Source organism: Paenibacillus sp. ALJ109b (genome assembly GCF_010747435.1).
GTDB lineage: Bacteria > Bacillota > Bacilli > Paenibacillales > Paenibacillaceae > Paenibacillus > Paenibacillus taichungensis.
Genome location: NZ_JAAIFP010000024.1, coordinates 57,672 through 115,342, shown reverse-complemented (window position 1 = coordinate 115,342; position 57,671 = coordinate 57,672). Strand labels below are relative to the sequence as shown.

54 protein-coding genes, 2 pseudogenes and 1 other annotated feature (2 of these 57 cut by a window edge) are annotated in these 57,671 nt (G+C 44.6%); of the genes and pseudogenes, 18 read left to right on the top strand and 38 right to left on the bottom strand.

The annotated features are described in order from the left end of the window. The 5 genes from G3352_RS22065 to G3352_RS22045 form a co-directional block, all read right to left on the bottom strand. On the bottom strand, positions 1-429 hold the start of the coding sequence (locus tag G3352_RS22065) for an ABC transporter permease (protein ID WP_076289097.1). Its footprint begins 534 nt before the window's first position; the window shows 429 of its 963 coding nt (coding positions 1-429); it begins with the start codon at positions 427-429; its stop codon lies off the left edge, out of view. 543 nt (positions 430-972) lie between these two features. After that, positions 973-1,779 (bottom strand): HAD family hydrolase, encoded by an 807-nt coding sequence (locus G3352_RS22060; RefSeq protein ID WP_163759895.1) that lies wholly within the window; start codon positions 1,777-1,779, stop codon positions 973-975. Between the two features lie 28 nt (positions 1,780-1,807). Then, positions 1,808-2,320: a vitamin K epoxide reductase family protein gene (locus G3352_RS22055; RefSeq protein ID WP_163759892.1), complete on the bottom strand. Its 513-nt coding sequence runs from the start codon at positions 2,318-2,320 to the stop codon at positions 1,808-1,810. A 126-nt stretch (positions 2,321-2,446) separates the two neighbouring features. Further along, a complete protein-coding gene (locus G3352_RS22050) occupies positions 2,447-2,656 on the bottom strand; it encodes a DUF896 domain-containing protein (protein WP_163759890.1) in 210 nt (69 codons plus the stop codon). A 96-nt stretch (positions 2,657-2,752) separates the two neighbouring features. Beyond that, positions 2,753-3,130: a LysM peptidoglycan-binding domain-containing protein gene (locus G3352_RS22045; RefSeq protein ID WP_163759887.1), complete on the bottom strand. Its 378-nt coding sequence runs from the start codon at positions 3,128-3,130 to the stop codon at positions 2,753-2,755. Between the two features lie 305 nt (positions 3,131-3,435). On the opposite strand from G3352_RS22045, the gene lexA reads away from it, so the two are divergent. Then, positions 3,436-4,062 carry a transcriptional repressor LexA gene (lexA, locus tag G3352_RS22040; protein WP_024630400.1) on the top strand — a complete coding sequence of 209 codons (627 nt, stop codon included), beginning with the start codon at positions 3,436-3,438 and terminating at the stop codon, positions 4,060-4,062. A 110-nt stretch (positions 4,063-4,172) separates the two neighbouring features. Here the strand turns inward: lexA and G3352_RS22035 are convergent, their stop codons facing one another. Next, the gene (locus G3352_RS22035; RefSeq protein ID WP_163759884.1) at positions 4,173-5,474 is read right to left on the bottom strand and encodes an aldehyde dehydrogenase; all 1,302 of its coding nucleotides are present in this window, start codon (positions 5,472-5,474) and stop codon (positions 4,173-4,175) included. A 548-nt stretch (positions 5,475-6,022) separates the two neighbouring features. Between G3352_RS22035 and G3352_RS22030 the strand changes: the two genes are divergently transcribed. After that, the gene (locus tag G3352_RS22030) at positions 6,023-6,682 is read left to right on the top strand and encodes a CatB-related O-acetyltransferase (protein ID WP_163759881.1); all 660 of its coding nucleotides are present in this window, start codon (positions 6,023-6,025) and stop codon (positions 6,680-6,682) included. Positions 6,683-7,179: 497 nt separating this feature from the next. Here the strand turns inward: G3352_RS22030 and G3352_RS22025 are convergent, their stop codons facing one another. Beyond that, positions 7,180-7,443, bottom strand: coding sequence for a YolD-like family protein (locus tag G3352_RS22025; RefSeq protein WP_163759878.1), 264 nt, complete (start codon positions 7,441-7,443; stop codon positions 7,180-7,182). A 544-nt stretch (positions 7,444-7,987) separates the two neighbouring features. Between G3352_RS22025 and G3352_RS22020 the strand changes: the two are divergent. From G3352_RS22020 to G3352_RS22010, 3 genes and pseudogenes are all read left to right on the top strand, one after another. Then, positions 7,988-8,876 (top strand): annotated as a pseudogene (locus G3352_RS22020) (ATP-dependent DNA ligase). Between the two features lie 165 nt (positions 8,877-9,041). Then, positions 9,042-9,392: a hypothetical protein gene (locus G3352_RS22015; protein ID WP_163759874.1), complete on the top strand. Its 351-nt coding sequence runs from the start codon at positions 9,042-9,044 to the stop codon at positions 9,390-9,392. 493 nt (positions 9,393-9,885) lie between these two features. After that, positions 9,886-10,353 (top strand): hypothetical protein, encoded by a 468-nt coding sequence (locus G3352_RS22010; protein ID WP_163759871.1) that lies wholly within the window; start codon positions 9,886-9,888, stop codon positions 10,351-10,353. Between the two features lie 228 nt (positions 10,354-10,581). On the opposite strand, the gene G3352_RS22005 is transcribed toward G3352_RS22010, so the two are convergent. Beyond that, positions 10,582-11,328: a hypothetical protein gene (locus tag G3352_RS22005; protein ID WP_163759866.1), complete on the bottom strand. Its 747-nt coding sequence runs from the start codon at positions 11,326-11,328 to the stop codon at positions 10,582-10,584. Between the two features lie 333 nt (positions 11,329-11,661). Here G3352_RS22005 and G3352_RS22000 point away from each other — a divergent pair. Beyond that, positions 11,662-12,294 (top strand): annotated as a pseudogene (locus G3352_RS22000) (site-specific integrase); the annotation flags it as partial. 71 nt (positions 12,295-12,365) lie between these two features. On the opposite strand, the gene glnA reads toward G3352_RS22000, so the two are convergent. The 20 genes from glnA to G3352_RS21900 form a co-directional block, all read right to left on the bottom strand. Continuing rightward, positions 12,366-13,694 carry a type I glutamate--ammonia ligase gene (gene glnA / locus G3352_RS21995; RefSeq protein ID WP_163759863.1) on the bottom strand — a complete coding sequence of 443 codons (1,329 nt, stop codon included), beginning with the start codon at positions 13,692-13,694 and terminating at the stop codon, positions 12,366-12,368. 129 nt (positions 13,695-13,823) lie between these two features. After that, a complete protein-coding gene (locus tag G3352_RS21990) occupies positions 13,824-14,237 on the bottom strand; it encodes a MerR family transcriptional regulator (RefSeq protein ID WP_063563200.1) in 414 nt (137 codons plus the stop codon). 83 nt (positions 14,238-14,320) lie between these two features. Continuing rightward, entirely contained in the window at positions 14,321-15,574 is a 1,254-nt protein-coding gene (locus G3352_RS21985; RefSeq protein ID WP_163759860.1) for a methionine gamma-lyase family protein, read from the bottom strand. An 84-nt stretch (positions 15,575-15,658) separates the two neighbouring features. Continuing rightward, on the bottom strand, positions 15,659-16,945 hold the full coding sequence (hflX, locus tag G3352_RS21980) for a GTPase HflX (RefSeq protein ID WP_163759857.1): 1,287 nt from the start codon (positions 16,943-16,945) through the stop codon (positions 15,659-15,661). 117 nt (positions 16,946-17,062) lie between these two features. After that, positions 17,063-18,034: an AAA family ATPase gene (locus tag G3352_RS21975; RefSeq protein WP_076289088.1), complete on the bottom strand. Its 972-nt coding sequence runs from the start codon at positions 18,032-18,034 to the stop codon at positions 17,063-17,065. A gap of 109 nt (positions 18,035-18,143) precedes the next feature. After that, complete coding sequence (locus G3352_RS21970; RefSeq protein WP_076289087.1) at positions 18,144-18,707, bottom strand: ribonuclease FAU-1 family protein; 564 nt, start codon at positions 18,705-18,707, stop codon at positions 18,144-18,146. Between the two features lie 283 nt (positions 18,708-18,990). Further along, a complete protein-coding gene (locus G3352_RS21965; protein WP_163759854.1) occupies positions 18,991-21,669 on the bottom strand; it encodes a penicillin-binding protein 1A in 2,679 nt (892 codons plus the stop codon). 168 nt (positions 21,670-21,837) lie between these two features. Next, positions 21,838-22,080 (bottom strand): RNA chaperone Hfq, encoded by a 243-nt coding sequence (gene hfq / locus G3352_RS21960; protein WP_017687918.1) that lies wholly within the window; start codon positions 22,078-22,080, stop codon positions 21,838-21,840. Positions 22,081-22,314: 234 nt separating this feature from the next. Then, positions 22,315-22,536 carry a hypothetical protein gene (locus G3352_RS21955; protein ID WP_163759852.1) on the bottom strand — a complete coding sequence of 74 codons (222 nt, stop codon included), beginning with the start codon at positions 22,534-22,536 and terminating at the stop codon, positions 22,315-22,317. 233 nt (positions 22,537-22,769) lie between these two features. After that, entirely contained in the window at positions 22,770-23,717 is a 948-nt protein-coding gene (miaA, locus tag G3352_RS21950; RefSeq protein ID WP_481856321.1) for a tRNA (adenosine(37)-N6)-dimethylallyltransferase MiaA, read from the bottom strand. Further along, positions 23,701-24,486: a class I SAM-dependent methyltransferase gene (locus G3352_RS21945; protein WP_163759845.1), complete on the bottom strand. Its 786-nt coding sequence runs from the start codon at positions 24,484-24,486 to the stop codon at positions 23,701-23,703. The genes miaA and G3352_RS21945 overlap by 17 nt, the downstream gene beginning before the upstream one ends. Before the next feature lie 17 nt (positions 24,487-24,503). Continuing rightward, entirely contained in the window at positions 24,504-26,723 is a 2,220-nt protein-coding gene (gene mutL / locus G3352_RS21940; protein ID WP_163759842.1) for a DNA mismatch repair endonuclease MutL, read from the bottom strand. Positions 26,724-26,744: 21 nt separating this feature from the next. Then, on the bottom strand, positions 26,745-29,549 hold the full coding sequence (mutS, locus tag G3352_RS21935; RefSeq protein ID WP_163759839.1) for a DNA mismatch repair protein MutS: 2,805 nt from the start codon (positions 29,547-29,549) through the stop codon (positions 26,745-26,747). A 201-nt stretch (positions 29,550-29,750) separates the two neighbouring features. Continuing rightward, positions 29,751-31,001, bottom strand: coding sequence for a putative amidoligase domain-containing protein (locus G3352_RS21930; protein ID WP_205524999.1), 1,251 nt, complete (start codon positions 30,999-31,001; stop codon positions 29,751-29,753). A 112-nt stretch (positions 31,002-31,113) separates the two neighbouring features. Continuing rightward, entirely contained in the window at positions 31,114-31,674 is a 561-nt protein-coding gene (locus G3352_RS21925; protein WP_076289080.1) for an outer spore coat protein CotE, read from the bottom strand. A 75-nt stretch (positions 31,675-31,749) separates the two neighbouring features. Further along, positions 31,750-32,727 (bottom strand): aromatic acid exporter family protein, encoded by a 978-nt coding sequence (locus G3352_RS21920; RefSeq protein WP_076289079.1) that lies wholly within the window; start codon positions 32,725-32,727, stop codon positions 31,750-31,752. A gap of 454 nt (positions 32,728-33,181) precedes the next feature. Then, positions 33,182-33,973: an ABC transporter permease gene (locus G3352_RS21915; protein ID WP_371121628.1), complete on the bottom strand. Its 792-nt coding sequence runs from the start codon at positions 33,971-33,973 to the stop codon at positions 33,182-33,184. A gap of 38 nt (positions 33,974-34,011) precedes the next feature. Continuing rightward, the gene (locus tag G3352_RS21910; RefSeq protein WP_163759837.1) at positions 34,012-34,806 is read right to left on the bottom strand and encodes an ABC transporter ATP-binding protein; all 795 of its coding nucleotides are present in this window, start codon (positions 34,804-34,806) and stop codon (positions 34,012-34,014) included. A gap of 30 nt (positions 34,807-34,836) precedes the next feature. Next, positions 34,837-35,838, bottom strand: coding sequence for an ABC transporter substrate-binding protein (locus G3352_RS21905; protein WP_163759834.1), 1,002 nt, complete (start codon positions 35,836-35,838; stop codon positions 34,837-34,839). Positions 35,839-35,984: 146 nt separating this feature from the next. Next, complete coding sequence (locus tag G3352_RS21900; protein WP_163759831.1) at positions 35,985-37,499, bottom strand: carboxypeptidase M32; 1,515 nt, start codon at positions 37,497-37,499, stop codon at positions 35,985-35,987. A gap of 224 nt (positions 37,500-37,723) precedes the next feature. On the opposite strand from G3352_RS21900, the gene G3352_RS21895 reads away from it, so the two are divergent. From G3352_RS21895 to G3352_RS21880, 4 genes are all read left to right on the top strand, one after another. Continuing rightward, on the top strand, positions 37,724-38,287 hold the full coding sequence (locus G3352_RS21895) for a beta-class carbonic anhydrase (RefSeq protein ID WP_063563089.1): 564 nt from the start codon (positions 37,724-37,726) through the stop codon (positions 38,285-38,287). Between the two features lie 186 nt (positions 38,288-38,473). Continuing rightward, positions 38,474-39,040 carry a PadR family transcriptional regulator gene (locus G3352_RS21890; RefSeq protein ID WP_163759828.1) on the top strand — a complete coding sequence of 189 codons (567 nt, stop codon included), beginning with the start codon at positions 38,474-38,476 and terminating at the stop codon, positions 39,038-39,040. Positions 39,041-39,139: 99 nt separating this feature from the next. Continuing rightward, the gene (locus G3352_RS21885) at positions 39,140-39,646 is read left to right on the top strand and encodes a hypothetical protein (RefSeq protein ID WP_163759826.1); all 507 of its coding nucleotides are present in this window, start codon (positions 39,140-39,142) and stop codon (positions 39,644-39,646) included. A 5-nt stretch (positions 39,647-39,651) separates the two neighbouring features. Next, positions 39,652-39,930 carry a YxcD family protein gene (locus tag G3352_RS21880; RefSeq protein WP_017687903.1) on the top strand — a complete coding sequence of 93 codons (279 nt, stop codon included), beginning with the start codon at positions 39,652-39,654 and terminating at the stop codon, positions 39,928-39,930. A 155-nt stretch (positions 39,931-40,085) separates the two neighbouring features. Here the strand turns inward: G3352_RS21880 and tyrS are convergent, their stop codons facing one another. The 4 genes from tyrS to G3352_RS21860 form a co-directional block, all read right to left on the bottom strand. Further along, positions 40,086-41,345: a tyrosine--tRNA ligase gene (gene tyrS / locus G3352_RS21875; protein WP_063563092.1), complete on the bottom strand. Its 1,260-nt coding sequence runs from the start codon at positions 41,343-41,345 to the stop codon at positions 40,086-40,088. Positions 41,346-41,471: 126 nt separating this feature from the next. Beyond that, positions 41,472-41,693, bottom strand: a binding site (T-box leader). Positions 41,694-41,793: 100 nt separating this feature from the next. Then, complete coding sequence (locus tag G3352_RS21870; RefSeq protein WP_163759823.1) at positions 41,794-42,243, bottom strand: DMP19 family protein; 450 nt, start codon at positions 42,241-42,243, stop codon at positions 41,794-41,796. Between the two features lie 5 nt (positions 42,244-42,248). Then, positions 42,249-42,707 carry an Imm63 family immunity protein gene (locus tag G3352_RS21865; protein ID WP_163759820.1) on the bottom strand — a complete coding sequence of 153 codons (459 nt, stop codon included), beginning with the start codon at positions 42,705-42,707 and terminating at the stop codon, positions 42,249-42,251. 66 nt (positions 42,708-42,773) lie between these two features. Beyond that, positions 42,774-44,243, bottom strand: coding sequence for a protein adenylyltransferase SelO (locus tag G3352_RS21860; protein WP_163759817.1), 1,470 nt, complete (start codon positions 44,241-44,243; stop codon positions 42,774-42,776). 224 nt (positions 44,244-44,467) lie between these two features. On the opposite strand from G3352_RS21860, the gene G3352_RS21855 reads away from it, so the two are divergent. After that, positions 44,468-44,908, top strand: coding sequence for a YhfM domain-containing protein (locus G3352_RS21855; RefSeq protein ID WP_163759814.1), 441 nt, complete (start codon positions 44,468-44,470; stop codon positions 44,906-44,908). A 157-nt stretch (positions 44,909-45,065) separates the two neighbouring features. Here G3352_RS21855 and G3352_RS21850 read toward each other — a convergent pair whose 3' ends face one another. Beyond that, positions 45,066-46,382, bottom strand: coding sequence for a nucleobase:cation symporter-2 family protein (locus tag G3352_RS21850; RefSeq protein WP_163759811.1), 1,317 nt, complete (start codon positions 46,380-46,382; stop codon positions 45,066-45,068). Positions 46,383-46,735: 353 nt separating this feature from the next. Between G3352_RS21850 and G3352_RS21845 the strand changes: the two genes are divergently transcribed. Further along, the gene (locus tag G3352_RS21845) at positions 46,736-47,797 is read left to right on the top strand and encodes an S-layer homology domain-containing protein (protein ID WP_163759808.1); all 1,062 of its coding nucleotides are present in this window, start codon (positions 46,736-46,738) and stop codon (positions 47,795-47,797) included. 110 nt (positions 47,798-47,907) lie between these two features. Here G3352_RS21845 and G3352_RS21840 read toward each other — a convergent pair whose 3' ends face one another. From G3352_RS21840 to G3352_RS21830, 3 genes are all read right to left on the bottom strand, one after another. Next, a complete protein-coding gene (locus G3352_RS21840) occupies positions 47,908-48,216 on the bottom strand; it encodes a Dabb family protein (RefSeq protein WP_163759805.1) in 309 nt (102 codons plus the stop codon). 33 nt (positions 48,217-48,249) lie between these two features. Then, positions 48,250-48,795, bottom strand: a complete 546-nt coding sequence (locus tag G3352_RS21835; RefSeq protein ID WP_163759803.1) for a PadR family transcriptional regulator — start codon at positions 48,793-48,795, stop codon at positions 48,250-48,252. A 71-nt stretch (positions 48,796-48,866) separates the two neighbouring features. Next, a complete protein-coding gene (locus G3352_RS21830; RefSeq protein WP_163759800.1) occupies positions 48,867-50,024 on the bottom strand; it encodes an ABC transporter permease in 1,158 nt (385 codons plus the stop codon). A 97-nt stretch (positions 50,025-50,121) separates the two neighbouring features. Here G3352_RS21830 and G3352_RS21825 point away from each other — a divergent pair, with 97 nt between their 5' ends. Next, positions 50,122-51,375 (top strand): cytochrome P450, encoded by a 1,254-nt coding sequence (locus G3352_RS21825; RefSeq protein ID WP_163759798.1) that lies wholly within the window; start codon positions 50,122-50,124, stop codon positions 51,373-51,375. 148 nt (positions 51,376-51,523) lie between these two features. Here the strand turns inward: G3352_RS21825 and G3352_RS21820 are convergent, their stop codons facing one another. Next, positions 51,524-52,108, bottom strand: a complete 585-nt coding sequence (locus G3352_RS21820) for a TetR/AcrR family transcriptional regulator (protein ID WP_163759795.1) — start codon at positions 52,106-52,108, stop codon at positions 51,524-51,526. A gap of 226 nt (positions 52,109-52,334) precedes the next feature. Here G3352_RS21820 and G3352_RS21815 point away from each other — a divergent pair, with 226 nt between their 5' ends. From G3352_RS21815 to G3352_RS21805, 3 genes are all read left to right on the top strand, one after another. Further along, positions 52,335-53,462, top strand: a complete 1,128-nt coding sequence (locus tag G3352_RS21815) for an NADH:flavin oxidoreductase (protein WP_163759792.1) — start codon at positions 52,335-52,337, stop codon at positions 53,460-53,462. A 203-nt stretch (positions 53,463-53,665) separates the two neighbouring features. Next, on the top strand, positions 53,666-54,517 hold the full coding sequence (locus G3352_RS21810) for an AraC family ligand binding domain-containing protein (RefSeq protein ID WP_163759789.1): 852 nt from the start codon (positions 53,666-53,668) through the stop codon (positions 54,515-54,517). After that, on the top strand, positions 54,514-55,437 hold the full coding sequence (locus tag G3352_RS21805; RefSeq protein WP_163759786.1) for a DMT family transporter: 924 nt from the start codon (positions 54,514-54,516) through the stop codon (positions 55,435-55,437). Before G3352_RS21810 ends, G3352_RS21805 begins: the two co-directional genes overlap by 4 nt. Positions 55,438-55,535: 98 nt before the next feature. On the opposite strand, the gene G3352_RS21800 is transcribed toward G3352_RS21805, so the two are convergent. Beyond that, positions 55,536-56,228 carry a pseudouridine synthase gene (locus G3352_RS21800; RefSeq protein ID WP_163759783.1) on the bottom strand — a complete coding sequence of 231 codons (693 nt, stop codon included), beginning with the start codon at positions 56,226-56,228 and terminating at the stop codon, positions 55,536-55,538. A 215-nt stretch (positions 56,229-56,443) separates the two neighbouring features. Between G3352_RS21800 and G3352_RS21795 the strand changes: the two genes are divergently transcribed. Both G3352_RS21795 and G3352_RS21790 read left to right on the top strand, forming a co-directional pair. Then, the gene (locus G3352_RS21795) at positions 56,444-57,313 is read left to right on the top strand and encodes a hypothetical protein (protein WP_240343180.1); all 870 of its coding nucleotides are present in this window, start codon (positions 56,444-56,446) and stop codon (positions 57,311-57,313) included. Between the two features lie 72 nt (positions 57,314-57,385). Next, positions 57,386-57,671: the start of a DUF1963 domain-containing protein gene (locus tag G3352_RS21790; protein ID WP_163759777.1), read on the top strand. Its footprint extends 347 nt past the window's final position; the window shows 286 of its 633 coding nt (coding positions 1-286); the start codon lies at positions 57,386-57,388; its stop codon lies beyond the right edge, outside the window.

Sequence of the window (57,671 nt, the reverse complement as noted above, 5' to 3'; positions counted from 1 at the left end):
AACGATGGACAAGAAGTGCGGAAGATACGATGCGGTCTGCACAAACTTTTTGAAACGTTTGCTTTTCACCTCATTCAGCAGCAATGCAAAAATGATCGGAACTGGGAAGGTGAAAAGTAACGCAAGTCCACCGAGCATAAGTGTGTTCCCAAATACTTTCCAAAAGGTTGGGTCTTGAATGAACATCTGAAAATACCTGAATCCAACCCACGTCTCTCCAAAAATACTGCCTCCCGGTACAAATCGTCTAAATGCGATCACATTACCGAGCATGGGCCCATATTTGAAAATAATAAGATAGATAATTGGAAGAATTAACAGTGAGTACAGCTGCCAATCTTTGCGAAGCAGAGCTGTAATAGTTCTTAACCTGCTTTCTTTACGTAAAGATGTCATCGTTAGCGTGGTTTTAGCGGTTTCCGACTCCATATGTTATTTCACTCCGATCCTTAGCTTAATAAAATAAAAGCGTTTTCGATCAATGCTTATCATCTCTTCTTTTTGTAGAAGACAAGTAATCAGATGCACTTCACCCCCACCTGCAGAATAAACCAAACTAATGTAAGCGATATCAATTTTGAAAATTAATAGAGGCACATTTCGGTTAAGATGCTTACCCTCATTTTCTCACTAACCACTTCATGTTGTATTTCCAGAACCAAATGGTTTCCTCCAATTATGTAAAGCGCTTACAAACGATGTGAAAATTATAGCGAATAACTCCCGTTTCCACTTCATTCAAGTAAGTCAACAGATATTCGCTGCATTCATTCGCATACTAGTCATACTAGTATGTTAGTTATATTCTAAATCAGCAGTTCTATAATTTCAATAACTTTTAGTAAAAAAAATTATATTTTGTTATTACGGTATAGTTCAAGCTGTCCAAAAACAAAAAACATTGTTAGGTTTTATGGATAAAATACATCTCATAAAACCTAACAATGTTTGAGTAGTACATGAAAAAACGATTTAAGATGCACTAATTGAGAATTCGGCAATGATTCGTTCCAATTCGGATAAATGCTTGATTTGATGGTCAGGCACATACGATTCGGTATTTTCTTTATTCTCACGGTTAATCCAAACAGATTGAATACCTGCAGACAACGCTCCACGAATATCAGTCGTAAGCTTATCTCCAACCATCAAACTTTCCTCAGGTTGCACTCCCAGCTTACTCAATGCGTGTTCGAAGATCGAAGGATCCGGTTTCCCTTTACCGAACGTACCCGAAATAATAATTTCGTCAAAAAAAGGAGCCAATTCAGGAACACCATCAAGTTTCTCTTGTTGTAAAGCAGGACAGCCGTTGGTTAAAAGCAAAAGCTTGAACTTCCCTTGCAGATGACTCAATGTTTCCATCGTTTCTTCATAGACATGGGGTCTTGATCTCCGCTCAGCCCCAAATTGTGAGGCAAGTCGTTCCGCCAGATCTTCACGATCAACACCCAATTTTAACAAGCCGCGACGCCATGACTCTTTACGATATGCGGGTGCAAGTTGCTCCAACTGGCGAAACTCCGGCTGATCCCCACCCGTGAAGTTAGCCCAAAGACCTTCAAACGGGTTAATCCCAATCATTTTGGTAAACGAAAAAGTTTCATAAGATTCATACAGATTACGTGCCTCATTACGAACAGCTTCTTCAAGGTCTTCGGGTTTAACACCAGTCTCTTGAGCTGCAATCAGGCAAGTCTCATGGAAGGCTTCTCGAACACTGCGCTCATCCCACAGTAAAGTATCATCTAGGTCGAACAAAATCGCTTTTAACGCCATTTCGGTCATCTTCCCCTTTATGCAATAATTACTTTTTCTCGTATGTTTCCACGGTGATCTGATGTGCTTTGGCGAATTTCAGAAGACGTTCAGTGATTGCATCGGTATCATAACGATTAAGTAGTTTGGTAAATACCCATCTCTTACCTCGTGCATTATGCTCAATTACAACCGTACCTGGCTCAATTCTGAATTTCACGATATCGTCGACTCCAATTGAACGCTCGCGGTTCCCTTTTGTCGTCAAAATCCGATTACTTCCTATTTTGACATAAGGGCGACGGAGCATGAAGATGACTGCCAAAAATACGTACAGCAACATGGTCACCCAGTCCCAAGTGGTCATCGGAGCTTTGACAAGAAATGTACTCATAAAGAGGTACAGGAATGCTAGTCCGATCAGAAAAATAGGAAACAGCAGGCTGCGTCCTTTAAATACGTCCTCACCTGGTGTACCGGAAACCGGTTTACCGCTTTTTTTGCGTTGCTGATTCAACTGCTTAGAATTTTTTCGAACCGTTCTCTCGAACGAACGCGACATAAGAATCCCCCTTAGATGTTCTTTGTATCGGCTTACATAACTGCAAACCAACATTTCCCCCTATAATTTGCAACCTCTAGATAACAGGAAGAAACCTAAATATCATATTGATATCATTAGGTTTCCTTAATGTTTGAGTTTGCCTTGGTGGCCCTGATCGTTCTCATCATCTACAATTTCAATCGAATCCAGTTGCTGTCTGAAATTGCTTCGAATGTTATTCAAATAGATTTCTCTAAGCTTGGCACGCTCTGCGAGCTCTTCCTCTGTCAATCCAGTGGATTTTTTCTTACGGGCCAATTCATTAATACGTGCTACCAGACTATCTATATCCAAGCTTGTCCCCTCCAAAAATACAAAGTCTTATTAACTTTGACATGATAAGGGCAGCTTGTCAAGCTGACATGCATTAGCGCGTGTGGATATGCAGTTTTATTCTGTGAATTGAGGCAGTATTAAGACTTGCCCCACTTGTATTGAAGTTGACTGAAGTTGATTTACTTTCTTAATTGCTTCTATATATACCCGTGTATCCATTGTTCCAGGTTTGTGATCCAAAGATATACTCCATAGTGTATCTCCTTGTGAAACTGCCATCTTCCCTCCAGGCAACAAATCTTTCTCATTGCCAGCGAACACAGTCAATACTGTACTGCATCCAACCAATATAATTAAGCTTACGATTATTAATTTCAGCACCCATGTTGGGACATTGCGTTTTGCAAATACCTTTTTAAAATTCCTTATATTAGTTTCAACCACTTCAGAATGCACCGGCTCGTAAATGCTTTGATAAGTAGAATATCTCATTAAATATCGACCTCCAAACGTTTGTTCCTATCCGTTGAAATCAATATAACACGAACACTTGTTTTGTACAATAACTTTTTAGAACAATTGTTCGCTTTTTTTTATTGTATCCTACAGTCCACTATCTTTCTTCTATTGTACGGGAACTGTCATTTGCAGTATTTGATTAGACTCAAAGAAAATTTTCATCTTAATTTGCAAAAAAACATTGATTTTATGGTATTTTATTTAGAACTTATGTTTGTACGAACGGAGGTTCTATGTTATAATTTTCCCAAACGTTACTAAAATGGGGTTGATACGGTATGTCGAAGATATCCAGCAGGCAACAGGCTATTCTGGAGTTTATACGCAATGAAGTCCGGTTGAAGGGGTATCCTCCTTCCGTACGCGAAATTGGTGAAGCCGTTGGATTGGCTTCCAGCTCTACAGTACATGGACATCTGGATCGTTTGGAGAAGAAAGGTCTGATTAGACGTGACCCAACCAAACCAAGAGCCATTGAACTTCTCAGCCAGGAAGAGTCAGAGCATTCACATCAGTTTGCTCACAGCGTTGCTCGCATTCCTGTCGTGGGTAAAGTTACTGCAGGGGTTCCGATCACAGCAACAGAAAATATCGAAGATTACTTCCCTCTTCCTACGCATTATGTAGGCGAACAGAAAGTATTTATGCTTTCGGTCGTGGGAGACAGTATGGTAGAAGCAGGCATTGTTAACGGAGACTATGTTATCGTACGTCAGCAGCAAACTGCAGATAACGGCGATATCGTAGTAGCCATGACTGAAGACGATGAAGCAACGGTAAAAACGTTCTACAAAGAGAAAGATCATATTCGTCTTCAACCGGAAAATTCGACTTTTGAACCGTTGCGTTTGAAACACGTTAGCATTCTGGGCAAAGTCATTGGCCTTTTCCGTGATATTCATTAATATGTATTGTAGTTGTACAGAAGTCTCACAATAAGATACTTAAAGAGGTTGTCCCGTTCAACGGGACAACCTCTTTTTTTATACTACTTATATTGTTCTACGTTAGCCGACTATTCGCTGCGTTTAAGAATGCTTTTATGATGAGAGAACACATCAAAACTTTGTTGACCATGGTAGGAACCCATTCCACTTTCTCCTACGCCGCCAAACGGAAGATAATGTGATGTCATATGAGACAAGGTGTCATTAATACAACCACCACCAAAAGATACTTGATTCAGAACTTGATTCTGCAGATCCTCATCCTGAGTGAAGAGATATAATGCCAGTGGTTTTGGACGACGAACAATCTCATCTAGCATGGGATCGAGGTCGGTATACCTAAATACAGGAAGAATTGGACCAAAGATCTCTTCTTGCATCACTGGGGATTTCCAACCCACTTCCCCCAGAACTGTTGGTTCAATGAGCAGCTGATCACGTTCAGAACGTCCACCGATCATTGCTTTGCCATCTTGGAGCAAAACCGATAAACGATCAAAGTTACGTGCGTTGACAATGTGTGGAAAATCAGCATTTTTCATCACATCATCTCCAAATTTATCCTGAATTTCTGCAGCGATCAATTCAAGTAATTTGTCATGTACGTCCTCGTGTACAAGCAAGTAGTCCGGAGCGACACAGGTTTGCCCAGCATTCAGGAATTTACCACGCACAATGCGCTGAGCTGCCAGCTTCAAATCAGCATCCTGATGAACAATGACCGGACTCTTACCACCTAGTTCCAACGTAACTGGAGTCAAATGCTCAGCAGCTGCCTTCATAACGATGCGGCCAACACCCGTACTACCGGTAAAGAAAATATAATCAAACTGTTCCTTCAATAGTGCTGTACTTGTCTCGACTTCCCCTTCCATAACTGCCAAGTACTCACTAGGAAATATCTCATGAACCAAATCATAAGTCAGACGTGATACGGCTGGGGTTAATTCAGACGGCTTAATAATGGCACAGTTACCCGCAGCAATGGCTCCAATCAGAGGGCCGAAAGCCAATTGGAACGGATAGTTCCATGGTGCAATAATAAGAGCAACTCCATAAGGTTCGGGATAAATTAGGCTTGTGCCATCAGGTATAGCAGAATTTGTAGGTACAGGTTTTGGTGTAGCCCATTCCTCCAAATGTTCCAATGCAAAATCCAGTTCACCCAATACGATCCGAATCTCAGAGCCATAAGCCTCTGTTTCAGATTTATTTAGATCCGCACGAAGTGCGTCAAGAATACGTTGCTGATGCTTCTCAATTCCCCGTCTTAATTCCTGAAGAGCACGAATACGGTACTCAATAGACTTCGTTTGTCCTGTATAAAAAAATGTCCGCTGTGCGGCAACCAGTTGCTTCTCTTGTTCCATATTAACATCTCCAATTAATTGTCCAAAATTTAATTTCTAAAAACATAAATGAATTATAACGCAATTATATGAAACTATCAACATATAGATACTGTAAAAATTGAGCAAACAATTAAAACATACTCTCGCTTCAACGATATAATGATATTTTAATTAACCATTCTATTTCTTATTGACTACATAAAAGGCAATAACACTAAGAGGCCAAAACTTATGCTACGAATGCCAGCTTCCTCATTACATTTTTATTCCCGTCCCCGTTTTAGTCCAACGTGATGTATCTACCCTTCCAAATGGTGGCACGTGTTCTGTCTATATTTTCTCTTCCTGAATTTTTTCTTCATTATATACACTTTGAGGGAGGATCCACACTGACATCTCTTTATTAGAATAGGATTGACAAAAAAGGAGGTCATTGTTATAATCGCCCTCATATCTTAAGGAAGGATGATTCAGATGATTCGTCGTCTAAAAAAACTAAAAAATGTGGCTACCGTATCACGCTTCTAAGTTACTCAGAAATAAAACTTAGAAGCGAGGAAACTAAAATGAATATAAACCAATTTAATCACTGGTCTGAAATTAAGTACTTAAAGGATATTGTAACCAATCCATTAATCGAAGTCGGCGATTACTCTTATTACTCCGGTTATTATGATAACAATTCATCTTTTGAAGACGGATGCGTGAGATATTTATGGGGAGATGACAAATCCAGGAGCTTATTCAACCCCATTGAGGACTTTGGATGGCAAATAGATCGATTGATTATTGGTAATTATGTATGTATCGCAGCCGGTGTTGTTATTCTTATGGGAGGAAATAACAATCATCATGCGGAGTGGATCACTGTTTATCCGTTCGCTGATCAAATTAGCCATTCCTTCTCACCCAAGGGAGATACCATTATAGAAAGCGATGCATGGATCGGCATGAATGCAATGATTATGCCTGGTGTTACCATTGGGGAAGGTGCGATTGTTGCAGCAGGCTCAGTTGTGACAAAAGATGTCGCCCCTTACACGATAGTTGGTGGCAATCCTGCAAAAGAAGTTAGAAAGCGTTTCTCAGAAGAAGAAATCATGAAGTTAAAAGAAATGCGCTGGTTTGATTGGAAAAGAGAATCAATTGAAGCAGTCACTCACTTACTTTCTAGTTCTTCAATTAACGAGTTATATGAGCACTACTTATCAGAAATTAAGGACTGAGTTCCTATAGATATAAAGCTAGGTAGAATATTATTCTATCTAGCTTTTTTTATATCTACCGCCCACAAAAAGAAAAACCCCTCAGCGTTAGAGCGCCAAGGGATTGAGCTATTAGTACAACGTGATATATTGATCGCGTTCCCATTGGTCGACTTGTGTTCTATTTATGTACGATCGCTTCATATTATTGTTTCTTTCAATATATATGAGCTATATACGACAACGTACAAGAACGAACGTTCGTATGTAATCATAGCTTTTCACGACTTGGGGGATGTTTGGGGGACGAGTTGGGGGATGCCCCCCAAACTTCAAATGAACCGTCAGTACAACTCCGATGGATTACAAATCAAATGTCAGAAACAACCCTATATAATAGTAGGAAAAAAACTGAGCCCCTTGATTAATCCCTTGGGCTCTATCAATTATCGGCTTGCCGCAGTGATTTCTTCGATCTTAATCCAGCTGTAATCCTCCTCACCACGTACAAGTTTGATTCACCTGTTTGGCTTATCGATCGATGTCACAACGCCCCGCATGATTTCGTCATCAAACGGATTAAATACAGTCATCTTAACAGATCGGCATTCTTGGTGAGATTCCAGGATCAATTCTTCAATGAGCTGCATTTCCTGTTCATCTAAGACAGGCTTCCCCTTCCTCTCTTGTTCCTTCTGATCCCTTAAAAATGCTTCTCGATGTTCAGGAAGAATTATACGCGATCCCTCGTATATGCGCGTTAGCCTCAATTTGCTAGCCATAATATCGCCTCCTTAATATTCAGTCCAATAGTCGATGTTCCTCGGAGGTGGTGTGTGCTCAAACTTAGGTCGTTCACCTTCACGCTCCCAGCCTTCTAAAATCACTATGTTAGACGTATATGATCGGCTGCTTGTGTTCAACTAACGGGCAGATTAACGCAACTTTGTATAGATAAATACGTATAGGAAGTAAATGAGGTTAGGACGTGCGATAATATGTTCATAATATTTCTAATTGGGTTTATCATGGTCACAACGATACTATTAATGATTTTCTATAAGCTGATTGGAAAATTGATGAAATTTCGCAAACTATATAATTGGATTCTTTCAGGTGCGATTGTAACTGTTATTGTGTATATTTGGATGATTAACACGTTGAAGAATTTACTAACTCCTATGCCATGAGACTCCAAATAATTCACCTAACGGGAAACGATAGCTCAATAAAACCAAAAAAGAAGAACAATACGATCTGCTTCTCTAAAACTTACCACCTCTACTCTTTATGGCAAAACGCTATAATGGAGTGAGGTGTTTTTTTATGTTTATAAGTCAAATGTTACTTGAAACAGCACCGGGACCATTCAGTCATTCTGATTTTATCTATGAGCCTAAAGTTGATGGTCACTGACTTATATATTCGCAACAGTCCGGCAACGTCCGGTTATTCACTCGTCACAACAACGACTGTACCCCGCAATACCCTGAGCTTCAGCTGTCGTTTGATGAAGATATCATTTTGGACGGTGAGGTCGCTTGCACCGATCCAGCAACAGGTCTGAACGACTTCGAGGCAGTCATGATAGATTTAGCACCAAGCAGGCCAGCAAGATAACGCAGTTCACCAAGTCGTTGCCGGCCACCTTCGCCATATTCGATATTCTTTTTTACCAAGGCCGGGATCTACGCAAGCTGCCACTCATGAGCGTAAGACGATACTTCATAATCTCAATTTGCCGTCAAGAAGCTTTGGAGTTGTGCCCCATATAGAAGGCGCTGTAGAAGATTTGTACGCCCAGATAGAAGCCATGGGCATGGAAGGTGTAGTTGGCAAGCGCAAAGACAGCGTGTATGTCAGCAGACGATCTAAGGACTGGATGAAGGTCATCAACTGGTCTTACGCTGATGTCTATATTACTGGATACAAAAAAGCAGAATTCGGATGGCTGGCAGCCGTTCCTGATCCATCTGGCAGGATGCGCCCGGTAGGAGTTATTGAGCATAGTCCGAGTCCAAAACATAAGCAGGCGTTTCGTGGTATGTGTGCCCAACTTATAACGGGTGAAGACAAGAACAACGTTTACTTGGAACCCCGGATACAGGCACGAGTTAAGATGCGGAACTGGACCAAATCTGGTTTGCTACGTATCCCTGTGTTTGATCAATTTATCGTTATGAAACCTGGACAGATCCAGACGGAAATAAGCTGAGTACATGCACCATCATCACAACTGAACGCGGAGCGATATCTTTAAGGTATCGCTTTTTTCAATGACTATGCTTTTGAAAGATATGGAAGGTTTTGTTTGTTTCTGATAGACTCAATTGAGTCAAATAGATTTTATATGATACATAGAGAGTTTAGGGGGAGAAAAATGGACAGTTTAAGTGATGTGTTTATGTCCGGGGTAGCTATAATAATGCTTTTGGTAATGTTTTGTTTTGCGTTTATGTGCTTTTATATGATGGTAGTGAATATTATTGATAAATTTAAGCCAGCTAGTAAATTAATGAGTTGTGAATCATGCGAAAGAACAATATCAACAAGTGCTTATGTATGCCCGCACTGCGGTCAACATTATGGTAATTCTAGTGCTTTTAGTTCTATTACTGTTTGCCTTTTTTGTGGATGTGTATTTTTATTTATTGGATTAGCAGGGGTAAGCTTAATACTTGAAGAGTATGGTTATGATTTGTTGAATTTCATAAAGAAACTATTTGATTGAATTATAGGAGCCTATAAAAGGCTCCTATTTTTGTACCCTAAATTCAAACGTATCACGAAAGTATCTCTTCACCATAATCTTAATGGATACTGGGCTATACTCTTCTATTGGTCCGCCATAATCAATGATATGTTCGCGATCACCGAGGACAAGCCAGACGGAAACACGGACTTGCGTTAAGGCTGCTGCGAAGAAATCCATATCTGTGGATAATATCTTATATGTATAATTCATCTCATCACTAAATCTACCCATTCGACAAAAGGCATGTACTTCCTGCACATAATGACTTATAAACTACAAATTCCATAATAATATTTGTTCATCCAACATTTAACAACAATATCATTTACAAATATACATTACATATGGTATATTTATCCATGGTTGGCCGACCTAATTATGTAAGAGGCTCTTCGACATCTTTAAGTTCAAATAACAACATAAAACAGAATCTACTTTATTGGTTCTAGTATATTTGGGAGGTTTGAATATGAAAAGATTAAGAAAATTCTCTATTTCTGTTATGGCAACCGCTTGTTTATTGGCATTTGGTTCAAGTTCTGCATTCGCTAAAACCGGTTGGGCTGATACCTTTGAGACAGCAGAAGTGATGTACTCAAGTGTTAATCAGAATTCTGGATTTAGCGCAACACAGTATTTAGATAGCATGAGTGATAATGATTATTATCTTGTAGACAACACAAATGGATCTTCTGTAATCTCATTTGGCGTTATTGCTACCCCGCCACCTAATTTCGATATTATTATGGGTGTTATTAAAATGGATGCAAGCGGTGCGATCCTTTCCATTCAAATGGATAACTGGAATGGGCCTGGATACGCTGAGGCAATTGGTATGAGTGCTAAACCTGGTGAGAAAGTTTACTTCAGAATTATGGATAACGGCATCAACAACTACAACGAACCTTATACAATTCAATTTACAAAACACAGCTAACCAACTATTATAGTCCATATTCAAAAAAAGACTCTCCAGCTTAATGCAGGAGAGCCTTTTTCATTTGTAGTACTTTATATGTATTCATCATTACACACCCGCTCTATTTTTAAAATAAACAGAACGCCAACCTATAATTGGTTGCGTTCATTTAATGCTACCAGTTCTTTAAAATTATCAAACAATAACTTCAGCCAGTATCTTCATCAACTGGTCCGTAAACCTCTATCATTTTTTTCGTAACTTTTCTGCATCAGTATCATCTATTATTTTACATTTCACAAAATGTAAGATGATTTTGATTTCTAACATTCTTTTTTTATATTCAATATGCCCTGTACTTGGTGCATCGGGCGAATCATCATCAATCTCATCGTATAGATTCTTTATTTTTTCCTTAATCATTGTGTAAAAATTACGGCCATCTAAAAGTTGCCTTAGTTCATCAATACGAAATGAAATTATAGGAATACCGGTTTTAAGTAAAATCTTTTTTCTTTTCCCCTCACCATATCGCCACCCATTCCTACTTATTCCATTAATGGAAAAGAAGATACCAATCTTTGATCCCCTACTTGGTAATAATTCAGCAAGTTTTGCTACCATCCCTATATCAACACTGGATGTGGCTTTATTCTTGTACTCGCAAATTATTTTTGGGCTTAGATATTGTCTCATAAACTCTGGTGCGAAGATTTCACTTAAAGTAACTTCAACGTCTGTCTCATTGTCAGTAGGACGCCTATTTTTTTCAACTTCCACACCTTGGAATCTCGCAAATACATATACAGCAAAATCCTCTAAAAGTGCCCCTTTTTCTTGATTTCTACCTCTATTCCAGCTTTTAGACTCATTTAATTTATCAATATACTTTGAGACTTCTTCTATTTCTGACAGTTCAAGCGGTTTCCAAAAGATATGATCACCTAAACTCTCGGCAATTAGTTTAAAGTCAGAGAAATCGGTGATATTCATATTGTCCTCTTTCTTCTGAAACCAACACGAATATTGTTGAAATCCATTTTTTCCCAACAGTACGGACAATCGTGTTATTTTAGTTCTTCAATATTATAGAAAATTCTAATATGCGATTCTTCATTGTTTATGCAACCTACAGCGAAAAGCATCTCCAAAATACCTTAATTTTCCAACTCTACTAAGATTAGTTCAGCAGACATAGCATCAAGTTTGCTACCCATTGCTAAAATTGATTTTGTGATGACATCACTTAGTCTGAGTGAGAGAATTTGTTTCGATACTCTGGTCAATACGGAATTCGGCTATTTTTCTACATGCAGCTAGAGGATATATGGATATATTTACTGGATATTCTTTAAACTTCTTATTGAAACAGGTATGAGAAAAGGTGAAGCCGCTGCTTTAAAATGGTCTGACATTAACTTCAAGGAAAAAAAGATACACATTGATGAAACACTTGATTTTCAGGCAGAAAATGATGATGAGCTATTTGGAGATACCAAAACCTTCAGATCCACGCACACAATTACTGTAAGCACTAGCTTAATCAATGATTTGAGATATCACGCCACATGGCAAAACCAAAATAAAATTAACCTGGGAGAATCCATGTACAGGCATGATCTAAATTTAGTGTTGTGTCGAAACGATGGAAACCACATGCCAAAGTCTACCCTCTTCAATGCTTTCCAGAGGATTTTAAAGCGAGCAGAGTTAAGTGAAGATCTTCGAATCCATTCTCTTAGACACACATATGCTGTACTCATGCTTGAAGCCGGTGCAGACATAAAATTTGTTCAAGAACAGCTTGGTCATGGAAGTGTGCAAATCACCTCTGATATATATGCTCACATCTCCAAAAAGTTAGAGCAACGCAATATTGAGAAGTATGAACAGTATACCGCCAACATTCTTGGTTCAAAAAATCAAAATGGGGGACGTTTGGGAGACACTCCTCAATAGAAGTATAATCCCCATTCAAACGTCCCCCATTCAAATCCTCAAAAAACCCCATAGGTATAAGGTTTATTCAATTAGTACAACGTGATATATTGATCGCGTTCCCATTGGTGGACTTGTGTTCTATACATATCCCACTCAATTTCTTTCAGCTCGTAGAAGTGAGCCAGGGCGTGATCGCCAAGTGCATCACAAATTACTTCGCTGCGGATCAATTCGTTCAATGCTTCTTTCAGGTCAGCCGGTAAGCTTGGAATGCCTTCTTCCACACGCTCTTCTTCTGACATGATGTAGATGTTACGGTCAATTGGAGCTGGCAAGGACAGCTCACGTTTGATTCCATCCAGACCTGCTTTCAATAAAACAGCCAAAGCCAAGTAAGGGTTAGCAGCCGGATCCGGATTACGAACCTCAACACGTGTACTCAGACCACGGGAAGCTGGAATACGGATCATTGGGCTACGGTTACTGGCGGACCATGCTACATAACAAGGGGCTTCATAACCTGGTACAAGACGTTTGTATGAGTTCACAGTTGGGTTGGTAATTGCTGCAAACGCACGCGCATGCTTCAAAGTTCCAGCCATGAAGTGACGTGCAGTTTTGCTCAGACCCAGCTCGTCAGACTCGTCTACGAATGCGTTCTCTTTGCCTTGGAACAAGGATTGGTTACAGTGCATACCGGAACCGTTCATACCAAACAGCGGTTTCGGCATAAAGGTAGCATGTAGACCATGCTGACGTGCAATCGTTTTAACAACGAGTTTGAACGTTTGGATTTGGTCTGCTGCTTTTAGAGCATCAGCATATTTAAAGTCGATCTCATGCTGACCTGGAGCTACCTCATGGTGGGAAGCTTCGATCTCAAAGCCCATTTCTTCAAGTGTGATAACAATGTCACGACGACAGTTTTCACCAAGGTCCGTAGGCGCAAGGTCGAAATATCCACCTTGGTCATTCAGTTCGTTAGTCGGGTTTCCTTTTTCGTCTGTTTTGAACAAGAAGAACTCTGGTTCAGGACCGACGTTGAAGGAAGTGAATCCCATTTCTTCGGCTTCTTTCAGGTTTCGTTTCAAGATGCCACGCGGATCTCCTGGAAACGGATTACCATCCGGAAGATATACGTCGCAAATCAGTCGAGCAACACGGTTCTCGGCTACCCAAGGGAAAATCAACCAAGAATCGAGATCCGGATAGAGGTACATGTCGGACTCTTCAATACGTACATAACCTTCAATGGAAGATCCATCAAACATCATTTTATTATCCAGAGCCTTGGTAAGTTGGCTCACAGGGATTTCAACGTTTTTGATTGCTCCAAGCAAATCGGTAAATTGCAAACGAACGAATCGTACATTTTCTTCTTTTGAGATGCGTAGTATGTCTTCTTTAGTAAAACTCACGATACCCTCTCCCTTTCTTCTCTGCGTATTTGGCTTGCCTGTTATATTTGTACATTAGAATATTGCATGGGTCAAGGAGTCCCCCTACCCAAAAGCAGGATTTCCCCTGACCTACGAGGTTATACGAACTTATTTTTTATTAAAGAAACGGGAAAGCTCTCCCTGGATGAGAGATACTTGTCCAGGTCTCTTACCTGACACCAGTTGTTGTTTAAGCAGACGATGCAGTTGGGAATCCGACAGTTCTCTACGTTTCACTTCCGTATCAGCCGTAATAACCGTTGCTTCTTCTGACTCTTTGGATACAGGATTCATCACTTGTTTAATACCCGCGATGTTAACTCCTTTTTCAATCAGAGCCTTGATTTCCAGCAATCGTTCTACGTCATTGAAAGAGAACAAACGCTGATTACCTGACGTTCTCGCAGGAACAATCAAACTGTGCTGCTCATAATAACGAATCTGACGCGCGGACAGATCCGTAAGTTTCATAACTATACCTATCGGGAATAAGGCCATATTTCTGCGAATTTCGTCACCCATCATTCATCAACCTTCCAGTCATCTTTTCTTCACTCTATTGTACAGTTAGTTATTACTAAGTGTCAATGATGTGTTAGATAAACTCACAATAATTTACGTTCTTTCATGGTCTGTAATGCCATCAAAACGCCATATTTAACATGGGAGTACGTTAAACCGCCCTGCATATAGCCAATATAAGGCTCACGGATAGGCGCATCTGCAGACAACTCAAGGCTCCCACCTTGTATAAACGTACCTGCCGCCATAATGACAGGATGCTCATAACCTGGCATGTCCCACGGTTCAGGAACAACATGGCTATCTACTGCGGCAGCGCGCTGTATTCCTTGTACGAAGGCAATTAAATGCTCGGCCGAACTGAATTGAACAGCCTGAATCAGATCTGTACGTATCTCGTTCCATGCCGGTTTGGTTATAAATCCGGAAGCAGCAAACATCGCCGCAGCGAACACGCTTCCTTTAATGGCTTGTCCCACAATTGTCGGAGCCATGTAAAGTCCTTGGTAGATGCCACGAGTGGTGCCCAACATCGCGCCAACCTCCGCGCCAATTCCGGGAGCAGTCAAACGATAGGCAGCCAATTGAACATACTTTTCCTTCCCGCATATGTATCCACCGGTTTCGGCCAGACCTCCACCGGGATTTTTAATCAGTGAACCTGCCATTAGATCTACCCCGACTTCAGTTGGCTCACGTTCCTCCGTGAATTCACCATAACAGTTATCCACAAATACGATGACATCTTCCTTGATCGCCTTTACACGTGCAACCATATCAGCGATTTCTTCAATACAGAAGGAAGATCTCCAATCATATCCTCTGGAGCGTTGAATACCAATGACTTTTGTCGCTGCATTGATACTTTTCTCTACTGCTGCCCAATCTACTCCGCCATCTTCTAACAGAGCCGTCTCTTGATAGCCAATGCCGAAATCCCTTAACGATCCTGTTCCATCACCCGGCTTACCTATGACCTTATGCAATGTGTCATAGGGCTTACCCGTAATGTACAATAACTCGTCGCCTGGACGAAGCACACCGAACAAAGCTGTAGCAATAGTATGTGTACCAGACGCAAAATGGGGACGCACCAGTGCAGCCTCTGCACCAAACACATCGGCATATACTTCATCAAGCACCTCGCGCCCCCGATCGTTATACGCGTAACCCGTTGAACCCGCAAAGTGAAAATCGCTCACTTTTCTACGCTGAAAAGCATTGATTACTTTCCATTGGTTATGATCGGTGATCCGGTCAACCTGTTGCAATTGCCCCACAATCTGACTTTCAACCTGTCGTTGAAGTTCAATAATCTCTGAATCAAAGCTTACCATCTTACTTCATTCCCCTTCATAGCACGAATCTGACGTCAAACATCAATTATCGTGTCAACTTATCATACAAATATGTCATCGATGTTACAGTTGTATGAAATCTTCAAGTAAATAACCGAATTTCTCATATTCACCTTTTTGCAGTTCCACTTCATAAATAACATCATTATCTTCAAATGTAGTCTCAACCACATCACCAATTTTGTAAAGTACAGATGTAAGATCGCCACGCTCAGCCGGAATACGGAACCGTTTGGTAGCGCCAGTCAATTCAGCCTGGATAAGCTCCCGAATTTTCAGCAAGTCATCTGCATCTAGAGCGCTCACTTTGATATGTTCTTTATCCAAAGGAAGCATTTCAAGCTGCTCCGGTGTACAAGCATCCTTTTTGTTATACAATACCAATTGAGGCTTGTCCCCTGAACCCAGTTGCTGCAAAATCGTGTGTACCGTTTTCATCTGGTCTTCACGCATTGCAGATGATGCATCGACCACATGTAATATAAGGTCCGCTTCATTCACTTCCTCCAGCGTTGCACGGAAAGCCGCAATCAGATCATGAGGAAGGTTTTGTATAAACCCAACCGTATCTGTGAGTACGATTTCTTTACCACTTGGCAGTTCCATCGTCCGTGAGGTTGGATCCAGTGTGGCAAACAGCTGGTCTTGAATATACACATCTGCCGCCGTTAATTGTTTAAGCAAGGTGGATTTACCCGCATTCGTATAACCTACAAGGGCTACCTGAACGATCCCCGTCTTTTTGCGACGCTCCCGGTGCAGCTTGCGATGACGTGTCACTTCTTCCAAATGACGCTTCAAGTCATCTATGCGGCCACGAATATGTCGACGATCAGTCTCCAGTTTACTTTCACCTGGACCCCGCGTTCCAATTCCGCCGCCAAGTCTGGACAAATTCTTCCCGTGACCCGACAAACGTGGTAACAAATAGCTCAACTGAGCCAACTCAACCTGGATAATACCTTCTCTTGTGTTGGCGCGCTGCGCAAAGATATCCAAGATCAGCTGGGTGCGATCAATAATTTTGAGATCCAACGCTTCTTCCAGGTTACGAACCTGAGCACCGGACAGCTCCTGATCAAAAATAGCTGTTGTTGCTCCCATTTCCTCAGCCACTGCACGAAGTTCTTCCACTTTCCCCTTACCAATGAACCATTTGGTGTCCCGGATTTTCAGGTTCTGTGACAATACACTCAGCACTTCCACGCCTGCCGTCTCGGCGAGTTTTACCAACTCCTCAAGAGAGTACTCCGGATTAATACCCGAACGTTTGACCTCATCGGTAACCAGACTCACCAACACGGCGCGATCCTTCTTCACCATATCTGTATCATGTGTGCCATTTGTCATCGTGTATATTCACTCCTTCTATTACGTTTCCGCATATATTGTGCCACCATGGTTCCATAGCATGCTTTAAGCCGAACCGGTTAACCCGGCCGGCTACTTTAAAAATTATATTATCGCTTACTTTTGATCAAACTTCAAATCCTCTGTGCGAATGGTCATCAGCTCCAGTTTTCCCGGATTCCCCTGGGTATACTGTTCCAATAGTCGAACTGCCTGATGGCGAATCGATCGTTCAATGGCATTTCGGACATATCGGGCGTTGCTAAACGCATGAAGAGACTCATTTTTTTCCTGAAGCAAATGTTGCTTTAGTTTGAGTATGGTCTGTGGCATCAGAATATAGTCACGTTCCTTGGCCATAATTTCGGAGATTTGAATCAATTGATCAATACTATAGTCTGGAAATTCAACCTGGATCGGAAAACGGGAAGGTAATCCGGGATTCGTCTGTAGAAAAAAATCAATTTCTTCCGAGTATCCAGCTAGGATGAGGATAAATTGATTCTTATTATCTTCCATTGACTTTACAAGTGTATCGATAGCTTCCTTCCCAAAATCCTTCTCGCCCCCGCGAGCCAGACTGTACGCCTCGTCAATAAACAAAATTCCACCCAATGCCTTCTTGACCAAGTCTCTGGTTTTCTGTGCCGTATGCCCAATGTATTCTCCGACCAAGTCTGCACGTTCCACTTCAATCAAGTGACCCTTACTCAATACACCCATCTTCTGAAAAAGCTTCGCAACAATTCGTGCTACCGTTGTTTTTCCGGTTCCCGGATTGCCTTTGAAAATCATATGATACACGTGCGCCCCACTTATCAGACCAGCTTCGGTACGCATCTGGGCAATCTGTAAGAAAGCATAGATTTCAAATACTAAATCTTTGATATTTTCAAGTCCAACCAGTTGCTCTAACTCACCTTGAATTTCCTGAAAATGCGCATGTTTGGCTAAACCTTTTGCTGCTTGTATTGCTGTCTCTTCTTCTTTGACCAGCATCTGAGGTTCCTGGTTACGCAAAACAACATTAATTTGTCTGGATGGTCTGCCTCCCGGTTGCCCTCCTGCAGCCATGACCCGTCCGTTCATTCGCCATCACCTCTATTTTATCGGGCTGAACTCTCCTGATTATTAATGTATTCTATCAGGTGCTCTAATATTAGAAGTATGGCGAAGAATTATGGGACTTTTCCATAACTCAAATCTGAATATTTTTTCTGAACTCCCCATTCTCAAACAGGGTCTGTCTATGCTTCAGAGACAGTTGGAAATAGGGAAACACATGAGCATCAATAGCATGCAACAATTCCTTTGCTGTCCGGTTAGCCAGATCATAATCCCCCGTCGTAATGTGCTTACGAGAAAGAGCATCTTCAAGTTCATCCTCGTCCAGCAAAAATATTTCTCCATCCTTCAGGACAACGACATCCAGATACAGATCATCAAACCATGGAACACCCTGATCGGTTATGCCCTGGCTACGGCATGTATCAATGTACCATTCAACAATCCGCTCCTGATCGTCAAACATGGCCGTAACAACAAAGTGCTCGCCTTTCGGATAATACTGCAACCAGGAATAACCTTTATCCGCAATGCAGAAGGTACTTCCTCCATAGGTTTTCCACAAAGGCTCTTTCAAATCTTGGATCGTATACAGCGTAATGTAACCCGTAAAAATTTTGGATTGAACGAACCGGCATGTAAATTGTCGGTTCGTAATCCGGCGCCAGTTCGCGCGGTCCCCGAATTTCCGTTTCATACGAACCCCTCTTTGCCGACCACAGGTCCGTGACCTGCTGATATTGGTGAACAGCGAATAACGTCCGCATTACCGATTCCACAAGTCCCTGAATCCGCTTTGCACAACGTATTACGAATAGTTACAGCTTACCATATTTAAGTTATACACTCAAAATCAAGCTTTTCCCCATCTATTGGAGAGCTATGATTCCATGCCAAACGTTACACAAACCAAAAAACCTGCTTCCCCAACATCAGGGAGCAGGTTTTAGGCTGTAATTATTTAATGCGGCTTACTCTTGTTAACCGCCAGTTCCAGCTTGAGAATCAGTAGGTGTATCTGTTTCTCCAGTGTTACCGTTGTTTCCACTATCTGGTGGCGTGACCACTTCGCCTGGTGTCGTTACAGACCCATCATTGGAACCCTCATCCGTACCTCCAGGATCTGTTGTTCCCTGCCCAGGCGGTGTGTTTCCTTCCCCGGTCTGTCCGTTCCCTTGGCCTGTTCCGCCATTGTTTCCATTTCCATTATTGCCGTTACCATTGTTGCCGTTACCATTGTTACCATTTCCGTTGCCGTTGCCGTTGCCATTGTTACCCTCAGAACTTCCATTCCCCGGCCAACCGTTGTCTGGATTTTCTGTTCCAGGCTGTTCAGTACCCGGTTCCGTCGTTCCCGGCTCCGTGCCCATATCTGGCTGTTCCGGTTCCAATTCTTCTGCTTCAATCATCAGCGATATGGTATTGGACGGATTCGTCTCCTGTCCGGAAGCCAGATCATATGCTGTTACATAATACTCATAAGTGAGACCAGGGAGCGCACTTAGATCCTGTGCACTGGTCGAACCAACTGCATCAATGAGGTGGGTGAACTGTCCCTCAGATGTTTCTTTTCTGTAAATCCGATACTGTGTCGAGGAATCCCCCGTTGAAGTCCAATTCAACGATACAGTTTGCGTAGATGGATCATAAGCACCATTCAAGCCACTCACTGATAGCGTTGGCTGCTCTGGTTCTTTTTCCGGTGGAGGTGTCTGGGCACCTGCTGGAGCTTTGAAGTCCTTCACAGGAACTCCTTTCAACGCATCCCCCATAACTTTGGCAAAGAACGCCGCTGACAGCTTACTGCTATTTTTGAGCATATGGTTTGCATCTGGATTGTCGTAACCCATCCATACTGCCGCAGTCCATTCTGGCGTGTATCCGACGAACCAAACATCACGGTTGGCACTGTTGCCGGAAATACCACTTTGAACGGTTCCCGTCTTACCAGCAACCGGTCGATCCAGACGTGCTGAACGACCTGTACCGTCATTCACGACATTTTGAAGCATTTGAGTCAGGGAATAAGCATTTTGCTCACTCATGACACGTGTTGTTTCCGATTTATCGTGTTTATAGGTTGTTTTCCCAGCGCTATCCTTAATTTCCTTAATGGAATACGCCTGCTGGTACTCACCCAGATTAGCGAATGCACTATAGGCTTGCGCCATTTCCAGCGTATTCGTACCTTTGCTAAGACCACCCAGCGCGATCGCCAGGTTTTTGTCTTCATCCGTAAGCTGGATACCTACGCTTTTTGCAAACTGAACACCTGTATTCACACCAATTTTGTTTAGGAGCCATACTGCCGGGATATTCTCCGATTTTGTAATGGCATCCGTCATGCTAATGGTAGAAGAATACCCATGCAAGTTACCCGGACAGTAATTGCCGAAGCATTGCTTTTCATTACTGAGAGCTGAGTTTGCATTGTAATTACCTGATTCAAGAGCCGGTGCATAAGTCACAATCGGTTTAAATGCCGATCCAGGTTGTCTGCGGCTCTGTGTTACCCGGCTGTAGCCCTTTGTTTGATAATCCCGCCCGCCCATCAAGGCGACGAGACTGCCATTTTCATGGTTCATAATTACCATGGAGCCTTGAACTGGCTGATCATCTTTACTTGACTCAAACAAACTATCATCCGAGAAAGCACTTTCCATGGCTGTTTGAGCCTGAGCATCCATCGTCGTGTAAATTTTGTACCCGCCGATATTCAGATCATCCTCCGTTTTACCAGTCACTTTTTCTGCTTCACGAAGAACATAATCGATAAAGGCTTGATACTTTTGATCTTTCTCAGGCGGTGTATAGTTATAATCTACTGCTTTGGCTTCATCCATTTCCGCCTTGGTGATGTAACCTTGCTCATACATCAGCTGCAATACGACAGCGCGTCTTGCCTTGGAATCGTTGGGATTGCTCAGCGGGTTATAAGCTGAAGGCCCTTTAGGCATCGCTGCCAATGTGGCAATTTCCCATAATTTAAGCTCGTTTAAATCTTTTTTCCCAAAATAAAATTCAGACGCAGCCTTAATACCATAACGCTGATGACCAAAGAAAATCCGGTTCAGATACATCGTCAGAATTTCGTCTTTTGAGTACTTGCGCTCCAATGCCATTGCAATGGAAACCTCCGTCGCTTTACGGAAGAAAGTTTTGTCACGGGACAAGAACATATTTTTCGCAAGCTGCTGAGTCAGTGTACTACCACCCTCCACCATGGAGCGGGCCATGACGTCTTTAACCGCCGCCCGTCCGATGGACCAGATATCCACGCCCTGATGCTCGTAGAATCGTCTGTCCTCCGTAGCAACAAAAGCTTCCTTTACCAAATCCGGAATATCTTCTTCATTGACCGGCTCCAGCTTTTGAATGGACAACTCGCCCATTAACTGTCCGTTACGATCATATACTTTTGAAGTTTCATTGATTGTTGTTTTGTCCTTGTTGGCTTTGAGCAGATTTTCGCCACTCACCATAATAAATAAATATCCACCCAGTGCACAGAATATGGCGATTGCCATGGTGAAAAACAGTGTCCATCCAACGCGTTTACCCGTAATTTTTTTCTTTTTAGAGGTCTTTGGCTTCGCTTTTTTGGTTGACTTGTTATTACTGTTGCGATTGTTAGACCTCGACAACGGATCGTTTGGCATGTTACCTCCTGACTCCCTTTCAGTTGCATAATTTCTATTCGTCTGCTGGCTCAAACTCCTATAGAGCTTATTTTGCCCGGAATGAAAAGAACAACCCTTATTCAGGTTGCTCTGTTTCAATTCCTATACATGTAGACGAAATGGTTGATAAAAAGGTTTCGTAATTTTTTAAGCTTCGCCGCTATTATCTTGCTGCATCAGCGATACGCTGCGTTGCGGCGTGAACGTGGAGATGGCGTGCTTGTAGACCATTTGCTGGCGTCCGTCGCTGTCAATGACGATCGTAAAATTGTCAAATGCCTTGATCGTTCCGCGGATTTGAAAGCCATTAGTCAAATAGACTGTAGCTGGAATGTTTTCTTTCCGCAGTTGGTTCAAGAACGTATCTTGGATGTTGATGGACTTGTTCATTAGCCGTACCCCCATTGGTTCATTTGAATTCGTGTTATAAGTCATATTCAATATCGCTGAGTAGCTTTCGTGCTATTATATCATGAACGGATTCATATAATCCACAAAAACCCCTTGTCTGCTATTTTGCACCTATGCCTGAGCTTCGCTTGCAACTAGAAGACTTATCCATTATACACCGCTTGTCAGAATTGCAAAAGAGGGACAAATTTTACCTTTTCCCACGTTTCCCTTCTACTTTTCCGAATCTGTATACGGTTTCTCTTCTTCTCTGACTAACGTAATATTTTTTCGATTCTTCTTATCATTGATTAAGAGTTTTAGGTATGTATTGGTATTGATTAGAACAATAATTAACCAAATTAATGCGACAAGACCTCCAATGGCGAAACCAATTCCAAACAATCCTGAGAAAAAGAGATATAAACTTGCCACTCCGCTCGGTTCTGCACTCATAAAATTTCCCCCTTCACCTTAGGAATAAAACCAAATAAACTGTCATGTGAATTCATTTTAATATTTATGTTATTTTTTTACAATGAATTTCTCTGCTTAAATCTGTATACACCATCGATTATTCTCTCTTTTAATGACATCATCTCATATGAAAAAGTAAAAACCTCTACCTTTTATTTCTAAAAGATAGAGGTTCTAAAGTCCTAATAGGTGGCAAATTCCACCTTCTATATTCAGTCAAACTTGCGTTTGATCATCTCACATACATGGGCATAATTCCCTGCAAAATCTTCGGTATCCGTCATATCCACCCATTCAATATCTTTCATATGCCGGAACCAGGACAATTGCCGCTTGGCAAAACGACGCGTATCCCTTTTCAGCCACTCCACCGCAGCATCCCAGCTTACTTCACCCTGAAGATAAGCCGCAATTTCCTTATAGCCGAGTCCCTGCATGGAGATATGTCCTCTCGCTACGCCACGCTCTAGTAAAGACTTAACCTCATCTACCAGTCCCTGCTCGATCATAAGATCAATTCGTTCTTCCACTCGGGCATACAGTTTCTGACGATCCATTGTCAACCCCACAATAAGCAGGTCATATGGAGACTCTTTTTTCTGGGAAGCCAGCTGCTCGGACAACTTTTCACCTGTAAGGTGATAGATCTCCAGTGCACGAACAATTCGGCGCTGGTCATTCGGATGCAGTCGTTCTGCGCTAACTGGATCAATGACTCTCAGCTTATCATGTAATGCCTGCGGGCCATGTTGCTCTGCATAACGGAACTGTTCATCCCGGAACGCTTCATCTGAGCCGCTGTCCGAGAATTGAAAGCCGTAACATACCGATTCCACATACAGACCGGTACCACCAACAATAAAAGGCAACTTGCCGCGCTCATGGATTTCCCCAATCAGACGTGTGCAGCTCTCCTGAAATTCCGCCACGGAATAGGGGTATTCCGGTTCGTGGATGTCGATGAGGTGATGGGGCACACCCTTCATTTCATCGCGAGTAATTTTGGCCGTTCCGATATCCATTTCGCGATATACTTGCATGGAATCCCCCGAAATAATCTCGCAATTGAACGCCTGTGCAAGCTCAATACTCATTCTTGTTTTGCCTACCGCTGTTGGTCCAACCAGCACGAGCAGCTTCGGTTTAACTTCCGCTTTCAACATTAATCACTCCGTACAGTGTTTTTGCATTGCCCCGGTCATGTACTTCAAAACCGAGTCTTGTAAACTCCGCGCTGCCGCGCTTCTCTTTCATAACTACCCGCTTGCGGGCAACTCTTTTCGCTTCAATAATACTCTGTTCATCCAGTGCACTTGGATTCGCATAATCTCGCAAAGGCTGAATGGCGCTTGAATCAAGCATTGGTTCACGGAACATCGGATCGAAATATACCGTGTCACAGCTTCGGTCTGGCAAGGAACGCAGCAAATCGAGATGATTTGCATGCCGCAGCTCAATGCGCCGGAAAGCTTCGTTCACCGCAGGCTTAATGCTCTCATATTGAGACATGCCTTCTACTAATAACGTGTACAGTGGGAGGGAGCTTTCACAAGCGATGACCCGACCACTTTTGCCTACAGCAACCGAGAATACCAGAGCATCGGTGCCCAATCCTGCTGTACAATCGATAACAGTATCCCCTTCAAGTATCGCCCCTGCGTCCAGCATCGGATCAGCTTCTCCATTTAACACACGTTTGGCCCGAACAAATCCCATACTGGGGTGAAACTCAAGCAGCGGTGAATCCGGACGAAACAAACGAACTTTACCCTGAAGCACAACTACAATTTCATCTATCCCATAATGTGCAATTAGTGCAGGTAAAGACATTTTTTTGCGCGGTACATAGGTCCCTCCTGTTGTTTCCGCCAGGTTTCGTGCACGTTCCACAAGGTGGCCTGCTTCCTTTTCACCGGTTGTAATATACATAACTTCCTCCTAAGTAGCTACATGACCCGTTTGAACAATTTCTCCAGATCATAGGTTGAAAATGACACCACAATCGGTCTCCCGTGTGGACAAGTATATGGTTGACGGCAAGAACCTAGTCGCTGAATCAACACTTCCGCCTCCTGATCCGTCAATTTCTGATTGGCTTTAATGGAAGCTTTGCAAGAGCACATAATGGAGGCCGCTTCTCGCATTTTGGCAACATCAATACTACGTTCACTCAACACCCATTCTGACATCTCTTCAATAATGTCTTTCTCATCCCCCTTAGGGAACCAGAACGGGTGGGAACGCACCCGGAAAGTCTGCCCACCGAAATGTTCCAAATAGACACCTGCCTGCTCGAACCAAGCCAGTCTTGTTTTGAGCTTTTCGGTCTCGGATGGTGTGAACTCCAGTGTAATGGGCAACAGCAGCTCCTGCGAAGCCTGAGCAGGATTACCAAACTGCTCGTAGTAATATTCATAATTCACCCGTTCATGGGCAGCATGCTGATCAATCAGATATAGACCATCTTGATTTTGTGCAATCAAGTACGTCCCGTGGTGCTGCCCAATCAGACTTAGCTCGGGAAACGCGGGCATGGAAACATCCGACTTAATGGCTGATGCCAGCCTTGCCGGGTCCGGTAAACTTGGAGCCTTCCAGCTCCGCTCTCCTTTTGCAGCCACTGCAGATGGATTATAAGATGAACGCCCTTCTCTAACCGGAGAATTCACCGAATTGGAACGATACGCAGCAGCCTGAGCCTGTGAAGTAGATAGCCCCTTATCTTCAGTTAAAGGCAAGGCATCTTGCGCAGCACGATCTGCGTTAGCAGCGGTACTCCCACTCACAGCAGAAGCTTCATCACTATGAGAGTTTTCGTCAGGACTATAATTTTGCTTCAGGACATTTGATCCTAGGTCCCCGCTCAACATTCCGAATGGGTCATAGGATGGTGGTATCTCGGGTGGGGCTTCAGGCAATGGCAGCGACTGACCCTCACCGTTTCCATCAGGAACTGATTGCACATCAGACGGAGCCACATCAGCCGGAGCATCCAGATCATCGTCCTCTGAAGTCGTTTTATCGAGGCCAGCAATTTTCCCTAATGGACCCTGTTGCCCATACCCCGCAGATTCCGATTCATCCTTTAAAGGACCTCTTGGGAACAGAAATTGTTCCTGAATAAAGGAACTGTTATCTCCACGTCTGATTTGCTGCTTGGTTACCTGAGGAATAAGCACTTCCTTCCGTAATATTCCACGCAATGTCGTTTCCACAAACTCGTACAGCTCCGCTTCCTTGCTGAAACGAACCTCCAGCTTCGCCGGGTGCACGTTCACATCCACCAAAGACGGATGCATTTCCAATTGCACCACGACAAGCGGAAACCGATTAATGGGCAGCAGCGTATGATACGCTTTTAGAATAGCCTGGTTGAGTCCGTAATTCCGAATAAATCTTCCATTCACAATGGTTGACATGCCGCCACGATTGGCACGAGTCCATTCCGGCAAACTGATTAGCCCACTCACACGATAGTCCAGACTCTCTCCCTGAATGGGGAGCATCGCTTTGGCGGCACTTGTACCATAGATTGCTGCAACCACTTGCAGCAGATCCCCATTGCCCAGCGTCTGAAGCAGCGTATTTTCATTATGTCGCAGTGTGAACGAGATGTTAGGATGAGACATCGCCATGCGATAGAGAACATCCGAGATATGTCCCAGCTCAGTCTGGATCGTTTTCATATATTTAAGCCTAGCTGGCGTATTGAAAAATAGTTCTTTTACCTCAAAGTCCGTCCCTTGGGGTGAGGTTTCATCCTCATGTGAGAGAAGTTTACCGCCCTCAATCACGATTCGGCGTCCTCGCCCGTCATTCCCGCTGGCTGATAACACTTCCACTTTGGAGACAGCGGCAATACTCGCCAAGGCCTCTCCCCGGAATCCAAGACTTGTGATCTGGAACAGATCGCGGCCATGAGCTATTTTACTGGTTGCATGACGATAGAAGGCCTTTTCCATATCCTCCGGCTCGATACCGGAACCATTGTCTTTGACCCGAATACGGAGCAGTCCGCCCTCTTCCACCGTAACATCAATTTTGGAGGCGCCTGCATCCACCGAGTTTTCGAGCAACTCTTTAACAACTGAAGCAGGCCGTTCGACCACCTCACCTGCCGCAATCTGGTTGGCAATATGTTCATCAAGCACATGAATTTTCGCCACAGGTTTTCCCCTCCCCTATAATCAGGATAATTGCTGTGCCTTTAATTTGAGATCATTCAGTATTTGCATCGCCTGAAGTGGCGTCATGTTCATTACATCAATATCTTTCATATTACGAATAAACTCCCTGGCAGGCTTGTCAAGGGCAACAACCTCCGTTTTCGGAGTTACACTTGGCTCTTCATCCCCAAAGATGGACAGTTGAACCACATCAGCATGTTTGGAGCCTGACTGCTGCTTGCCGTTTAGTTTTTTGTCCTGTTGTTTCCGTACTGGATCTTCAGTCGCAACAGTGAGTTCGACAGGTTCTATAGATTCCTGCTCCCGAATCCATGACGAATGATCAGTTGACTGGAACTCTGCACCATCTCGAGCATGATCACCCGATTGCTGTTTGTCCTTCCCGGGAAATTCGCTTCCAACCGCAACCTGAGCCGCCGCATGTTCGAAACCGTGCAGCAAGCCATTCGCCCGTTCAATGATGCTGTCCGGCAGACCTGCAAGCCGCGCGCAATAGATTCCGTAGCTGCTGCTTGCAGCCCCGGCGATCAGTTTACGCAGGAAATTAACCTTGTCCCCGCTCTCTTGAACAGCCATGGAGTAATTCGCCAACTTGTCTAAACTCTCTTCCAAATGAGCAAGCTCATGGAAATGAGTTGATACCAGCGCTTTGCACCCAATGATATCGTGCACATATTCAATGACAGACTGGGCAATCGCCATTCCCTCACTGGTAGACGTCCCCCGGCCCAATTCATCAATAATAATCAGGCTGCGGAGTGTTGCTTTATCCGTCATGACCTGAATGTCGGCCATCTCCACCATAAACGTACTTTGTCCGCCGATGAGATCGTCTGCCGCACCAATCCGTGTGAAAATACGATCCATAATCGGTACTTCAGCTTGCCCAGCTGGCACGAAACAGCCGATCTGCGCCAGAATCGAAATCAGGGCTACCTGCCGCATATACGTACTTTTCCCTGCCATATTTGGGCCGGTAATCAGCAGAATACGCGCCTCTTCCTTCTGCATCGCAGTATTGTTGGCAATGAAAGCTCCATCTCGCATCACTGCTTCAACTACCGGATGGCGCCCCTGTTCCACGACTAAATCGTAACCATCGGTCAATGTGGGCCGTACGAAATTGCGCTCTGCACTGATGACGGCAAAGGATTGATACACATCAATCTCCGCGACCAGCTCAGCCAGTTTTTGCAGCCTGGCGATCTCCTGATTAAGCCGTTCCCGCAATTCCGCGAACAAGCCGTACTCAATATCAACCATCTTGTCCTGAGCTTCCAGAATCAGCGTCTCTTTTTCTTTTAGCTCCGGTGTAATATAACGCTCAGCATTGGCGAGGGTTTGCTTCCGCTCGTAACGGCCTTCTGGCAGAGAAGCGAGGTTCGACTTGGTAATTTCAATATAGTACCCAAATACTTTGTTGTAACCAATTTTCAGCGAGCGAATGCCTGTTGCTTCACGCTCTCTGGCTTCCAATTCAGCAATCCACTGCTTGCCATTCACTGAGGCTTCCCGGAGCTCATCCAGCCGCTCGTGGTACCCTTCACGAATTAAGCCGCCATCACGCACGGACACCGGCGGCTCATCAACGATAGCCTGACCGATTGCATCTCGCAAATCACTACAATCATCCATAATGCCAGCAATGTGCTGTAGCGTCGTGGAAGGAGAATCTGCACAATACTGACGTAGCCCCGGAATTTTGTCCAGTGAAACCTTCAGTGCATTCAGATCCCGGCCGTTGGCGTTACCGAAGGCAATTCGGCCCACCAAGCGTTCCAGATCGTAGATGTCTTTGAGTTCTGCTCGCAGATCTTCCCGCAATATAAACTGGTTATACAGCGTATCTACCGCTTCCAGACGTTCATTTATTTTTCCTTTTTGCAGCAAAGGTTTATCCACCCAACGACGCAGCATCCGGGCACCCATGGACGTCTCCGTGCGGTCTAATAGCCAGAGCAGCGAACCTTTTTTCGAACGTTCACGTACCGTTTCCACCAGTTCCAGGTTACGCCGAGTAAAGGGGTCCAGAATCATAAAGTGATCCGGCTCATACGTTGAAACCTGTGTCAATTGGCCTAGTGAACGCTTCTGTGTCTCACTTAAATAGGAGAAGAGACGCGCTATACAGGCTTGACGTTCAGGCTCCAGACGTGCCCATACCGCTTCGCCGAATTGCTGACGCACCAAATCTTCCTTGCTCTTCGTCCATGGTGTATACACCACAGGCCGACCAATTGGAGATGCCTGGGTAGCCACCGTATCCAGCAACGCAGCATCCCCCACCAGTTCCGAAGGTTCATAGATTCCGATCTCATCCTTGAGCCACTCTTGGGAGAACGGAACTGACGTCACATAGAGCTCCCCTGTGGACAAGTCACAGGCAGCCAGGGCAAGTGTGTTCTGATTCCCTGTCAGGCAAACCATATAGTTGTTGGATTTGTCCCCCAAGGTCTTGCCTTCCATTACCGTTCCGGGTGTTATAACTCGTACAATTTCACGCCGCACCATGCCTTTGGTTACCGTTGGATCTTCCATCTGCTCGCAGATGGCTACTTTGTATCCTTTTTCAATCAAGCGCTGTATGTAATTGTCAGCCGAATGATAAGGCACACCGCACATCGGGATTTTATCTTCTCCCCCACCTGCGCGAGCTGTTAATGTAATTTCTAGTTCACGGGAAGCATTAACTGCATCATCAAAGAACATTTCATAGAAGTCACCTAATCTAAAAAAAAGAAAAGCGTCCTGCGCTTCGGCCTTCACTTGCAAATATTGTTGAATCATTGGCGTATACTGAGCCATGAGTATCCTCCATCCGTTCCAATGTTGTCAGGAAGAGAAGCTGTCCCGGAAGGAGCAATAAGGCGGTTAGGCACCTTAATCTCGTGCCACCGCCTCATGTTTCGGCATCCGCCGCTTCCCTCACAGGTTGCTGTTCCATTTCTTCCGTAACGATGATCAAAATCGACTTATTTCTCATTATAACAAAAAAGTGCCCACTCTTCATGAACCTGCTCGAATATTCCAGAGTTTACGTATATCCCGACTCTCGTCCCACGTCTTACCTTGTCTTAACTGGCTAATTAATGGAGCAGCGTAAAGTTCATAACGTTCATAACCATCCATTTGTGTCAGGTCATCTAGCAGTGCCGGAATATGCGCCCGCATTACCTCACGGTTTCCTTCATAAAAAGCAGTATGAATAGCAGCCTTCGCCAAAGGACGTTGACGCAGCTGATGATAGCCTCTTGCGATAAGGCCAGCTAAAGCAACAACTCCTTTGGCAACCAGAGGAGATACCAGAAAACTGGGTAACGTGCGGTATTCGAATCCACCGTAAGATTTTAGTCGGAAATCACCCAATGCCCCATAACGCGGACGCCTGCCCGAACCTCGTGGGTCCTGAAGAACGGCAAGCGGCAATGCGAGATAATTGTCAAGTGCACGCAGCAGCTCCCCATTTAGTGTAACGCCACTGAAATGAACATGTCCGCCCAGTGGCAAGCCGCGCTGGGGCATTCCCCCTGCCTGCCAGATCAGCGAGTGATCACTAATACTACGGGATGCTGCCGCAAAGGCTCTCATCAGATGAGCCAACAACTCGCGCGGCTCAGAGCTGGGGGCAGGTCGCAGTTCGGCAACAGGATATATTCGTCGTCCATTAATCGTCACGGAATCACAGCCGGCTACACCTGTTCGTTCGAGAAATCTGGAGGCGGGCACGATTTTGGATTCTGGCATTTGCACAAGCAGGAACTCAGGGTCCATTCCAAGTATGGGGGCTGCATTACGATGCCGCTCTTCATCCAGTTCGAACTGAAGCTGTTTCCAGCCTGCACGGTACATGGCAGAGAGATCTGTCATTCCCTTCCATGGCCTTGGGTCAATCGAGATGACAGCACAACCGCTCTTTCCTGACGCTTCCAGTCTTACAGCGCCGTGATCCAGTCCAACCGTATACAATGCTTTGGTGGCAAGCCGTTCAATGCGTTTGAATAACGTTGATGCCGCTTCACGATCCAGCACACGTTCTTGCGCTCCCCCCATGCCACTGGTGTCCCTACGTGTGATGCGAATCGCTTGCAGACAGCATATCTCTACATCGTAACGTACACGCAGACCCAACTCCCGGTCACGCCTGTCCTGCGATGCCAGCACTTCAATCCCGGATCGTTTTAGGCGACCTGCCCGTTCACGAGGGAGCATGCGTTCATAGCGGCGCACGGCCTCCTCGGCCTCATCTATCACATTCATCCTGTCCCACCTCTCGATACTCGCCCAAAATGAAAAAAGAGGGCTTACGCCCTCTTCACTGCCGCTTGCGGCGCATATAATACCTTAAGTTTATGAATCCGGATCGCTGAGCTTACAGCTCATCGTCAAGCAGGTCGGGATCGAGATCGTCATAATCTCCATCGCCACTGCCGTAGTCATAATCCTTGTCTTCGTAATCTCCACAGCCATCCGTGCACACTTTCACACATACTTTGGTCTCGGCGACCAGTTCAACAGCGAATTCCCGTTCTACCCGGATAATTACGCTGCCTCCACCTGCCGACACCGTGGCTTCCACACAGCTCGGTTCCTGCGTTGCATCCGCAGATACCTCTACAGTGGCGGCCCGGTGTTTCGGGTCCAGATAGGACAAAGGCACATGTTCTACATACGACACCGTTTCTTTGGCTACATCCGTCTGTGAATTTTTGTCATAGGAATACCAAATGTTGATATCGTAAGTACCAATAACTTCAATTCCGTCCCCCGCTGATACGGCTTCATATTGGTGGTTGATAATCCAAGCCCCCAAAATACTGGTCGGACCATGTGGCGGAGTCACGGTATGTGTTACGGTAGAGAACTTACGACCTTTGCCGCAGATCGCCTTCGTGATGATCTCTCTACATTGATGTTTATGACTCAATGACATCTTTAAACCTCCTCCATACAATCATTCTTTACAAGTGTATGCAGGGCATCCGTCTAGGGTGACAACTATTTTCTATTATTCATTTGTAGATTGGGACCGGTCCGATACTGGAGACGGTGCTTTGTCCTTCTTGGCTATTTTCAGATACAGAGCGAGTTCCCGGCACAGCTGGAGAATCGCGGAACGAATCTCGAATTCTTCCCTTGTATCCGGCAACTCCATTCGCTTGAATTCTTCTTGCACATCTGCGAGAAGTTTTTCTGTACGTCCGGTGTAAGATTCAGTGAGAACATCCTGACTGAGCTGGTCGAACAGCTCCGATACCATTTCTGCATGCGGCATCTTCTGATAGATCTGGGATACCAGATGCATCATATGCTGGATGGAATCCAATTGCGTTTTGCGCATATAAAAGTAAACACTCCATCCCTCGTTCGGGTGGATGACCTGATTCTCCAATGAACGTTTGGCCGCTTCAATGCCGCCCAGTACAGCCTTGTCGGCTTCGATCAGCTCTTTCCCTGCCCATACTTCATTCGGATTGCGCAGCGTGGCTGCAAACTCCTGGAAGATAACCGAGAATAATTCATCAATTCTTTTGCGAATACGCAGCATCTGCGGGTCCGCAGCCGGCATATAGGCTAGATTGACAACCATCGCGGAACCGAGACCAATCAGCAGCAGCCCAATTTGGATCAAAACCACCTGTACGTCCATTTCGCCGCCGCTAAATACCCGGAACACCACGACAGACCCCGTCACAATGCCTTCCTTGAATCCGGCCCGAACTATAACCGGGAATGCAATCAGTATGTAGACCGCCAGCACCCAATAATGGAAGCCAAGAAAGTGAAAAAGTACACTTGCAAATAAAAGCCCCACTACGGAGGCGAAAAATCTCGCAGATATGGTGCGAATACTTCTTTTTCGTGTCACATCAACGCCGAGTATGGCTAACAAGCCCGCCGATGTTGGTCCGGGCAAGCCGCACCAGTCCGCAATCAGCACGGCCATCAGCGCGGCTATTGCGGTTTTAATTACCCTAAAACCCATCTAACTCCCTCTCCTCTAAGCTGCAAAAATGTCAAAGCCAGCGAGCCATACCTATCCAGGTGAGCACTTGTCCACCAATGCCTGACAGCGTGTATCGTCATATATCATATCCCTAGTATTACACATCCTGCCAAAAACCATTTCTTATCTAATCAAAAGAATCATTCTGGAAGAACCGTATATCGATTTCGCTGCTACACTCATAAACAGCATCAACCGACATGCATATGCATGTCGGTCACAATAACGCGCCCCGGATGAGGGACGCTGGCAATTTGATTGATGCGACGGAAGCCTCTAGGCCCTCTTCTCCAATCGTCGCATTCATTCCGGACTGCGCGGAATATTCGTATTAGTATGGTACTTGATTTTACGGGTTCCGGCAACGTGACACCTCTTGTGAAATTGTATACATATCATGAAGCTCTCTATTACACACGCATGGTTCGCAAAATCACCTGCGTCCTGCCAGCAGCTTGCGTTCTACATATACAACGAGTTGGTACATCGCTGTAGCTACAGCCGCAATGATCAACAGGCTCGATAAAACAAGGGTAAAGTTGAACACTTGAAATCCATAGATGATCAGATAGCCCAACCCCTGCTTGGCGACCAGAAATTCACCCACGATCACACCAACCCAGGCCATGCCCACGTTTACTTTCAAGGTAGAGACAATGGCAGGAAAGGAAGCGGGTAATACCACTTTGCTGAAAATCTCGGAACGATCGCCACCAAACGTACGGATAACCTTAATATAGTTCTGATCTACTTCATTAAAACTGTTATACACGACAAGTGTAGTAATAATGACTGTAATGGATAACGTCGTCATGACAATAGCCGTAAATCCTGCACCAAACATGACAATAAAGATTGGACCCAGCGCTACTTTGGGCATGCTGTTGAACACAACCATATAGGGATCAAGCACTTTGGACAAAAAAGGAGACCACCAGATCAGAACCGCAAGCAGTGTTCCGACGAGTGTCCCCAGCAAAAAGCCGACTGCCGTTTCCCCAACGGTTACCCCAACATGCGCCCATAGTTCTCCACTGACGATGTCCTTCCAAATCTGATTGAAAATTTTGCTGGGATAACTGAACAAAAGCACATCAATCCAGCGCAGTCTTCCCGCCAGTTCCCACAGCAAAAACATAAACACCAGCATGGACAGCTGCACCGCCAGCACTTTATGTCGCCATCTGGCAACCTGCTGAATATGACTTTGGTGCAGCTGTCTCATCCAATCATCACGCATTTCCTGCTTCTGGTTCGTCTGATTCACCCGTTCTTCTCACCTCCTCCGGACTGATCCAGTTCACTCCATAACGCCTGAAACAGCTCATTGAACCCTGGCTGCTCCCTCGCGTGAAAAGGCTGTGCGTTCCGCAGATCCTCGGGAATGATAAACTCCTTCCGAATGCGACCCGGATTTCGATCAAGCACAATGACGCGGTCACTGACGGCGATGGCTTCGGAAAGATCATGGGTGACAAGCACCGAGGTTTTGCCGGATTTCTTCAATGTGTCTGAAACTAGATCCTCCAGCTGCAGCTTGGTTTGATAATCGAGTGCGGAAAAGGGTTCATCCAGCAACAGTATTCCCGGGTCCGTAGCCAGTGTACGTACCAAAGCCACCCGTTGCCTCATTCCCCCGGATAGCTCTGAAGGATACTGGGCTTCGGTTCCAGCTAGACCCATACCTGCCAGCAGCTCACGTGTGCGCTCGCGACTCTCGTCATTGAGCCCACCAGTCAATTCAAGTCCGATAAGGACATTATCCAAAATGGTACGCCATGGAAACAGATAATCCTGTTGCAGCATATAGCCAATCTGGGCAGACGGACCTTCCATGCGTTTTCCTTTTACCTTGACCTCGCCTGCGGTTGGTGTGAGCAGCCCGGCGATGATCGACAGCAATGTCGTTTTACCACATCCGCTTGGGCCAACAAGACTAACGAATTCTCCTTGCTCGACCTGAAGATTCAAATTTTCAATAACCAGCGATGCTTCACGCTCGCTGACATAGACTTGCGAAATCCCTTCCAGTCTGATCACCGTTTCGGATTCAGGCATACATGCTCACGTCCTTTCCCGAATACCTGGTTACTTCGTTGCTGCTTGTTCTGCATAGGAATTATCGACAATCGTTTGAGAGTCCACACGTTGTTTCAGTTCTCCCGCAGCACTCATGACGTCCAGCAAGTTATTCCATTCGTCCTCATCAATGATTGGATCGGTTGCATATGTGCCCTGTTCTTTGTAACGGTTCACACTGCTTACCAGAATGGCTGGATCGATATCTTTGAAATAAGGCTTGATGACTTCAGCGATCTCTTCAGCGGTATGGGAATCCACCCATGCTTGTGCTTTGTGCAAGCCGTTTGAGAACTTCTGAACGATGTCCTTGTTGTCGTTGATGTAACTTTGTTTAGTCATGAAGACCGTATAAGGCAGATGGCCACTTTCCGTTCCAAACGAGGCTACAACCTTGCCACGACCCTCTTTCTCAAAGATGGAAGCCTGAGGTTCAAACAGCTGCACATAATCCCCCGTACCTGAAGCAAATGCAGAAGCGATATTGGCAAAATCCACATTTTGTATCAATTCCAGATCATTCTGCGGATCAATGCCATGCTTTTTCAGTGTGAATTCACCTGCCATTTGAGGCATGCCGCCTTTTCTTTGTCCAAGGAATGTACTCTGTTTCAATTGATCCCAATTGAAGTCGCCTTCGGGATCTCGGGCAAACAGAAACGTTCCGTCCGTCTGTGTAAGCTGGGCAAAGTTAATGACCGGATCTTCTGCGCCTTGTTGATAGACATAAATAGACGTCTCAGCTCCGACCAACGCGATGTCTACTGAGCCTGCAAGCAGTGCAGCCATCGTTTTGTCTCCACCAGCCGTCGTTTGAATGTCCACTTCAAGCCCCTGTTCCTCAAAAAAACCTTGGGCCACGGCCACATATTCAGGTGCGTAAAAAACAGAACGTGTGACCTCACCGATCGTAATTTTGGTTTCATCCTTATCTTTATTGCAGCTGGTGAGAGCCACGATGATAATGAGCAAAATGACGATGGCCCGGATGAACCAGGGCGTGTATTTCATGATATTTCCCTCCTTCACTGGTTTCAGCTGTTCTCTCTATTATTGATATGCTGATGCCCAGCAAAAGGTTAAGAACTTGCATGCAAAAGAAGAGCCGGGCAATGATGCCCCGCTCTTCAAAAATTGGATAATGATGTTATAGCTGTCTACAGCTTGTAAATCTCCGCATATTTCTCTTCCAGATAATCGGCCAAATAGTCCGGATTCAGCTCTTCACCCGTTACGGCCACGATCAGTTCAGAAGGTGTACGGCTTTTGCCGTGACGATAAATTTTGCCAGTCAGCCATTCCTTGATGGGAATCAGGTTACCTTCGGCAATATGGGCATCGAAATCCGGCATTTCTTTGCGCAGTGTATGTAGAATCTGTGCAGCATACATATTGCCGAGTGAGTATGATGCAAAGTAACCAAAGTCACCACCCGACCAGTGAACGTCCTGAAGCACACCCACACCATCATTTGGTGGCACAACGCCAAGATATTCCTTGTATTTTGCATTCCAGGTCTCCGGCAGGTCCTTGACTTCCAGACCTTCGTTAAACAGCATTTTCTCAATTTCATAACGAATGATGATGTGCAGATTGTACGTCAGCTCATCAGCTTCAATCCGAATCAGAGAGCTTTCAACCCGGTTAATCGCCCGGTAAAAGTCTTCCAGCTCAACCTCGTTTAATTGAGGGAAGTGCTGTTGCAAATCTTTATAATAACGCGTCCAGAATGGAAGACTGCGGCCAATCATATTTTCCCAAAGGCGCGACTGGGATTCGTGGATACCCATAGACGTTCCTTCGGCAAGAAGAGTACCAGCCAGGCTATCATCAATATTTTGCTCATACAGGGCGTGTCCGCCTTCGTGGAGTGAACTGAAGACTGCACTCGTCACATCATCCTGCAAATAATTCGTCGTGATCCGCACATCACCTGGATTCAGGCCCGTTGCGAACGGATGAACACTCTCATCAAGTCTTCCTGCTTCAAAGTCATAACCCATTTGTTCCAGAATGAACAGACTGAACTTCTCCTGTTGATCCTTGTCAAACAGCTGGTTTAAGAACTCTGTGTTTGGCTTGTTCGCCGAAGCATTGATCTTCTCTTGCAGCGGAACTAAGCGGGCTTTGAGACGGGCAAATACCGCATCCACCTTTTCTACAGTAAGTTCCGGCTCATACATGTCCAGAAGGGTATCATAACGAGTATCTTTCACACCCCAGTAGTCAATGAACTCTTGTTTGAGCTTCACAATATCGGTGAGGTAGGGCGAAAAACCTGCAAAATCGCTATTATGCTTGGCATCTTCCCAAGCCGTTTCTGATCTGGCGGTAAGTACGGTATACGCTTGTACTTTTTCTGGTGGTACGGACTGACTGCGATTATATTCTTTCTGGCAATCTTCCACCTGACGACGGTCGATATCTTCCAGCTGTTCCAGCACGGCTGGATTTGTTAATGTATCCAGGTAGGATTTCATCTCAGCTGAGGTTTGCAGTTTGAATGCTTCGGTTGACAGCATTCCAAGTGTTTCCGAACGTGTCGGGACACCTTTTTTGGGCGCACCTGTACGCAGATCCCAGTGAAGCAAACCAATGGCTTCATGATAACTCTTGATTTTGCGAGCCAGATTACGGAAGGATTCCAGCTGTTGCTGTGTGTGTTGTTCCATTGTTAACGTTCACCTCTTCAAAAAAATGTTGGTTTCCCTATTGATGATACTTTTTGCAATGCGTATAATCAACTTTTAACAGATGCAAATTGCATTATTCCTCCAAATCGAGGAATAATGCAATTTGCTGACCGTGGTATAATAAAAAACCAAAGGGCGTAGGACAAGCTGCATTTGATGCAAGTGGCCGTGCTCATCGTATTGGATAACAGGAGGCAATAGACATGAACAACATTCAAGAGATTCTGGCTTACAACAAATCATTTGTCGAGACTAAAGAATACGAAAAGTATACGGCAGGCAAGTTTCCAACCAAAAAGATGGTCATCATCACTTGTATGGACACTCGTCTGGTGGAAATGCTGCCCAAGGCCATGAACCTGAAGAACGGCGATGTTAAAATCATCAAAAACGCTGGCGCAATCATTTCTCAACCTTTCGGGTCTGTTATGCGTAGTGTTCTCGTCGCCATCTATGAGCTTGGTGCCGACGAAGTACTGGTTGTTGGACACACGGAATGCGGTATGGCTTCCCTACACGCAGAGACCATGATTGGACATATGGTTGAACGGGGTGTATCTGAGGAAGTCATGAGCACACTGGAGAACTCCGGCATACGTTTACAAAAGTGGCTACGCGGGTTTGACAGCGTTGAAGAAGGGGTAAAACATACTGTGGAAGTGATCAAGAAACATCCATTACTTCCACCTACTGTGCCCGTTCACGGCATGGTCATCGACTCCTACACAGGTGAACTTGATCTTGTCGCAGATGGGTATGGGCAATAGACATCTCTCTAAATGGTTTTGGGTGCGGACCTCAGGGTCCGCACTCTTTTTTTGTCTAAATTGAGGCAGTTGTTCTGTCAGGTTGTCAAACCATACAGTTTCAGTGTACACTTTTATGAAAGCGGTCAAAGAAAGCAATTTACATTGTTTTTGCTGGCCCAGCCCTAATATTAAGGAGACATGTGCATGAACATACTTTCCTACGGATTGCTCGGGCTTCTTACCCGCGAGGAGTCATCAGGTTATGATCTAATGCTGAAGATCCAGCCGCATTGGCAGGCTAAACACAGTCAGATCTATCCGCTCCTCTCCAAAATGGAAAACGATGAGCTTTTAGCCTCCCGCTGGGTGCAACAGTCTGACAAACCGGACAAAAAAATGTATGCAGTCACGGAAAAAGGTATTGAAAAACTGCTGGGATGGATGATCACTCCCGTTACCGCTCCGGTTACGCGTGACGAGTTCAATCTGCGTATTTTATGTGTCGGCATTGCGGAAGATGGAAGCATGAGACGCATTCTGAATGAGCGCAAAAACTGGTTTTTGGAACGCATCCGTTATTTCGAGGATTTGAAGTCCCGTATCCCTCAGGATAATTTGCGAGTAGGCAGTCGGGAATTCGGAAGTTACATTCTGGTACAAAAAGGGTTAATGAACGCACAAACGGGCATCGAATGGTGTAACTGGGTAACCCAATTACTCGATGGTCAGGCGGCAATTCAGGACCCTTGTCCAAGTATTTCAGAAAAATAAACAAAATTTGAAACGTTCCTGTAAGTTGACCGTATTACTTGAGTAAGGCCCATTTTTGGGCGAATCAAACAAATTAATCGGGGGGTAACGATCTTTACAATGAAGAAAAAATTCGGAATTAAACATCTCATGATGGTTTTCATGGCCTTTACATTGTTGTTTGCAACAGTCGGAGTCGCGAATCCGGATTCTGCTGATGCTAGACGTGGTGGCGGTTTCAAGTCGGGAACAAAAAGCTATACTAACACACCTAAGAAATCCGATTCCAACAGCAATGTAAGCAAATCAAATACGAATAATAACTCCAGCAATGGAGCAGCTACAACGAACCGTGGCGGATTCTTCGGCGGTGGCGGTGGATTTATGAAAGGCATGATGCTGGGCGGTCTTGCTGGTATGATGTTCGGCGGATTGTTCGGTGGAATGGGCGCTCTGGGTAACATTCTTGGATTGCTCGTAAACGTAGCTGCAATCATGCTGATCGTGATGCTCGCGATGGCCCTGTTCAGAGCCATTACGAATCGCCGTAAACCAGCAGCAGATGGTCGTTATGACCGCAAAAATGATCGTGATGATGATGACCGTAACAGAAACGGACGGTACTAATCTCTATGGTTCTAAGCATGGATGAAATTGTCAACGCGATCTGTATTCACATGGCTGAACGCAAGGGTGTTCGCCCAACCGATGTCAATGTGGAACTGAGCTGGGAAGAAGATACGGGATATTCCGCTGAAGTCTGGATTCAAGGCCGCAGTCAGTACCTGGTCGAATCCAACATGATCGAAGCCATCCTGCGCTACCTACACAGTGAATACAACATTCGGGCTTACCGTGAGAATGTAAGACTCGATCTGGATGAAGAGATCACAGCGATTGTGAATCAATAAATGAATAACAAATAAGCCATTTGCGGATGGCATGTAAAAAGGACCATCTCCATGATGTCAATGACATGATTGGGGGCGGTCCTTTTTTTTGGCGTTGCTGGGGAAGATAAAGCCTTCGCTACTACCTTCCCAAGCTTCATACTGCAATCCTGTGGTTACTTCAATTTTACCAGACTGTAGTTTTTCTTGCCTTTGCGGATAATGATGAATTTACCACCGATTGCGTGCTCTGCAGAGACCGTGAATTCCAGTTCCGTCACTTTCTCACCATTCATGGAGATAGCCCCTTTGGTGACATCCTCACGCGCCTGACGTTTGGATGGTTCCAGGCCAAGATCCACGAGCCAGTCTACAATATTTTTTGCTTCACCATCGGTTTCGAAGGTCGGCATTTCTTTGAAGCCCTGCTCGATTTCGTCTGCTGTAAGGGAACGAATGTCTCCGCTGAAGAGTGCTGCTGTAATGCGTTTCGCCTGCTCCAGCATATCGTCGCCGTGAACAAATTTCGTCATTTCTTCAGCGAGTGCCTTTTGTGCTTCACGCTTGTGCGGCTCCGTTTCTACCTTTTCAGCCAAAGCTTCAATCTCCTCTTTGCTGAGGAACGTGAAGTATTTCAGGTATTTGATCACATCACGGTCATCCGTGTTCGCCCAGAACTGGTAGAATTCGAATGGAGTTGTTTTATTCGCATCCAGCCAGATGGACCCGCCTGCGGATTTACCGAATTTCGTTCCGTCAGATTTAAGCATAAGTGGGATTGTCAGACCGTAAGCTTTTGCTTCTGGGCCTTCTTTTTTACGGATCAGGTCCAGACCGCTAGTAATATTGCCCCATTGATCGGAACCGCCGATTTGCAGCTGTACATCCTCATGTTGGAACAGGTGCAGATAATCGAGCGATTGGAGAATCTGGTACGAAAACTCGGTAAATGAAATTCCGTCTTCCAGTCTGCTCGCAACTACATCTTTAGCCAGCATTGTGTTGAGGTTAAAGTTTTTACCGTAGTCACGCAAAAATTCAATCACATTGATTTTGTGTGTCCAGTCGTAGTTGTTGACCATACGTACCTGATTGTCGCCATCCGTTACAAAAAGTTTTTTCATTTGTGCAGTCAGAGCATCGACATTGGCCTGTACCTCTTCCAACGTTTGCAGGGAACGTTCCGATTGACGGCCACTTGGATCACCAATCGTTCCTGTAGCCCCACCAATCAGAATGACTGGACGGTGCCCAGCGAGTTGGAAACGTTTCAGCATCATGAATGGGATCAAATGTCCGATATGCATGCTGTCTCCTGTAGGGTCAACCCCGCAGTACAATGAAACCGACGTCGTCTCGGTCAGCTCACGCAGACCCTCCGCATCCGTCTGTTGATTAATGGCGTCACGCCATTCCAGTTCATCAATAATATTCAAAACAAACAACCCCTTCTCTATGCAATGGTATTAGGCCATGATCTACGTTAAACGTGAATTCACAAGGAGCTAAGCCGGGTGAGCCTTTTTTGGACACAAAAAAATCGCCGCCTTGTCTTCAATAGACATAGGGACGATTATCATAACCGTGGTACCACCCAACTTGCACAGACAACAACTCACACGCTGTCCATACCGCTTTCAGCAAAATATCGTTTGCCATTCCGCTTGGCATTACCCAAGTACTCCAGAGTGTAATTCGCAGCCCTTGTATGTATCAGGTTCCATTAACCCCTGACTTTCTGTAACAGGGACAAAGCCGCTACTGCGCTCTATCAACGTAATTCATGTATTCAATTTATAGCCAGTATAGCCGAACGTTAATATCATTGCAAGGCCAAGTATTTAATCTTTATATAGAGCAACAGATGAGTGCCTACTCCAAAGTTTATAAAGACATCATGTTCAACTTCTTGTGATAATATGCATATGCCTTCTCTGCAATCTGATCTTCATTATTCCAAAATTGCTGATCAAGCGTATCCAGCTGGTGTTCCTCCTCTGATGTTAGAAACTTAGGAATATCCCACAGTCCAGTAAGTCTTTCATCCTCTTCCAATTGCTCAATGCAGCCGTATGCTGACTTTATGATGTCCAACACTTGAGTCGCACCAATCGTATGTAATGCCCGCAACGCATAAAGGTACGCCTCTTCTCCCCAGTTGCAGAAAAATTGAACAAAACCACCGTTAAAGACGTCCACCTCTAGCAGCCATAAAGCAGCAATTTCCTGTTCATTCGTTGTTAACGCAGCCCAGCCCTCAGCGGATTCATTCTTTTTCCCCACAAAGGTTAACGCATATTCATACCACACATCATTAATATCCTGTTCACTCATGTCAATCACCTCTCTTTTCTAGGTTCCAGCCTCTCCAGATCTTGCCGTTTACCCGTCTGATGCCAATACAAGTAAGGATCTCCAAGCTGTTGGAAAGCCTTCTCAACACTTTGGGTCAATTCTTGCGTCACTGCGTTTGTGTAATTCAAGTGTGTCTGTTTATTATCCACACCATATCGTTTCAGCAATTCCACATGCGCTACCGTAAAAATGATATCCTCCAGCAGCCAGTAGATTACTTCTTCCGTCTGTTTCATTCTTTTTTCCAACATGACCATGCCACGCTCGTATATACGAACTATATATGCATCATTTTCACTCTCTACATATGGAACACCATCCCCTTTAAAGCTCTCAAACAACCGGTTAACATAGTTCTCTATCTGCTGCCTGCGGAAGGATGTCCGCTCAAGCAACAAAAAAAGAGTTTTTGCAATCTCTGGTTTGCTTAGTATGTTGGACATAAAATCTCCTTTTGACATGATAATGAAAAAGCTGCCAATGGCAGCCTCTTCATAACAAGTTTTCAATCAGGTTCCACAGAAAGTCCGGTAGGAGGTATCGCACTGCGTAGGCAGTTCCGCGTACTCAGCCTGTTCGGTAGAATGTTCAAACGGGTTGGAAAGAACAGCTAGAAGTTTCTCCATCACACTAAGATCTCCGTGATTCTCTGCTCGGTCCAGTGCTTCTTCCACCCGATGATTACGAGGAATCACCGCCGGGTTGTTAGATTTCATCAATTGCTGCGATTCTTCTTTCCCTTCCTGCTGTCTGCCTAATCTTGCCTGGCGACGCTCATTCCATTCTGCAAACTCTGAAGTGTCGAACAAGGGAGCTCCGTTGAGCGTATCAAAGGTTAGTGCGAGAAACGTATTCGTGTAATCTGCACTATGCTTCTCCATCAATTCAAGAAGATCTCTGATTAGCACTTCATCCTCAGCCTCTTCATTAAACAAGCCCAGTTTGCTCCGCATTCCCGAGAGCCAGTGGTGATGATACAATTCAGAGAATTGTGCAATGGCATCCTGAGCAATTTGTACAGCCTGTTCTTCGTCCTCATGCAGCAGTGGCAGAAGCGTTTCGGCAAACCGAGCCAGATTCCAGCCGCCAATATACGGTTGATTTCCATATGCATACCGACCTTGCGTATCAATGGAGCTAAATACCGTCGCTGGATTGTAGGCATCCATAAACGCACACGGCCCATAATCGATGGTTTCACCACTGATGGCCATATTATCTGTATTCATTACGCCATGAATAAAACCAACCTGTTGCCACTTAGCGATAAGTGAAGCCTGTCGACGAATGACTTCCTGAAGTAACTGGAGATAGCGATTATCGGCTTCGGCAATATCGGGAAAATGCCGTTTCAGTGTATAGTCAGCCAATGCTCTGAGCTCATCAATCGATCCCCATCTGGCTGCATATTGGAAGGTTGCTACACGTAAATGACTTGAAGCCACTCGAGTCAGGATTGCACCAGGTCGCTCTGTTTCGCGTGTAATGTTTTCTCCAGTAGATACAACCGCCAGACTTCGCGTTGTTGGAATACCCAGTGCATACATCGCTTCACTAATAATATATTCACGCAGCATTGGCCCAACAGCAGCACGTCCATCGCCTCCGCGAGAATATGGGGTTCTTCCCGAACCCTTCAGCTGGATATCCACTCGCTCGCCTTGTGGCGTGATCTGTTCTCCCAGCAGCAAAGCCCGTCCATCACCAAGCATGTTAAAATTGCCGAACTGATGACCTGCATAGGCCTGAGCCAGAGGCTCGGCACCTTCCGGAATCAGGTTTCCTGCAAACACTTCCGCTCCTTCATCACTGTTGAGAGCCTCAACATTCAGTCCCAGGCTGGCTGCAAGCAATGTATTGAAGATGATCAACTTCGGTGATTGAACAGGTACCGCACCCTGATTTGTAAAAAGGGTCTGTGGCAAACGTCCATAACTATTGTCGAAGTGCCAGCCTTTTTTCAGCGTTTCTTGTTGCATGGTGATCACAACTCCTTTTCTGTAACCAAGCGATATCAGGATATCTCTTCGTTTTATTTTAGCCTTGTGAACCAATGCTCATTTATGTAGTCGCATGGAAATTCAACGGAAAGAACATGTAGCATGTTCATGATGAAACTTTAGCATATTTATATCCCTTTTGCATTCATCCTGCTGTAACTTTCATACCCGGGGCACCGTTTAAGTTTCAAGGGGGGATCAGATTGAGAAAATATATCTATGTGATTGGCTGTATGACGCTTTTGTTTATGTGCCTTACCGGGTGTTTAGCGGACAACATACAATCAAAGGGAAATCAGGTTATCATTCAACAACCGGTTGAGAACTCCAATCAATACACTCTGTATAGAAAAATTACCGATGCAGCACAGGTGCATGCCATTAGGAGCATCACCCGCTCCATTCGATCAAACCACATTATAGCGGATATGGTGCGGCCTCCGGATTATAAATTCTTTTTCGAGAAAAAGAACACAACTTCCTCAGATAAAAGTGTCATCTATAATCTGTGGATCAGTCCCCATCAGGATCAGGTTGAAATCATCATTGAAAGCAAGCCTACTTATGTTCAATTAACTAAGGAGAAATCTGCCAAACTTTTCGAACTTATCACAGGTGAAAAGCTTCCAGGGTATGTTGAATAAAAATATCCGATTTTACTCTACAGACTCTGCAATTTACCTAACATAAAGACCCAAGAGGTTCATTGGCGAGGGGAGTCATTCCGATCATTCCACCTCAACCAATACATCTTGGGTCTGTTCCATTTATTCAGATCGCATACCTGTTAACAAGACAATCTTACGTATGTGCTTCTTGAGCCTGTATGGGCTGTACAGGCAGACTCTCTTTTTTAAATCCGAGGTTAAAGAAGATATTGAGCAGAATGGCGCATAGACTGCCTGTGATAATACCATCCCCAACAATAATGCGGATACTTTGAGGCAGCTGGGCAAACAGATCCGGTACTGCTGTGACGCCAAGACCGAGCGAAACCGAACAAGCAACGATTAACAGATTGGATTGCTTGCTGAAATCCACATGTTGCAGCATTTTAATCCCAGATGAGACCACCATGCCGAACAGAACCACCGTTGCCCCGCCGAGTACCGCGCTGGGGATAATCGTTGCGAATGCCGCAACTTTGGGGATGAGTCCGAGAAAAACCAGAATACCTCCGGCTGCAACAACCACATTGGTCGTTTTCACTTTGGAGAGCTGAACCAAACCGACATTTTGGGCAAATGTGTTATACGGAAAAGCATTGAAGATTCCACCAAGCACAAACGCAAGACCCTCTGCGCGGTATCCTCGTGCGAGATCCTTTTCGTTAATCGGTTGATCACAGATTTTGCTCAAGGCCATAAACACACCTGTAGACTCGATAATGACAACCGTGCCGACAATAATCATGGTAATGATCGGACCAATTTCGAATGTAGGCCATCCAAAGTAAAAGGGCTGGGGCAAATGGAACCAGGAGGCTTCCTGTACAGAGCTGAAATTCACTTTCCCCATGAGGGCAGCGACGAGGGTACCAACAATAATACCGAGGAGAACTGCGAGGGATTTGACAAAGCCGCGAGCATATCGATTCAGCACCAGAATGAAGAGCAGTACCCCGAATGAGAGAGCCAGATTGTCCAGACTTCCGAAATTCTCGCTGTTTGCTCCGCCTGCCATGTTCTTGATGCCTGTTGGAATCAACGCCAGACCAATAATGGTTACGACTGTTCCAATCACGACGGGAGGAAACAGTTTGACGATTTTACTAAAGAAGACAGCACATATAACGATGAATATGCCAGCTGCTATAATGGAACCGTAAATGGCCGGAATTCCATATTGTGATCCAATTGCAATCATAGGAGTCACAGCAACAAATGAGCTTCCTAGAACTGCTGGCAAGCCTATCCCCAAATACTTCCCTTTACGTGCTTGAAGCCATGTCGCGATACCACAGGTTAACAGGTCAATCGATACCAGGTATGCCAATTGTTCTGCAGTCAGGTTTAAAGCCCTTCCCACAAGCAGTGGAACCAAAATGGCCCCGGCATACATCGCCAATACGTGCTGAATTCCCAGTGAAAAAATCCTCATTCTCTTGGTTTCTCTCATTCCTACCTGCCCCCTGTAATTTAGAATCACTTTACCGCTGCAAAAATCATGTTATGTTGATTCACATTATATAAACAATTGCGGGAAGTTCCATGATTCATGTTGCGGAATTGTTACAAAATATAAATAGATTCAGTCTTTTTATGCGTATTATACAAAATTAACACATAACCCGATCTATTATATGTAAGTTAATCTAACAACAAAAGTTGAATAACATTACTCTCCATACTTCTTCGCTAAGGATAATTACACGTCACGATTTAGTAGTAAAGATTTCCTTTAGATCAATCTCTTGATCTCTGTTATGATGATTAACGGCAAATTTGAGAAATTCGGGAGGAACTTCCTAGATGAGACAAAAGTTTAAAGGTATCACCCTATTTTACTTAACCATGCTTTTAGTGTTACTAGCCTGTCCTTGGAATAAGGCCGCTGCTGCCGATTCCTACAAATCGTTGGACTTATACTATCCAACAGACATTGACGATCACTGGGCATACGATACCCTTGACAACTTCGTTAATGCTGATTTACTAAACGGGTATCCCCTAAGTACTGGCGAAGTGGCTCTCAAGCCCAATCATCCCATTACCCGTGCAGAATTTGTTTCTATTCTTGTACAGGCGGCAGGGCTACATAGCACTGCTCAAGGGAAAGCCTTTAATGATGTGAACGCAGGCAAATGGTATGCCGATGCGGTCCGGATCGCTAGTTCACTTGGCGTAGTTGGAGGCATATCCAGTACTGAATTTGGTCCAGATCTCCCTATCACCCGCGGAGATATTGCCGTTATGGTTGTACGGACTTTCTCCAGCTCCATCCAATTTGAAGGCTCTGCCAAAACCTTTAAGGATGTCCCCAACTATTACGCAGCCTCGGCCATTGCAAAAGCAAGCCAAACAGGGATCGTTTCGGGTATGACGACCACCACGTTTCAACCGTTTGCGAAAGCCACTCGCGCCCAATCGGTTGTCATGCTAGAGCGGGCTTTACGTTTGGAACAAACCCAGCTCCCTGATACAACTGAACTGATTACTCTGGCTTCCAACGCAACCGAACAGGAGATTACGGCGATGTCTGAACACAGCTACGATCAAGTGTCTGATATCTATGCTACATATTACACCGGTTATCAGCTCTCCTTTAATCTCACTTCACTTGAAGATCTGACATCCGCTCTGGATGAGCAAACCCAGATGGATATTGAATGGATCTCCAAACCTGTTTTCTCCATTGTGGAGCGCTCCAATCAATATGCCGTATTGGAAGCGAATGGCGGCAAAATTAAAACGAGCATCAAAGCAGGTAAGGACCTAAACGAAGAAACCATTTCATTAGACGGGTTGTATAGGCTCAAGAAAATGGATGATAACACCTGGAAAATCTACGCGGTTTTACCTTATGAGGGATAACATCAGAAACACTGATAAATAACAAAAAGCACTGAACCGGGTTCAGTGCTTTTTGTTATTTCAATAAACCATTAAACAGCTATTTCAGGCAACCAGTGATTCCAAGCCCCTCATCTTGAGGGGATCGGATAATCGACCACAATCACATTCTCCACCCATTCATTCAGGGAAGTTACAAATGCCTGATGAGCAGGATGTGGACCATAAGCACGCAGCGCTTCCTGATCTTCAAACGTCACTCTCAGGCCAAGGGTGAAGCCCTGAATATGATCGGTCTCCTCGGTTACATTAATGCCTGCGGTGAGATCCACAATTCCAGGAATCTGTTCCTGTAACGCGAGCAATTGAGCTACCAATTCCTGCTGTTTAACCGAAGTGATTTTATCGTTCAATTTGAATACAACCAAGTGTTCATACATTATCTGCTCCTCCTCATTCCTTTAACGAGTTATTTAGCTTTTTAATACTCTGTTCTGAACATGATTTAGCAGCTTTTGAAGCCAGATCTTATCACTCTGAATCGAGTGGTAAGCGTGATCTCGCATCAACAACAGTGCATCTTTCAGATCCTCCTGAAGATCAATCTCCTGAGGTGTATGAGAATCAATGTATTCCAGCCTCTTATTCATTTTCTCAATAATATCCTCAATCAGATAAGCGATCTTCTGATTATCCACCTTATCCAAATGGACCAACGCAGCGTATAAGGACTGTACGTTCGTAAACTTCTGGAACACCTTATATATGCTCTGCTCGAGTGACTGACGTCCTTTTTCGGTGATTCCATATGTCGTTTTGTCCGGTCGATTTTCAGTCTGGATCGTTTCTACCTTCTCGATCAGGCCCTTCTTCAGCAACACTTCAAAATTATAATAAATGGTGCCTTCTGTAATCTTGGCATCCGTTTGATCCAGATGTTTCCCAATTCGTTTCTTAATATCATAGGGATAATAATTCCCCTCACTTAGTGCACCGAGTATAAATATTTGAATCGACATTGTGACTGCCCCCATTCTGCTCTTCCAAGGGTACAGCTTCTTCCTGATCGCCTACCCTCATAACTTCTATTTTATATCAAAACGGGCTGTTGTACAGGCTCCTGTGTTGTATCCGTCTGTTTGGCTTTTTTGAAATGATGAATGGCTGTATTGATCACAAAGGCTCCCAAGCCCACCAATGCCAGGCCAACCGCATATTCTACCGTCTTCCCTCCGCCGAAGAGAATATTATAATCCAGATGCGTTGAATAAAACATCGGTGTGATGTGACTCACGAATTTGAAATATCCTGGCATCATCTCCGGCGACATGGACGTCCCGTTTGCAATAGATTGGCTGAGTACAAATACCATATTGATCAGCATTCCGCCTTGACCGAGAAGCATGATAAAGATGCTGGTGAACTCAATTGACACAAACAGCTGTAAACTGTGTACCATCCACATTTTCAAGAACACTTCCACGCCATACCCCTGCACCATAAAATAAATGCCAATCCCCACGAGTGGAGCAATGATGGAAACAATCAGGTTCGTACCTCGCATTGCAAAGAATGCTCTCCATTTCCCCATCTGCCCTTGCAGTTGCTTCATTCCGCCAATGCTTTGCATCGCATAGATCATGGCTCCAACATAGAGCGCCATGGTGATGAACATCGGTGCCATCTGATTCTGCATGCCTGCTGGCTGCGGGTTGCTCAGAACAATGTCCGATGACACTTTGCCCATAGTGGACTCCACAATCTGTTTCGATTGCTCTGCAGGAACCTGCATACTGCTCAGCACACCCTCGAAGCTCTGTGCCTGAACTTGTGCACCCATCTGCGCGGTGATTTCAGCTGCAACATTTTTCATGGAGCTCGTGATTGTTGTTGGGTTCGATTCATTAATCAGGTACTGTAACTGAGCTTTACCATCCTGTTCAGACAGTTTCTCCGTAAAATCACCCGGTATACGTATGATCATATGAATATCCCGGTCTTCCAGCCCCGTCTTCGCCTGTTCTAATGATTCGTTGGTAACTACTTTAAATGGCAATTGTTCTTGCAACTTTTGTACAAATTCAGTACCTGATTGCTGGTCTTCGTTGACAATGGCAACCGTAAGATTCGTTACATTTTTGGGGATTGCACTATACCCCGACATAAAAACGGTCAACATTACAATTTGATAAAAAACGATCATGAATATGCCTGCCTTGACTCCGCCGTGCTTCAGTATGTTCTTCACTCTCTACTCCACCTTGTTGTTTTAATTTAAACTACTTGAATTAAAGTACTCTTGTTTGTTATATTTGTCAATGAGACCAACCAAGGAGGCGAAACGAATGACGAAGAGCTCTATTATTTCTCTGTCAGAAATTACGAATTTCCAATCGAAAGAAGAAGAATTCAGTCCCTACCGTTGGTATCGCAGCATGTTGAATCAGGAACCCGTCATCTACAATGAAGAGACCGATTCCTGGCATGTATTCAGGTATGATCTTGTCAAAACCGTGCTTAATGATCACGAGCATTTCTCCAGTGTGAGAAAAAGATCAATTGTTAATGTGGGATATTCAAGCGAAGAAGAAGGTGCGGACAGCGAGCATCATATGCCGGACAAGCTGGATATTCACAATGTAGACCCGCCGGAACATCGCAAGCGGAGATCATTGCTGGCAAGTGCATTTACACCCAGAAGTCTCAAGCTCTGGGAACCGAGAATAGAGGCAGTGGCCGAAGAGCTGATCAGAGAATTTGAAGGTCAATCGGAAGTGGACATTATTGAAGCTTATACGAGCATGTTTCCTGTCATTATCATGTCTGACCTGCTCGGCATCCCTTCCAAAGATCGTCATTTGTTTAAAGATTGGGTGGACACCATGTTTATGCCTACTACCGATGCCACTTTTGATCAAATTAACGAAATGAAAAAGATTGCCGGGGAAGAATATTTCAAATACTTGTATCCCTTCGTTGTGTCCAAAAGATCCAATCTGGGAGAAGATATCATATCAGACCTGATCCAGGTTGAGCTCGATGGCGAGCACTTTACGGATGAAGAGATTGTGCGAACCACCATGTTTATTCTGGGCGCCGGCATAGAAACTACAAGCAACTTGCTGGCCAACTCGTTCTATGCCCTTCTATATGACCAACCGGAATTGTATGCCGAACTCAGGGATAATCATGAGCTTGTCCCAGCCGCGGTAGAGGAAATGCTGAGATACAGGTTTCACATCAGCAAAATGGACCGCATGGTCAAAGAGGATAACGATTTGCTCGGAGTTAAACTGAAAAAGGGAGACGCTATCGTAGCGTGGATGAGTGCAGCCAATATGGATGAGAATATGTTCGAAGATCCGTTCACCTTGAATATTCATCGTTCAAACAATAATAAACAGCTTGCGTTTGGTTTTGGCACTCACTTCTGTCTGGGGGCTCCTCTGGCCCGTCTAGAGGCCAAAATTGTACTGACCGCATTTCTAAAAACGTTCACCAGCATTGAACCCGTGCAAGGATTCAATCTGGAGGAAAACCTGATCCCTTCTGCGGCTGGACAATCTTTAACAAGTCTTCCGCTGAAGCTGTATACGTAAATTCATCTGACGTAAATTCATTTATGAATTGATAATCTTTACTATATTACCTATGGGTAAACTCAAAACAAAAAGAGCAGATCTCATCTGCTCTTTCTCTCTACCGTTATCTTTATAAATAACCTCTATCCTTCCATTCTACCGTTCGTTAATTCAGCAACCCTGTTCCATTCATCATAAACGGCACTACTCGTTCGGCCAGCTCAGCCGGGGATTCCTGCCTCTCCTCCAAATTCCAACGATACGTCACCCCATAGATAGACCAGCTCAGCATCGTTGCCAAATACGCCAATGTTTTGGGTGGCTCCGCACCTTCTGTTTGACTCATGGCAAGCTCCAGAACAAGCTTTTCTAACTGAGCCTTAATGTTTTCCTCAAAGATTGGCGCTACAGACTCATATTTCTTGATACATTGGTTGCTTGAATCATGATAATTACATAACGAGATCACCAGTTGCTTCAGGGTCTCTTCTGTCAAATGTGCCTCTACATCAATCTGTTTGAGCACATATTCTTGGAAAGCATAGGACAAAACGGATTCAAGCAGTTCATATTTGTCTGCAAAATGAGCATAAAATGTGGCCCGGTTAATGGTCGCCTTTTGCGTAATATCCTGAACCGTGATAGCTGAGAAATCCTTTTTATTCAAATGATAAAAAAATGCATCCTGAATTAATTGACGGGTTCGGATCACCCGTGGATCATTGGGATTTGGAGAAAACTCACCTGACATATACAAAGTACCCCTTTTAATCGATCTTGAAATCAAACTTCTCAATGCTTCTATTATAGATATCTACTGTTAGGTCAACAAGTAATCCAGGGTTAAACCAACATTATTATGGTCGCTTTGCTTAAGCAACACATTGGTTAAATCATCGGTTGATACAGCCTTTCTCCATTGATAATATTGCACTCGTACCCTGCTTGGAGGTGCACTATTATGGAGGTGTTTTACAATGAGTAATCATCAGAAGCAACAAGTTCAATTGACGGAAAATCTGTTTCAACCTTATACAATTCATAATTTAACATTGCAGTCTCGTATCGTTATGCCCGCTATGGGTCGGGCTTTCTCACCAGATGGTGTACCGGGCTCCGATGTAGCAGCTTATTATCGCAGACGTGCGGAAAATGGCGTCGGACTTATTATTACCGAAGGTGTAACTATTGACCATCCGGCGGCAACCAGCGAACCACGCGTGCCCCGTTTTCATGGTGAAGAAGCATTAAACGGCTGGGCAGAAGTCGTCAAACAAGTCCATGAAGCCGGGGGCAAGATTTTTCCTCAGCTTTGGCATATGGGTATGGCTCGTCCAGTGGGATCACAGCCTTATCCGGAAGCTCCGTCCATTGGGCCGTCGGGTATTGATCTTGAGGGAAAATTGACTGGTGCACCTATGACCGAGGAGGAAATCGCAAACATCATTCAAGCTTTTGTGGACGCAGCAGTTCATGCCAAACGGCTTGGATTTGACGGCATTGAAATTCAAGGAGCACATGGTTACCTGGTTGACCAATTCTTCTGGGACAGAACAAATACACGGACAGACCGCTATGGCGGCGATCTTTTCAAGCGTACGCAATTCGCTACCGAACTTATTCAAGCCATTCGTGCTGCCGTGGGTCCCGATTACCCGATTTCCATTCGTTTGTCGCAGTGGAAAATGAGTGATTATTACGTTAAACCGCTGGACACACCGGATAAGCTGGAGCTATTCCTGAAAGTGCTGGTAGAGGCCGGCGTCGATATATTCCACTGCTCAACACGACGTTTCTGGGAGCCGGAATATGATGGTTCGGAACTTGGATTTGCCGGCTGGGTGAAAAAACTGACAGACAAACCAACGATAGCCGTGGGCTCTGTCGGTCTGGATGATGAATTTACCAGTCTCTATACAGAAGGTAAAGGTGCAGGACACAAGGATTTGGATGATCTTCTTCATCGGTTGGAACAGGAGGAATTTGATCTAGTTGCCGTTGGACGTGCACTTCTCGCGGATCCGGCATGGGCTGTGAAAATCCGTGATGGCCGCGTGAATGAAATTCAGGCCTTTTCGCCTGAAGCGCTTGTTACGTTGCTATAAGATTAATTTAGGACCGAATTCATATGGTTATCCGTTGAATGAGATATAATTGAACCAAAATACTCGTCATCCATTTAGTTAGGGACAGCGGGTATTTTGGTTTTTTACATGTTTGAACAACACTGGCGAGCAATATCATTCAAGAACATTCCTTCTTTTCATATTATAATGACATTTAACATACCAGAAAGAAGGTGCAGCAGGTGACTCGTGAAGTGCGAACCGTCGTGTTCGATACCGATCTACAACTCGAAGCCTATCAATTCGAAGGCATTATGCAGAAATTCCCCAATCATTTTCATGACTATTACGTCATTGGATTTATTGAGCAAGGCAAGCGACATCTTGTATGTAATAACGAAGAATATATCCTGAACACTGGAGACATGATTATTTTTAATCCTCATGATCCCCATGCCTGCGAACAGGTGGACGGCAGAACCCTGGATTATCGCTGCATCAACATTCAACCTGAGGTCATGCGCCAATATGTACAGGAAATTACCGGACAAGATTACTTGCCACGGTTTACTTCCTCTGTACTCTATCAGAGCGAACATGTTACTTCTTTGCATGAGCTGCATCAGATGATTTTGGAAGAGCAAGCTGACTTTCACAAAGAAGAGCTGCTGCTCTTTCTGTTGGAACAGCTGATGAGAGAATATTCGGATGCCGAACCGCCCGTTTCCGCTCAGGACGTCACCATCGAGATCAGACGCATATGCGAGTACATAGAGACTCATTATATGGAGAGCATTACGCTGAACCAATTGGTCGAGTTAACAGGACTGAGCAAATACCATCTGTTGCGTTTATTTACTCGTCAAAAAGGGATATCTCCCTACCGCTACCTAGAAACGATTCGCATCAATCAGGCCAAACGGCTATTAGAACAAGGCCAGCTTCCGATTGAGGTCGCCGCGCAGACCGGTTTCAGTGACCAGAGTCACTTTACGAATTTTTTCAAAAAGCTAATTGGCTTGACGCCCAAGCAATATAGACGCATCTTCAACCATGAAGTGGATTCAAAGCGTATAGCGGATGATCAGTCATGACAAGTCAGAACAAAATCTCCACTGGACATCTGCTGGCCTTACTTACGATCCTGATCTGGGGAACAACGTTTATCTCCACCAAGGTGCTGTTGATCGAATTCACCCCGGTGGAGATTCTGTTTTTCCGTTTCGTGATAGGCTATGTGGTGCTCTTCCTGATCTATCCGCGGTTGATGAGAATTACCTCACTTCGAGAAGAAATGCTGTTTATCGGTGCTGGATTATGCGGGGTTACGTTATATTTTCTCATTGAAAATATTGCACTAGTGTATACCTTCGCTTCCAATGTAGGTGTTATTGTTTCAATTGCCCCATTCTTTACCGCAGTCCTTGCACATTTCTTTCTGGACGGAGAGAGATTGCACCAGCGGTTTATCGTGGGCTTCGCCATTGCCTTGACTGGCATTATCCTGATTGGATTCAATGGCAGTTTCATTCTGCAACTGAATCCGCTGGGGGATCTGCTCGCTTTCGTGGCACCTGCTGTATGGGCGGTCTACTCTGTACTCATGCGCAAAATAGGTGAACTTCCCTATCACACTATCGGTGCTACACGCAAAGTATTCTTTTATGGACTATTATTCATGCTTCCGGCTTTGTTCCTATTCGAATTCCATTTCGATCTTGGGCGCTTCGCCAACATGGCCAACCTCTCAAACCTTCTCTTTCTCGGGCTGGGTGCCTCTGCCTTATGTTTTGTAACCTGGAACCGGGCAGTGAGTCTTCTGGGAGCCGTCAAAACAAGTGTGTACATTTATTTGGTGCCTGTCATTACTGTCGTCGCTTCTGCACTGATTCTACATGAGCGGATTACCTGGATAACGCTGCTCGGAGCTCTGTTAGCGTTGGTCGGATCATTCATCTCAGAGAAAAAAGTACAAAGAAAAGACTACGATAGTACGTTGCCGAAACTTCAATAGTGCATGTTTCGTCTACCATAACTCAAAAAAGAGGCATTAATCCTGACGGATTAGTGCCTCTCTTCATTTTGCCAAGGACATTGCTTCGATGCCTTTCTCTAATTCAACATGGATAGAAGTTTCTCCAACTCCTGTTTCTCCAGATGTCTCCATTGTCCACGTTCCAGTCCATCCAGCGTAACATTCATAATTCGGATGCGCTCCAGCTTGAGCACTCTGTAACCCAGGGCTTTACACATTCTGCGAATTTGCAGATTAAGCCCCTGAGTCAAAATGATATGAAATACGTTCTCACTATGCTTATATACCTCACACGGCTTCGTCACCACATTCATAATCTCAACACCTTGCGACATCTCCCGTACGAATTCGTCTGTCACTGGTTTGTCTACGGTTACTACGTATTCCTTGTCGTGGTTATGCTCCGAACGCATCATCTTGTTCACAATATCTCCGTCGTTCGTTAGAAAAATCAAACCCTCGGACGCCTTATCCAGCCTGCCAATCGCAAAGATACGCGAGGGATAATTCACATACTGAATGATGTTTCCCTCCACCTGCTCTGCTGCGGTGCAGACAATGCCGATGGGTTTATTCAGAGCAAGGTAAACAGGCTCGCGATCATTGAAAGGAATCTCCTGGCCATCAATGAGCACGATATCCACGGGCTCCACGTCCGCACCTTTTTCACACACTTTACCATTAATCGTGATGCGCCCAGCTGCAATTAATCGGTTCGTTTCCCTGCGGGAGCAGTATCCCGTTTCACTTATGTATTTGTTAATTCGCATGCTCCACCACTTCTCATCCGTAATATTGCCACTTGTTCATTAGCGAGCTTATGTTGTCAGTTCATCGGCTTCGTTCAATAGGTTAGTACCTTGTACTGATTTTCATCCCACATCATCTCACTTATAATGAAACGAAGCAAATGAATTGTTATACGGAGGTACTTAGGAAATCCAAATTAAACTGAGGAAAGGAGTTAACCATGGACAAAAAGTGTATGAGAGTGCTTAAAAAGTTATATTTACACGCCAATGGTGATTATGACAGAGCACGAGAAGTAATGATCTATCAAACGGATACACTAACTGCAGCAGAACAGGAGCTACTGACTGCACAAGGCTGGGTGGCTAATGATCTGGAGCTGATCCACCATGATGATATCCTTCAACAACTAATTGCTTTCCAGCAGAATGAACGTCTTTCCTGGTCGACGATAACCCAAGCATTTATTGCAGGTGTGGGGGGCAGTTATCCACGAGGCATATCTACGCTCGCAAGCTACCATATGATGATTCACTCGCAGATGCATGCTTATGAGGAGACCGAACAGTTCCTTGCTTGCCGAGTTTGCGGTTTCAGTCATAGCGATGAGGGCTGGAAGAATCTATCCAATATCCGTTACGCCCTTCATCAGGGTTATGATTACAGTGGGTCAAGCGTAGGTGCATACGCCGATCTGACAGAATTCATCAACTTACTTGAGAAGGAACCTATTAAACCGACTCCCGAGGATATCACCATATTCAATCAACTGCTTTATATGCTGGATCAGGCTGACGACGAAGAGTCTCCGGGAAAATTTGAGAAACGACTCACTGCGGAGAAATTGGTCAAAGGACACGCCGGGATTCGTCGAAGTATTCTTCAAGCGCTGTCCAGGGTAGGTGTACTGCCCAATCAGGTTCTCTCCCTCAGTACAGACCATTGGACCAACAACGAGCATATCCTGAATGGGGAGTTGCTGCTTAACAATACCAAAGGCCGCTCTGATATGGAGATGCCTTGGGCGGGCTGGCAAGGTAAACTTGGCGTCGATTGGGACAAAGCACGCAAGCTGTTTGGACAAGCGATTCAAGTCAAAGACTGAACGGTCAGCCTGTCATATTTAATAATTATTGTTTGTATAACAGCTTAATCCAGATACAAAGAGGAGTTTACCATGTACAAAGTTAACCAACTTTCAATTGACCCTGATCATCCGAACCAAAATACTGGTATATGGATTGGCGGAGAAATCGCATATGTTACAGATTGGCCGCTTAATCAGGAGAGTCAGCCCTTGTTGCATCTGTTCTCCATTGATTGCAATACACTTTTACAACAGCTGCATGTCCCTTCGTTGCCCCCTGGGAAGTATATTTCGGTCTTCTCCACCTACTCCGCTTCGGATTACTTTTTGGATCAGGTAACCTATACGGGGGATGAGCTGGAATGGAAGGAGAATA

Bases quoted from the DNA above. Each gene is read 5' to 3' on its own strand.
- G3352_RS22060 (WP_163759895.1), bottom strand. From the start codon at position 1,779: ATGGCGTTAAAAGCGATTTTGTTCGACCTAGATGATACTTTACTGTGG.
- G3352_RS21895 (WP_063563089.1), top strand. From the start codon at position 37,724: ATGAACAACATTCAAGAGATTCTGGCTTACAACAAATCATTTGTCGAG.
- G3352_RS21990 (WP_063563200.1), bottom strand. From the start codon at position 14,237: ATGGGTGACGAAATTCGCAGAAATATGGCCTTATTCCCGATAGGTATA.
- G3352_RS21795 (WP_240343180.1), top strand. From the start codon at position 56,444: ATGAGAGTGCTTAAAAAGTTATATTTACACGCCAATGGTGATTATGAC.
- G3352_RS21845 (WP_163759808.1), top strand. From the start codon at position 46,736: ATGAGACAAAAGTTTAAAGGTATCACCCTATTTTACTTAACCATGCTT.
- G3352_RS21880 (WP_017687903.1), top strand. From the start codon at position 39,652: ATGGTTCTAAGCATGGATGAAATTGTCAACGCGATCTGTATTCACATG.
- G3352_RS21850 (WP_163759811.1), bottom strand. From the start codon at position 46,382: ATGAGAGAAACCAAGAGAATGAGGATTTTTTCACTGGGAATTCAGCAC.
- G3352_RS21915 (WP_371121628.1), bottom strand. From the start codon at position 33,973: ATGAGACAGCTGCACCAAAGTCATATTCAGCAGGTTGCCAGATGGCGA.
- G3352_RS22015 (WP_163759874.1), top strand. From the start codon at position 9,042: ATGGACAGTTTAAGTGATGTGTTTATGTCCGGGGTAGCTATAATAATG.
- G3352_RS21805 (WP_163759786.1), top strand. From the start codon at position 54,514: ATGACAAGTCAGAACAAAATCTCCACTGGACATCTGCTGGCCTTACTT.
- G3352_RS21865 (WP_163759820.1), bottom strand. From the start codon at position 42,707: ATGTCCAACATACTAAGCAAACCAGAGATTGCAAAAACTCTTTTTTTG.
- G3352_RS21885 (WP_163759826.1), top strand. From the start codon at position 39,140: ATGAAGAAAAAATTCGGAATTAAACATCTCATGATGGTTTTCATGGCC.
- G3352_RS22045 (WP_163759887.1), bottom strand. From the start codon at position 3,130: ATGAGATATTCTACTTATCAAAGCATTTACGAGCCGGTGCATTCTGAA.
- G3352_RS21910 (WP_163759837.1), bottom strand. From the start codon at position 34,806: ATGCCTGAATCCGAAACGGTGATCAGACTGGAAGGGATTTCGCAAGTC.
- G3352_RS21800 (WP_163759783.1), bottom strand. From the start codon at position 56,228: ATGCGAATTAACAAATACATAAGTGAAACGGGATACTGCTCCCGCAGG.
- G3352_RS22005 (WP_163759866.1), bottom strand. From the start codon at position 11,328: ATGAATATCACCGATTTCTCTGACTTTAAACTAATTGCCGAGAGTTTA.
- G3352_RS22035 (WP_163759884.1), bottom strand. From the start codon at position 5,474: ATGGAACAAGAGAAGCAACTGGTTGCCGCACAGCGGACATTTTTTTAT.
- G3352_RS21870 (WP_163759823.1), bottom strand. From the start codon at position 42,243: ATGAGTGAACAGGATATTAATGATGTGTGGTATGAATATGCGTTAACC.
- G3352_RS21920 (WP_076289079.1), bottom strand. From the start codon at position 32,727: ATGGGTTTTAGGGTAATTAAAACCGCAATAGCCGCGCTGATGGCCGTG.
- G3352_RS21860 (WP_163759817.1), bottom strand. From the start codon at position 44,243: ATGCAACAAGAAACGCTGAAAAAAGGCTGGCACTTCGACAATAGTTAT.
- hflX (WP_163759857.1), bottom strand. From the start codon at position 16,945: ATGACAAATGGCACACATGATACAGATATGGTGAAGAAGGATCGCGCC.
- G3352_RS21815 (WP_163759792.1), top strand. From the start codon at position 52,335: ATGAGTAATCATCAGAAGCAACAAGTTCAATTGACGGAAAATCTGTTT.
- G3352_RS21890 (WP_163759828.1), top strand. From the start codon at position 38,474: ATGAACATACTTTCCTACGGATTGCTCGGGCTTCTTACCCGCGAGGAG.
- G3352_RS21985 (WP_163759860.1), bottom strand. From the start codon at position 15,574: ATGGTAAGCTTTGATTCAGAGATTATTGAACTTCAACGACAGGTTGAA.
- G3352_RS21945 (WP_163759845.1), bottom strand. From the start codon at position 24,486: ATGTATATTACAACCGGTGAAAAGGAAGCAGGCCACCTTGTGGAACGT.
- mutS (WP_163759839.1), bottom strand. From the start codon at position 29,549: ATGGCTCAGTATACGCCAATGATTCAACAATATTTGCAAGTGAAGGCC.
- G3352_RS21905 (WP_163759834.1), bottom strand. From the start codon at position 35,838: ATGAAATACACGCCCTGGTTCATCCGGGCCATCGTCATTTTGCTCATT.
- G3352_RS21840 (WP_163759805.1), bottom strand. From the start codon at position 48,216: ATGTATGAACACTTGGTTGTATTCAAATTGAACGATAAAATCACTTCG.
- G3352_RS21925 (WP_076289080.1), bottom strand. From the start codon at position 31,674: ATGTCATTGAGTCATAAACATCAATGTAGAGAGATCATCACGAAGGCG.
- G3352_RS21970 (WP_076289087.1), bottom strand. From the start codon at position 18,707: ATGAAACGGAAATTCGGGGACCGCGCGAACTGGCGCCGGATTACGAAC.
- G3352_RS21820 (WP_163759795.1), bottom strand. From the start codon at position 52,108: ATGTCAGGTGAGTTTTCTCCAAATCCCAATGATCCACGGGTGATCCGA.
- G3352_RS22055 (WP_163759892.1), bottom strand. From the start codon at position 2,320: ATGTCGCGTTCGTTCGAGAGAACGGTTCGAAAAAATTCTAAGCAGTTG.
- G3352_RS22010 (WP_163759871.1), top strand. From the start codon at position 9,886: ATGAAAAGATTAAGAAAATTCTCTATTTCTGTTATGGCAACCGCTTGT.
- G3352_RS21965 (WP_163759854.1), bottom strand. From the start codon at position 21,669: ATGCCAAACGATCCGTTGTCGAGGTCTAACAATCGCAACAGTAATAAC.
- lexA (WP_024630400.1), top strand. From the start codon at position 3,436: ATGTCGAAGATATCCAGCAGGCAACAGGCTATTCTGGAGTTTATACGC.
- G3352_RS21900 (WP_163759831.1), bottom strand. From the start codon at position 37,499: ATGGAACAACACACACAGCAACAGCTGGAATCCTTCCGTAATCTGGCT.
- G3352_RS22030 (WP_163759881.1), top strand. From the start codon at position 6,023: ATGAATATAAACCAATTTAATCACTGGTCTGAAATTAAGTACTTAAAG.
- G3352_RS21825 (WP_163759798.1), top strand. From the start codon at position 50,122: ATGACGAAGAGCTCTATTATTTCTCTGTCAGAAATTACGAATTTCCAA.
- G3352_RS21955 (WP_163759852.1), bottom strand. From the start codon at position 22,536: ATGAGTGCAGAACCGAGCGGAGTGGCAAGTTTATATCTCTTTTTCTCA.
- G3352_RS21930 (WP_205524999.1), bottom strand. From the start codon at position 31,001: ATGAATGTGATAGATGAGGCCGAGGAGGCCGTGCGCCGCTATGAACGC.
- G3352_RS22025 (WP_163759878.1), bottom strand. From the start codon at position 7,443: ATGGCTAGCAAATTGAGGCTAACGCGCATATACGAGGGATCGCGTATA.
- hfq (WP_017687918.1), bottom strand. From the start codon at position 22,080: ATGAACAAGTCCATCAACATCCAAGATACGTTCTTGAACCAACTGCGG.
- G3352_RS21975 (WP_076289088.1), bottom strand. From the start codon at position 18,034: ATGAACGGACGGGTCATGGCTGCAGGAGGGCAACCGGGAGGCAGACCA.
- G3352_RS21835 (WP_163759803.1), bottom strand. From the start codon at position 48,795: ATGTCGATTCAAATATTTATACTCGGTGCACTAAGTGAGGGGAATTAT.